52 protein-coding genes, 1 tRNA gene and 1 pseudogene (2 of these 54 running past the window's edge) are annotated in these 55,538 nt (G+C 72.6%); 29 read left to right on the top strand and 25 right to left on the bottom strand.

Annotation, left to right across the window (positions count from 1 at the left end):
• Window positions 1-422, bottom strand: the beginning of a protein-coding gene (locus tag BMY19_RS09460; protein WP_100251531.1) for a HAMP domain-containing sensor histidine kinase. 997 nt of this gene lie to the left of the window's left edge; 422 of the gene's 1,419 nt are visible here — the first part of the coding sequence; it begins with the start codon at window positions 420-422; its stop codon lies off the left edge, out of view.
• Window positions 415-1,092, bottom strand: a complete 678-nt coding sequence (locus BMY19_RS09455; RefSeq protein WP_020091096.1) for a response regulator transcription factor — start codon at window positions 1,090-1,092, stop codon at window positions 415-417. The genes BMY19_RS09460 and BMY19_RS09455 overlap by 8 nt, the downstream gene beginning before the upstream one ends.
• Window positions 1,093-1,338: 246 nt before the next feature.
• Between BMY19_RS09455 and BMY19_RS09450 the strand changes: the two genes are divergently transcribed.
• From BMY19_RS09450 to BMY19_RS09440, 3 genes are all read left to right on the top strand, one after another.
• Window positions 1,339-1,536 (top strand): polyhydroxyalkanoate synthesis regulator DNA-binding domain-containing protein, encoded by a 198-nt coding sequence (locus tag BMY19_RS09450; protein WP_091675875.1) that lies wholly within the window; start codon window positions 1,339-1,341, stop codon window positions 1,534-1,536.
• Between the two features lie 175 nt (window positions 1,537-1,711).
• Window positions 1,712-2,926 carry an efflux RND transporter periplasmic adaptor subunit gene (locus BMY19_RS09445; RefSeq protein WP_244534871.1) on the top strand — a complete coding sequence of 405 codons (1,215 nt, stop codon included), beginning with the start codon at window positions 1,712-1,714 and terminating at the stop codon, window positions 2,924-2,926.
• 9 nt (window positions 2,927-2,935) lie between these two features.
• Entirely contained in the window at window positions 2,936-6,085 is a 3,150-nt protein-coding gene (locus BMY19_RS09440; protein ID WP_100251529.1) for an efflux RND transporter permease subunit, read from the top strand.
• Between the two features lie 318 nt (window positions 6,086-6,403).
• Here BMY19_RS09440 and BMY19_RS09435 read toward each other — a convergent pair.
• From BMY19_RS09435 to BMY19_RS09415, 5 genes and pseudogenes are all read right to left on the bottom strand, one after another.
• Window positions 6,404-7,594: pseudogene (locus BMY19_RS09435) on the bottom strand (IS3 family transposase).
• Between the two features lie 579 nt (window positions 7,595-8,173).
• A tRNA-Ser gene (locus BMY19_RS09430) sits at window positions 8,174-8,263 on the bottom strand.
• A gap of 81 nt (window positions 8,264-8,344) precedes the next feature.
• The gene (locus BMY19_RS09425; RefSeq protein WP_012321591.1) at window positions 8,345-9,463 is read right to left on the bottom strand and encodes an ATP-dependent DNA helicase; all 1,119 of its coding nucleotides are present in this window, start codon (window positions 9,461-9,463) and stop codon (window positions 8,345-8,347) included.
• A complete protein-coding gene (gene hemF / locus BMY19_RS09420; protein WP_091675826.1) occupies window positions 9,460-10,392 on the bottom strand; it encodes an oxygen-dependent coproporphyrinogen oxidase in 933 nt (310 codons plus the stop codon). Before hemF ends, BMY19_RS09425 begins: the two co-directional genes overlap by 4 nt.
• A 148-nt stretch (window positions 10,393-10,540) precedes the next feature.
• On the bottom strand, window positions 10,541-10,954 hold the full coding sequence (locus BMY19_RS09415) for a PaaI family thioesterase (RefSeq protein WP_056526422.1): 414 nt from the start codon (window positions 10,952-10,954) through the stop codon (window positions 10,541-10,543).
• A gap of 484 nt (window positions 10,955-11,438) precedes the next feature.
• Between BMY19_RS09415 and BMY19_RS09410 the strand changes: the two genes are divergently transcribed.
• Window positions 11,439-11,948 carry a Ros/MucR family transcriptional regulator gene (locus tag BMY19_RS09410; RefSeq protein ID WP_091928091.1) on the top strand — a complete coding sequence of 170 codons (510 nt, stop codon included), beginning with the start codon at window positions 11,439-11,441 and terminating at the stop codon, window positions 11,946-11,948.
• Window positions 11,949-12,017: 69 nt separating this feature from the next.
• On the opposite strand, the gene BMY19_RS09405 is transcribed toward BMY19_RS09410, so the two are convergent.
• On the bottom strand, window positions 12,018-12,236 hold the full coding sequence (locus tag BMY19_RS09405; protein ID WP_100251619.1) for a hypothetical protein: 219 nt from the start codon (window positions 12,234-12,236) through the stop codon (window positions 12,018-12,020).
• A 235-nt stretch (window positions 12,237-12,471) separates the two neighbouring features.
• Between BMY19_RS09405 and BMY19_RS09400 the strand changes: the two genes are divergently transcribed.
• From BMY19_RS09400 to BMY19_RS09390, 3 genes are all read left to right on the top strand, one after another.
• Window positions 12,472-12,933: a GNAT family N-acetyltransferase gene (locus BMY19_RS09400; protein WP_100251528.1), complete on the top strand. Its 462-nt coding sequence runs from the start codon at window positions 12,472-12,474 to the stop codon at window positions 12,931-12,933.
• Window positions 12,934-13,002: 69 nt separating this feature from the next.
• Entirely contained in the window at window positions 13,003-13,359 is a 357-nt protein-coding gene (locus tag BMY19_RS09395; protein ID WP_020091135.1) for a hypothetical protein, read from the top strand.
• Window positions 13,360-13,519: 160 nt separating this feature from the next.
• Complete coding sequence (locus BMY19_RS09390) at window positions 13,520-14,650, top strand: DUF2336 domain-containing protein (protein ID WP_020091136.1); 1,131 nt, start codon at window positions 13,520-13,522, stop codon at window positions 14,648-14,650.
• Between the two features lie 11 nt (window positions 14,651-14,661).
• Here BMY19_RS09390 and BMY19_RS09385 read toward each other — a convergent pair whose 3' ends face one another.
• Window positions 14,662-15,000 (bottom strand): hypothetical protein, encoded by a 339-nt coding sequence (locus BMY19_RS09385; protein ID WP_100251527.1) that lies wholly within the window; start codon window positions 14,998-15,000, stop codon window positions 14,662-14,664.
• A gap of 252 nt (window positions 15,001-15,252) precedes the next feature.
• On the opposite strand from BMY19_RS09385, the gene BMY19_RS09380 reads away from it, so the two are divergent.
• Window positions 15,253-17,145: a sensor histidine kinase gene (locus BMY19_RS09380; protein WP_100251526.1), complete on the top strand. Its 1,893-nt coding sequence runs from the start codon at window positions 15,253-15,255 to the stop codon at window positions 17,143-17,145.
• A 23-nt stretch (window positions 17,146-17,168) separates the two neighbouring features.
• Window positions 17,169-17,882 carry a peptidoglycan-binding domain-containing protein gene (locus tag BMY19_RS09375; protein WP_020091139.1) on the top strand — a complete coding sequence of 238 codons (714 nt, stop codon included), beginning with the start codon at window positions 17,169-17,171 and terminating at the stop codon, window positions 17,880-17,882.
• Window positions 17,883-17,948: 66 nt separating this feature from the next.
• Here the strand turns inward: BMY19_RS09375 and BMY19_RS09370 are convergent, their stop codons facing one another.
• Window positions 17,949-18,239, bottom strand: a complete 291-nt coding sequence (locus BMY19_RS09370; protein ID WP_026604620.1) for a hypothetical protein — start codon at window positions 18,237-18,239, stop codon at window positions 17,949-17,951.
• Window positions 18,240-18,565: 326 nt separating this feature from the next.
• On the opposite strand from BMY19_RS09370, the gene BMY19_RS09365 reads away from it, so the two are divergent.
• Window positions 18,566-18,904, top strand: coding sequence for a DUF1491 family protein (locus tag BMY19_RS09365; RefSeq protein ID WP_020091141.1), 339 nt, complete (start codon window positions 18,566-18,568; stop codon window positions 18,902-18,904).
• A gap of 141 nt (window positions 18,905-19,045) precedes the next feature.
• Here the strand turns inward: BMY19_RS09365 and BMY19_RS09360 are convergent, their stop codons facing one another.
• From BMY19_RS09360 to BMY19_RS09340, 5 genes are all read right to left on the bottom strand, one after another.
• Window positions 19,046-20,095, bottom strand: a complete 1,050-nt coding sequence (locus BMY19_RS09360) for a ketopantoate reductase family protein (RefSeq protein WP_026604621.1) — start codon at window positions 20,093-20,095, stop codon at window positions 19,046-19,048.
• Between the two features lie 279 nt (window positions 20,096-20,374).
• Window positions 20,375-21,358 carry an N-acetyl-D-Glu racemase DgcA gene (dgcA, locus tag BMY19_RS09355; protein ID WP_056526441.1) on the bottom strand — a complete coding sequence of 328 codons (984 nt, stop codon included), beginning with the start codon at window positions 21,356-21,358 and terminating at the stop codon, window positions 20,375-20,377.
• Window positions 21,359-21,521: 163 nt separating this feature from the next.
• A complete protein-coding gene (gene dgcN, locus BMY19_RS09350) occupies window positions 21,522-22,535 on the bottom strand; it encodes an N-acetyltransferase DgcN (RefSeq protein ID WP_100251525.1) in 1,014 nt (337 codons plus the stop codon).
• A gap of 258 nt (window positions 22,536-22,793) precedes the next feature.
• Window positions 22,794-23,345 (bottom strand): GNAT family N-acetyltransferase, encoded by a 552-nt coding sequence (locus BMY19_RS09345; RefSeq protein WP_100251524.1) that lies wholly within the window; start codon window positions 23,343-23,345, stop codon window positions 22,794-22,796.
• Between the two features lie 253 nt (window positions 23,346-23,598).
• On the bottom strand, window positions 23,599-24,765 hold the full coding sequence (locus BMY19_RS09340; protein WP_100251523.1) for a type III PLP-dependent enzyme: 1,167 nt from the start codon (window positions 24,763-24,765) through the stop codon (window positions 23,599-23,601).
• 758 nt (window positions 24,766-25,523) lie between these two features.
• Between BMY19_RS09340 and BMY19_RS09335 the strand changes: the two genes are divergently transcribed.
• The 7 genes from BMY19_RS09335 to BMY19_RS09305 all read left to right on the top strand — a co-directional run bounded on the left by BMY19_RS09335 (window position 25,524) and on the right by BMY19_RS09305 (window position 37,991).
• The gene (locus BMY19_RS09335) at window positions 25,524-26,030 is read left to right on the top strand and encodes a GNAT family N-acetyltransferase (protein ID WP_100251522.1); all 507 of its coding nucleotides are present in this window, start codon (window positions 25,524-25,526) and stop codon (window positions 26,028-26,030) included.
• Between the two features lie 427 nt (window positions 26,031-26,457).
• Window positions 26,458-28,557: a methyl-accepting chemotaxis protein gene (locus BMY19_RS09330; RefSeq protein ID WP_100251521.1), complete on the top strand. Its 2,100-nt coding sequence runs from the start codon at window positions 26,458-26,460 to the stop codon at window positions 28,555-28,557.
• Window positions 28,558-28,683: 126 nt separating this feature from the next.
• Entirely contained in the window at window positions 28,684-30,126 is a 1,443-nt protein-coding gene (locus tag BMY19_RS09325; RefSeq protein WP_091980360.1) for a polysaccharide biosynthesis C-terminal domain-containing protein, read from the top strand.
• Between the two features lie 129 nt (window positions 30,127-30,255).
• Window positions 30,256-31,443 carry an FAD-binding protein gene (locus BMY19_RS09320; protein ID WP_100251520.1) on the top strand — a complete coding sequence of 396 codons (1,188 nt, stop codon included), beginning with the start codon at window positions 30,256-30,258 and terminating at the stop codon, window positions 31,441-31,443.
• Window positions 31,444-31,501: 58 nt separating this feature from the next.
• Window positions 31,502-32,842 carry a glycolate oxidase subunit GlcF gene (glcF, locus tag BMY19_RS09315; protein ID WP_100251519.1) on the top strand — a complete coding sequence of 447 codons (1,341 nt, stop codon included), beginning with the start codon at window positions 31,502-31,504 and terminating at the stop codon, window positions 32,840-32,842.
• 590 nt (window positions 32,843-33,432) lie between these two features.
• The gene (locus tag BMY19_RS09310) at window positions 33,433-36,576 is read left to right on the top strand and encodes an Rne/Rng family ribonuclease (protein ID WP_100251518.1); all 3,144 of its coding nucleotides are present in this window, start codon (window positions 33,433-33,435) and stop codon (window positions 36,574-36,576) included.
• A gap of 170 nt (window positions 36,577-36,746) precedes the next feature.
• Complete coding sequence (locus BMY19_RS09305) at window positions 36,747-37,991, top strand: methyl-accepting chemotaxis protein (protein ID WP_100251517.1); 1,245 nt, start codon at window positions 36,747-36,749, stop codon at window positions 37,989-37,991.
• A gap of 61 nt (window positions 37,992-38,052) precedes the next feature.
• On the opposite strand, the gene BMY19_RS31765 is transcribed toward BMY19_RS09305, so the two are convergent.
• The 3 genes from BMY19_RS31765 to BMY19_RS09290 all read right to left on the bottom strand — a co-directional run bounded on the left by BMY19_RS31765 (window position 38,053) and on the right by BMY19_RS09290 (window position 39,702).
• Window positions 38,053-38,352, bottom strand: coding sequence for a DUF2934 domain-containing protein (locus tag BMY19_RS31765; RefSeq protein ID WP_020091154.1), 300 nt, complete (start codon window positions 38,350-38,352; stop codon window positions 38,053-38,055).
• A gap of 52 nt (window positions 38,353-38,404) precedes the next feature.
• Window positions 38,405-38,575, bottom strand: a complete 171-nt coding sequence (locus BMY19_RS09295; protein ID WP_020091155.1) for a DUF3606 domain-containing protein — start codon at window positions 38,573-38,575, stop codon at window positions 38,405-38,407.
• A gap of 122 nt (window positions 38,576-38,697) precedes the next feature.
• Entirely contained in the window at window positions 38,698-39,702 is a 1,005-nt protein-coding gene (locus BMY19_RS09290) for a 2-keto-3-deoxygluconate permease (RefSeq protein WP_100251516.1), read from the bottom strand.
• Window positions 39,703-40,082: 380 nt separating this feature from the next.
• On the opposite strand from BMY19_RS09290, the gene BMY19_RS09285 reads away from it, so the two are divergent.
• Window positions 40,083-41,186, top strand: a complete 1,104-nt coding sequence (locus BMY19_RS09285) for a four-carbon acid sugar kinase family protein (RefSeq protein WP_100251515.1) — start codon at window positions 40,083-40,085, stop codon at window positions 41,184-41,186.
• The gene (gene pdxA, locus BMY19_RS09280; protein WP_170862936.1) at window positions 41,183-42,211 is read left to right on the top strand and encodes a 4-hydroxythreonine-4-phosphate dehydrogenase PdxA; all 1,029 of its coding nucleotides are present in this window, start codon (window positions 41,183-41,185) and stop codon (window positions 42,209-42,211) included. The genes BMY19_RS09285 and pdxA overlap by 4 nt, the downstream gene beginning before the upstream one ends.
• A 100-nt stretch (window positions 42,212-42,311) precedes the next feature.
• Here pdxA and yidD read toward each other — a convergent pair whose 3' ends face one another.
• The gene (gene yidD, locus BMY19_RS09275; protein WP_100251514.1) at window positions 42,312-42,644 is read right to left on the bottom strand and encodes a membrane protein insertion efficiency factor YidD; all 333 of its coding nucleotides are present in this window, start codon (window positions 42,642-42,644) and stop codon (window positions 42,312-42,314) included.
• A 4-nt stretch (window positions 42,645-42,648) separates the two neighbouring features.
• Window positions 42,649-43,092 carry an iron-sulfur cluster assembly scaffold protein gene (locus tag BMY19_RS09270; protein ID WP_020091160.1) on the bottom strand — a complete coding sequence of 148 codons (444 nt, stop codon included), beginning with the start codon at window positions 43,090-43,092 and terminating at the stop codon, window positions 42,649-42,651.
• Between the two features lie 240 nt (window positions 43,093-43,332).
• On the opposite strand from BMY19_RS09270, the gene folE reads away from it, so the two are divergent.
• From folE to BMY19_RS09250, 4 genes are all read left to right on the top strand, one after another.
• Complete coding sequence (folE, locus tag BMY19_RS09265) at window positions 43,333-44,151, top strand: GTP cyclohydrolase I FolE (protein ID WP_100251513.1); 819 nt, start codon at window positions 43,333-43,335, stop codon at window positions 44,149-44,151.
• A 20-nt stretch (window positions 44,152-44,171) separates the two neighbouring features.
• On the top strand, window positions 44,172-44,594 hold the full coding sequence (hisI, locus tag BMY19_RS09260) for a phosphoribosyl-AMP cyclohydrolase (RefSeq protein ID WP_091675759.1): 423 nt from the start codon (window positions 44,172-44,174) through the stop codon (window positions 44,592-44,594).
• The gene (locus BMY19_RS09255; protein ID WP_100251512.1) at window positions 44,591-45,577 is read left to right on the top strand and encodes a patatin-like phospholipase family protein; all 987 of its coding nucleotides are present in this window, start codon (window positions 44,591-44,593) and stop codon (window positions 45,575-45,577) included. Before hisI ends, BMY19_RS09255 begins: the two co-directional genes overlap by 4 nt.
• A 91-nt stretch (window positions 45,578-45,668) precedes the next feature.
• Window positions 45,669-47,240, top strand: a complete 1,572-nt coding sequence (locus BMY19_RS09250; protein WP_100251511.1) for an alkaline phosphatase D family protein — start codon at window positions 45,669-45,671, stop codon at window positions 47,238-47,240.
• Between the two features lie 172 nt (window positions 47,241-47,412).
• Here the strand turns inward: BMY19_RS09250 and BMY19_RS09245 are convergent, their stop codons facing one another.
• Together BMY19_RS09245 and BMY19_RS09240 are read right to left on the bottom strand one after the other, a co-directional pair.
• A complete protein-coding gene (locus BMY19_RS09245; protein ID WP_020091165.1) occupies window positions 47,413-47,844 on the bottom strand; it encodes a CBS domain-containing protein in 432 nt (143 codons plus the stop codon).
• Between the two features lie 151 nt (window positions 47,845-47,995).
• Window positions 47,996-48,817 carry a rhomboid family intramembrane serine protease gene (locus BMY19_RS09240; RefSeq protein WP_056526486.1) on the bottom strand — a complete coding sequence of 274 codons (822 nt, stop codon included), beginning with the start codon at window positions 48,815-48,817 and terminating at the stop codon, window positions 47,996-47,998.
• Between the two features lie 348 nt (window positions 48,818-49,165).
• Here BMY19_RS09240 and BMY19_RS09235 point away from each other — a divergent pair, with 348 nt between their 5' ends.
• A complete protein-coding gene (locus BMY19_RS09235) occupies window positions 49,166-49,765 on the top strand; it encodes a PAS domain-containing protein (RefSeq protein WP_020091168.1) in 600 nt (199 codons plus the stop codon).
• Between the two features lie 229 nt (window positions 49,766-49,994).
• On the top strand, window positions 49,995-50,636 hold the full coding sequence (locus BMY19_RS09230) for a PilZ domain-containing protein (protein WP_020091169.1): 642 nt from the start codon (window positions 49,995-49,997) through the stop codon (window positions 50,634-50,636).
• Between the two features lie 27 nt (window positions 50,637-50,663).
• Here BMY19_RS09230 and BMY19_RS09225 read toward each other — a convergent pair whose 3' ends face one another.
• Entirely contained in the window at window positions 50,664-51,245 is a 582-nt protein-coding gene (locus tag BMY19_RS09225; RefSeq protein WP_020091170.1) for an SCO family protein, read from the bottom strand.
• Window positions 51,246-51,353: 108 nt separating this feature from the next.
• The gene (locus BMY19_RS09220) at window positions 51,354-51,872 is read right to left on the bottom strand and encodes a PRC-barrel domain-containing protein (protein ID WP_100251510.1); all 519 of its coding nucleotides are present in this window, start codon (window positions 51,870-51,872) and stop codon (window positions 51,354-51,356) included.
• Window positions 51,873-52,052: 180 nt separating this feature from the next.
• On the opposite strand from BMY19_RS09220, the gene BMY19_RS09215 reads away from it, so the two are divergent.
• From BMY19_RS09215 to BMY19_RS09200, 4 genes are all read left to right on the top strand, one after another.
• Window positions 52,053-52,523: a tRNA (cytidine(34)-2'-O)-methyltransferase gene (locus BMY19_RS09215; protein WP_020091172.1), complete on the top strand. Its 471-nt coding sequence runs from the start codon at window positions 52,053-52,055 to the stop codon at window positions 52,521-52,523.
• Between the two features lie 193 nt (window positions 52,524-52,716).
• Window positions 52,717-54,144 carry a protein adenylyltransferase SelO gene (locus tag BMY19_RS09210; protein WP_100251509.1) on the top strand — a complete coding sequence of 476 codons (1,428 nt, stop codon included), beginning with the start codon at window positions 52,717-52,719 and terminating at the stop codon, window positions 54,142-54,144.
• A 364-nt stretch (window positions 54,145-54,508) separates the two neighbouring features.
• Complete coding sequence (locus BMY19_RS09205; RefSeq protein WP_020091174.1) at window positions 54,509-54,736, top strand: hypothetical protein; 228 nt, start codon at window positions 54,509-54,511, stop codon at window positions 54,734-54,736.
• A gap of 18 nt (window positions 54,737-54,754) precedes the next feature.
• Window positions 54,755-55,111, top strand: coding sequence for a hypothetical protein (locus tag BMY19_RS09200; protein WP_056526493.1), 357 nt, complete (start codon window positions 54,755-54,757; stop codon window positions 55,109-55,111).
• On the opposite strand, the gene BMY19_RS09195 is transcribed toward BMY19_RS09200, so the two are convergent.
• Window positions 55,047-55,538: the 3' end of a GNAT family N-acetyltransferase gene (locus BMY19_RS09195; RefSeq protein ID WP_100251508.1), read on the bottom strand. The gene runs 762 nt beyond the window's last position; 492 of the gene's 1,254 nt are visible here — the last part of the coding sequence; the start codon falls outside the window, past its right edge — the gene reads right to left on this strand; the stop codon is at window positions 55,047-55,049. The two genes, BMY19_RS09200 and BMY19_RS09195, sit on opposite strands and share 65 nt — an antisense overlap.

The raw sequence follows: 55,538 nt of genomic DNA, 5'->3' as shown, positions 1-55,538 counted from the left end.
TGGGCGATCACCACCGTGCCGCCGCCGGGCAGCGCCAGGGCCGCGGCCCAGATCTCGTCGGCGAGGCTGCGGCCCCCGACCTCCACCGTGGCGTTCACCCGGTAGGCATCCCCGTCCCGCGGCAGCCCCTTCGGCATCGCATCGAGGTTACCCGCGCGCCGGACGCCGTCCGGAGCGAAGTAGCCGCCATAGTGCCGGGCATGCGGGTCCATGGCGGTCCAGGTGTCGACCCGCAACGCCGTGGCGGCGGGGTCGGCCGCGGCCGCGCGGACTTCCAGCCGCAGGGTCTCGGCGAGTTCCTCCCGCAGGTAGGAGGCCGTCTGCCAGTAGATGAAGGCGAACATCGTCAGGGCGAGAAGCACCGACCACAGGGCGATCCCCACCGCCCACCGCAGGGTGGTCGAGCGCAGGAGGTCAGTCATCGGGCGTGAGGGTGAAACCGACGCCGCGGACGTTCTGGATCAGGGGCGCCTCCCCGGCCGCCTCAAGCTTGCGGCGCAGGCGGCCGAGATGGACGTCGATGAGGTTCGATTTCGGGGTAAAGCGGTAGTTCCAGACCTCCTCGAACAGCATCGCCCGTGTGACGATCCGACCGGGCGCGCGCATCAGATAGGCGAGGAGCTTGAGTTCCCGAGGCAGGAGGTCGAGGTCGCGCGCGCCGCGCCGGCCCGTCCCGGCGATGAGATCGATCTCCAGGCTTCCGACCCGCAGCAGCGTCTCGCGGGTGTCGACCGGGCGGCGGAGCAGCGCCTCGATCCGTGCGGCGAGTTCGCCGAGCGCGAAGGGCTTGGCGAGGTAGTCGTCGCCACCGGCCCGGAGGCCGCGGATGCGCTCGTCGACGTCGCCGAGCGCGCTCAGGACGAGGGCCGGTGTCCGGTCCCCGTCCCGGCGCAGGTCCTGCAGCACGCCGAGCCCGTCCTGGCCGGGCAGCATCCGGTCGAGGATGATCGCATCCCAGCCGCCCTGCCGCGCCGAGCGAGCGCCGTCCGGCCCGGTCGCGGCCCAGGCGACCTCGTGGCCGCGCCCGCGCAGGTCGTCGCGCACGTCCCCGGCCGTGTCTCCGTCGTCCTCGATCAGCAGCAGCCTCGCCACGTGAACCCGGTCCTCCCGCGTTGCCAGTGTGTCGCATGTCGGCCCTGCGGTCTGCGCGAGGAAGCGACTGTGAACCAGAATTTAGTGGCGCCCCATCGGCTTCGTCCAATTTATTAGAATGACTCTAGCGCGCACCTCGGGCCCTGTTCGGCTGGGCGCGATCCTCAGCGGGCTCCTCCGATGTTGTTCCTACTACGCCGCTTCCCCGCATCCGCCGCGATCCCCCACCGCTGAGGGAGTCCACACATGCCCCGGAAGCGGCGGCCCCGCCGCCTCATCAACCGTTACGCCCAGAGCCGGCTCTACGACGTCGAGACCCGCACCTATGTCTCCGTCGAACGCCTGCGGGAATGGCGCGGCGAGGGCTTCGAGGTTGTGATCCGCGAGGTCGAGACCGGGCGCTTCGTCAGCGACGAGGTGCTCCCCACCGGCTTCGACGCATGAACCTCATCCGCGGAGCGTCCGGCCCGACCGGTCGGCAAGCTGCCTGTCCATGTCGCTGAACGCCGAAGCGTCCGCGCGCCCCGCGGAGGTCTCCGAGGCATCCGAGACCGATGGCTTCGGGCGCGGGGATGCCTCCGCGCCGACTCCGATTGTGAGCCGGAGCCGCGCGCCGCGAGTGCTGCTCATCCTGGCGGTGCTGGCCGCCGTGGCCTTCGCGGGCTGGACCTATCGCGGCCCGCTCCTCGCCGGCCTTGGCCTCGCCCCGCCCGCGGTCCCCGAGGCGAAGGCGGACCGTTCCGACGACACCCCGGCGAACCCCGATCTCGTCACCCTCGACGGGGCGGGGCAGACGCGGATCGGCTTGGCCTTCGGCACGGCGGAGACCCGCCGGATCGTGCTCCCGGTGCGGGCGCCGGGCACCGTCGCCTTCGACGAGCGGCGGGTGACGCATCTCAAGCCGCGCACGCAGGGACGTGTACTGAGCCTCGCCGTCCAGCCCGGAGACCGGGTGACGGCGGGGCAGACGCTCGCGACCCTCGATGCCGCCGGCCTCCTCGACGCCCGCAACGGGCTTCAGGCGGCTGAAGCCGCCCTCGGCGAGGCGCGGGCCTCCGAGGCGGTGGCGACGCTCCAGGTGAAGCGTGGGCTGGAGCAGCTGAAATTCGGGGGCGTGGCGCAAGCCGAGGTCGAGCGGCGGCAGGTCGATCTCGCCAAGGCACAGGCGGCGGTGAAATCTGCGCAGGCGAACGCGGAGATGTACCGGGCGCAGTACCAGCGCCTCGCACCGGCCGAGGGCGCCGCGCCGGGCACCAGCGCCGTGGTCACGCCGATTGCCGGCGTGGTGACGAGCGTCGGCATCACCCTGGGCGAGGTCGTCGATACCGGGCGCGACGCCTTCACGGTGGCCGATCCCACCCGTGTCGTCGTGCTGGCGAACCTCTACGGGGCCGACATCTCCCGCGTGAAGGCCGGGGATGCGGTCTCGGTGGAGAGCTCGGTGCCCGGCCATCCGCCCTTCGAGGGCCATGTCCGCTCGGTCAACGCCGCCCTCGATCCGGCGACGAACACGGCGCCGGCGCGGATCGAACTCGACAACCCGCAGGATCTCCTGCGCGCCAACCTTTTCGTCTCGGTGACGGTCGGGGCTGATCTCGGTCGCGACGGCGTGACCATCCCGGCGGCGGCCGTGCAGCAGACGGACACCGGCCCCATCGCCTTCGTGCGCACGGCCCCGGACAGGTTCGAGCGGCGGGCCCTGACGCTGGGCATCCAGCGCACCGACTGGGTGGAGGTGCGCCGAGGCGTGGCGGCGGGTGAGAGTGTTGCGACCGCGGGCAGCTTCGGCCTGAAGGCCATCCTGCTGCGCAGCCTTCTCGGCTCGACGGATTGAGCGCCGGCGATGAAGAGCTGGTTCGCCATCCTGGTCCGCCGCCGCTTCCTCGTGCTGATGATCGCGCTGGCCGCGGCGGCGGGCGGAGCCGCTAACCTCGAAGGTCTCTCGATCGACGCGGTGCCGGACATCTCGCCGAAGCAGGTGATGATCCTCACCCTCTCGCCGGGGCTCGGTCCCCTGGAGGTCGAGCGGCTCGTCACCTTTCCGGTCGAGAACGCGATGGCCGGCGCGCCAGGGCTCTCCAACGTCCGCTCGACGTCCCGGGCCGGCGTCTCGGCGGTCTACGTCACCTTCGACGAATCCGTGTCGGTCACAGCGGCGCGGGCGGAGGTATTCCAGCGCCTGCCCCAGGCCAAGAGCCTGATGCCCGCCGGAGTCGGCGATCCGCAGATGGGTCCGATGGCGACCGGGCTCGGCGAGATCTACCAGTTCGAGCTGCGCGGGCCCGCCTACACGCCGATGCAGCTCAAGCGCATCCTGCAATGGACCATCGCGCCGAAGCTGAAGCTCACCCCCGGAATCGCCGACGTGAACATCTACGGCGGCCAGATGCCGACCGAGGAGGTCCGCGTCTCGGCGGACGCGCTGCGCCGCTACGGCGTGACGCTGGCCCAGGTCTACACGGCGCTCGCCGAGAACAACGCCGCCCGGGGCGGCGCCTACATCGAGCACAACGACCAGCAGGAGACGATCCGCGGCCTCGGCCTCGCCAAGGGCCCGGAGGACATCGCGAACATCGTCGTCGCGACGGGCCCCGGCGGCGTGCCGGTGACGCTCGGCACGCTGGGCACGGTGCAGGAGGCCTCCAAGGTCCGGCTCGGCGCCGTCACCCACGACGCGGAAGGCGAGACCGTCGTCGGCATCGCGATGATGCGCTACGGCGAGAATGCCAGCGCCGTGGTCGCGGAGGTGAAGAAGACGATCGCCGCCCTGCGCCAGCAACTGCCGCCGGGGGTCGAGATCGTCCCGTTCTACGACCGCAGCGCGCTGGTGGACCGCACCATCCGCACGGTGGAGCACAACCTCCTCGAGGGGGCGGTGCTGGTGATCGTGGTGTTGCTCCTGCTGCTCGGCAACCTGCGCGCAGGGCTGATCGTCGCCGCCGCGATCCCGCTCTCGATGCTGATGGCGTTTGCCGGGATGCGGCTGCTCGGCCTGTCGGGCAACCTGATGAGCCTCGGGGCGATCGATTTCGGGCTGATCGTCGACGGCGCGGTGGTGATGATCGAGAACGTGCTCCGCGCCCGGGGCGAGCACCCGGACCGCCCGGCCCACGACGTGATCCGCGACGCCGCCGCCGAGGTGGCCCGCCCGGTGATCTTCGCGGTGGCGATCATCATCATCGTGTACGTCCCGATCCTCGCGCTGGAAGGCGTGGCCGGCAAGATGTTCGCCCCGATGGCGCTCACGGTGATCCTGGCGCTCGCCTCGTCGCTCGTCGTCACCCTGATCCTGATGCCGGCGCTCGCGGCGCTCTTTCTCGCCGGGCGCGGTGTCAATGAGCGCGAGACGCGCCTCGTCCACGCGGTGCGGGGTGTCTACACGCCGGTGCTGCGCTGGGCCGAGCGGCACGCGTTCGCCACCGTGCTCACGACGGTCGCCCTGTTCGCCGGCTCCTGCGCGATGGCCACGCGGCTCTGGGGCGAGTTCCTGCCGAAGCTGTCGGAGGGCTCGATCGTCATCACCTCCGAGAAGCTGCCCGGCATCGCGCTGAACGCCTCGCTCGCCACCGTGACCCGCATCGAGCGGGTGCTGAAATCCTTCCCCGAGGTGAAGCGGATCGTCTCCCTCACCGGCAGCGCCGAGATCCCGACCGACCCGATGGGCGTCGAATCGACCGACAGCTTCATCACCCTGACCGACCCCTCGACCTGGAGGACCGCCGACAGCCAGGAAGGGCTCGTCGCGGCCTTCGACAAGCGCCTCCGGGAGGAGGTGCCGGGCGTCGCCTACAGCTTCTCGCAGCCGATCCAGATGCGGATGGACGACCTCTTGGAGGGCGTGCGCGGCGACGTCGCGATCAACGTCTACGGCGACGACCTGAGGGTCCTGAAGGACACGGCCGATTCCATCGTGCGGGTGGTCTCAGGCATTCAGGGCGCGGCGGACGTGAAGGCCGAGGCGCAGGCCGGGATGCCGGCGCTCTCGATCCGGGTCGACCGGGTCATGGCCGCCCGCTACGGGATCAACGTCTCGGACGTGCTCGACGTGGTCGAGAGCATCGGCGGGCGCACCGCCGGCATGGTCTACGGCGACGACAATTCCATCACCGACATCGTGGTCCGGCTCGACCCGGCCGACCGCAGCGACATCGAGCGCATCCGCGCCCTGCCGGTGGGGCGGCCGCGCAAGGAGACCGGTCCCGCCATGACGGTGCCGCTCGCGATGGTGGCCTCGGTGGAGGTCACCTCCGGCCCGGCCCAGATCAGCCGCGAGCGGCTGCAGCGGCGGATCTCGATCCAGGCCAACGTCCGCGGCCGCGACGTGCAGAGCTTCGTGGACGCCGCGCAGAAGGCCGTGTCCGATCAGGTGAAGCTGCCGCCCCGCTACGCGCTGCAATGGAGCGGCCAGTACCAGAACCTGCAGGAGGCTACCGCCCGCCTCTCGGTGGTGGTGCCGGCGGCGCTGGCGGGGATCCTCGTCCTCCTCGTCGTGATGTTCGGCGACATCCGCCGCGCCGGGCTGATCTTCCTCAACGTGCCGATGGCCGCGACGGGGGGCATCCTTGCCCTCTCTGTGCGCGACATGCCGTTCTCGATCTCGGCGGCGATCGGCTTCATCGCGACCTTCGGCATCGCGATCCTGAACGGCGTGGTGCTGACGAGCACCATCCGCGACCTCGAAGCTTCCGGCCTCGACCCGCGGGAGGCGGCCACCCGGGCGGCCGAGAGGCGCCTGCGCCCGGTGATGATGACGGCCCTTGTCGCAGCGCTCGGCTTCCTGCCGATGGCGCTCTCGACCAGCGCGGGTGCGGAAGTGCAGCGCCCGCTCGCCACGGTGGTGATCGGCGGCCTGATCACCGCGACGCTGCTGACGCTCGTCGTTCTTCCCGCCGTCTATCCGGTGATCGCGACGATGCGCCTGCCCTTCGGCAGGGTGAGCAAGCGACGGCATACGAAGCCCCGCCAGCGGATGCAGCAGGGGACCGGTCGATGAGCGCACTCACGGCGACGGCTGCGTTCGCCGGGGGGCGAGAGTACCGACGTTGCTCGCGACATAAACTGCTCGAGTTCACGAGTTCGCCGCGTTGAACTGCTTCGAACAGGGAATCTCAGGTACAGTCGCCGCCGACTTCGATGCCTACCGACCGTGCGCGGCCGGTCGCAGATGACCGCTTTGGGCGAAAGCTTGGCCGCGATCCGGGCGGCCGGCATGGGTCGCCAGCGGAACGTCCGCATATGCCCCCATCTTCATAGCCTCGGTTCGGGTGTCTCCTTGACCTGACCGGTATTTTGGACCGAGCCGATTGCGAGGCTACTGCATGCCGGCGGCCACGGGGAGCCGGAAGGCCAGATCTGGGAAGCTGACAGGCGCAGGTGGCCGATAGCCAATCGACGAATGCGGTCGGACGCGGTTGTAGGTAGATTGCCATCGACCAATCACGATCTGCGCCTCCTTCAGCGAGTAGAAGATCTCTTGGTGTAGGCACTCGTCGCGCAGCCTACCGTCGAAGCTCTCACAGTACCCGTTCTCCCACGGCGAGCCGGGTGCGATGTACTGAATCTGTGGCCCCGTCTTGGCGACCCACTGGCGCAGCGCCTTCGAGATCATCTCGGGGCCGTTATCGCAGCGGATGTGCTCCGGGATGCCGTGCAGGCACATCGCATCGGCCAGCGTCTCGATCACACCTACGCTGTTGATGCGTCGGGCCACCTTCAGCGCCAGGCATGTCCGACTGTGCTCGTCGATCAGCGTCAGGATGCGCAAGCTGCGCCCGTCATGTGTCTGCGCCTGCACGAAGTCGAAGCTCCACACATGGTTGCGGCGGAGCGGCCGCAGTCGCACGCATGAGCCGTCGGTCAGCCAGATACGGCTGCGCGGCCGGTGCTCCTGGGGGACCTTCAGCCCCTCGCGAGGCCAGATGCCCTCATCCTGAGGTTCTCGAAGGATGAACCCGATCGTTGCCCACCGGCCAGCCGTTTGCCTGCAGCAGCGCGGTGAAACGGCGGTATCTGTCGCGCCCGTACTCGGACGCCAGGGCCATGATGGCGCGGGTCAGCGCATCCGCGTCGGCCGGCAGTGTGGGCACGTAGCGTGGTCACGTAGCGTGGGCACGTAGGGCTGCGTGCCCCGGTGCAGGCCGACGATCCGGCAGGCGTGACGTTCGCAAGAGGCCGTACTTCTCCCGGATGCCATCGACCGCCTGCCGGCGTCGCTCGAGGGCTACAAGTTTCCCGAGGCGACGTCCGCCAGTACCGGCTTTTCCAAAGACAGGTCCGCCACGAGCCGCCGTAACCGAGCGTTCTCGCGCTCCAACTGCTTCATTTTCCTGGCCTGGTCGACTTGGAGGCCGCCGTACTCCTTGCGCCAGCGGTCGTAGCTCTGCTCAGAGATCTCCGCCTCCTCGCACGCCAGCGCCAAGCTTTTGCCTTGTGCCGTCTGCACCTCGATCTGGCGCAGCTTCAGCACGACCTGCTCCCCGCTCGTCTTCCGACCTCGCCGCATGTCCGACGCCTTCGGTCCTGGCTGATCCTCTCAATCAGCCCGGTCCGAAGCCAGCCGGTCAGGTCACGAGACACCACTCATACTCGATGTGAGAAGATACTGGCTGACGCGCTCGGCGAGCATCTCGCGCTCGCCTATCAGCGTACCATCGGCAGTCGCGAGCCAAAACTCGCCGAGGTCGGCCTCTGACCAACTTGGCTACGCCGGCCCGGCCGATCGCGCGGAGCAGTACTCGGCGTTCTTCTGGGGCAAGATCGAGCCGGTCATCGGGATGCGACTCGCCCTCTCACGCTGACTGTCGGTGGGCGGATCTGAACTCCCAATCTCTATAGTCATGTGTCCGGCAGCGAGCATGACCGCTGCCGCATGGGTCCTCGCCCCGGCTGCGCTATCAGAATGACTCTCGAAGAAATCGGCCTTGGTGATGATAGCGAGCAACGAGTTCGCCCTCGCGCGCGCGTGGGCACATCGTCCATCTACATCCGGTACAAGCCGTTTCGAAATGTGGGGCGCAACGTGGGCCCGCTACTGCAACCCCGTCAGAAGACTCAGTTAAATCAACGATTAAATTCAAGTACGTGGCGGAGAGGGGGGGATTCGAACCCCCGATGCCCTTGCAGGCATGCCGCATTTCGAGTGCGGTGCATTCAACCGCTCTGCCACCTCTCCGCAAGGTGCCTCGATGAGACGGGCGGTGCGTAGCACGCGTGGTCCCGCTTCACAAGCGAGACGTCGCGCGGCGGCGCCGGATCAGACCACCACCGTGATCGCCTGCGCCGCGCGGGTCAGGCCGGTGTAGAGCCAGCGCGCCCGGTGCTCGCGGAACGCGTAGGATTCGTCGAACAGCGTGACCCTATCCCACTGCGACCCTTGAGCCTTGTGCACCGTCAGCGCGTAGCCGTAGGTGAACTCGTCCGTCTCGCGCCGCAGGAACAGCGGGATCTCCTCGTCCGTGCCGGAGATCATCGCGCGCAGCACCTTGATGTCGGTGGGCTTCCGGCGGAGCGCCGGGTCGTCCTCCGGCACCACGTCGAGGCGGATCAGGTCCGGACGCGGCGGCGCGCGCAGGGCCTGCACGGTCCAGGTCGAGCCGTTGAGCAGGCCCTTCACCCGGTCGTTGCGCAGGCAGACCAGCTTCTCGCCGATCGCCGGCATCGGGTCCGTGTGGCCGGCGAGCTCCCGCAGCCGTGCATTGTAGAGGCGGCGGGTCTTGTTCAAGCCGACCAGCACCTGATCGCACTCGAGCACCTCGGCCGGATCCAGGGCGCGGCGCGACACGATCCGGCTCTGCCCGTAGCTGCCGAGCTCCAGCCGGCCGCCCTCGCGCACGGTCATGGCCATGCGGACGATCGGGTCGTCCTTGGCCTGCCGGTGCACCTCGGTGAGCATCACGTCGGGCTCGGCCTCGGTGAAGAAGCCGCCGCCGCGCACCGGCGGCAGCTGCGCCGGGTCGCCCAGGACGAGGACCGGCCGCTCGAAGGACAGGAGATCGTTGCCGAGGTCGGAATCGACCATCGAGCACTCGTCGATGATGATCAGGTCCGCCTTGGCGGCCGGGCCCGAGCGGTTCAGCGTGAAGGTCGGCCCGCCCTCCTCCGCCTCCTTGGTGCGGTAGATCAGCGAGTGGATCGTGGCGGCGTCGTAGCAGCCCTTCTGGCGCATCACCGAGGCCGCCTTGCCGGTGAAGGCCCCGTAGACCACCGTGCCGTCGACATCCTCGGCGATCCGGCGGGCGAGCGTCGTCTTGCCGGTGCCGGCATAGCCGAACAGCCGGAACACCTGCGATCCCCCGTCCCGCCGCCACGCGGCGATCGCCTTCAGCGCCGCGTCCTGCTGCGGCGCGTAGGCGGCCGGCAGACCCGCACTCACGGCCAGCGCACGGTCGGCGGCATCGAGGAGAGGATGGAGGCGACGTTGCCGCCCGTCTTCAGGCCGAAGATCGTGCCCCGGTCGTAGAGCAGGTTGAACTCCACGTAGCGGCCCCGCCGCACCTGCTGCTCGTGGCGGTCCGCCTCGGTCCAGGGCGTGCCGAGATTGTCGCGCACGATCTTCGGGTAGGCCTCCAGGAAGGCCCGGCCCACGTCGCGGGTGTAGGCGAGGTCGGCCTGCGGCGTCCCGCTCCAGAGGTAATCGTAGAAGATCCCGCCGATGCCGCGCGGCTCGTTCCGGTGCTTGAGGTGGAAATACTCGTCGCACCACGCCTTGTAGCGGGCGTGGTCGATGCCGTGCGCCGCGCAGGCCCGCGCCAGGCAGGCGTGGAAGTGGCGGCTGTCCGGATCGTCCTGCGTGCGGCGCCGGTCGAGCACCGGCGTCAGGTCAGCCCCGCCCCCGAACCACGCCCGCGTCGTCGCGACGAACCGGGTGTTCATGTGCACCGTCGGCACGTTCGGGTTCCACGGATGGGCGATCAGCGAGATGCCGGTGGCGAAGAAGCGCGGATCCTCGGCGGCGCCGGGCATCTGGGCGCGGAATTCCGGCGCGAACTCGCCGTGCACCGTCGAGATGTGCACGCCGGCCTTCTCGAAGACGCGGCCCCGCAGCATCGCCATGACGCCGCCGCCGCCCGGCCGCCCGGTATGGTCGGTCCGGTTCCACGGGGTCTTCTCGAACGTCCCGGGGCCCTCGGGCGCGTCGGGGTGGAACGGGCCCGCCGCCTCCGCCTCGAGGGTCTCCAGAGCGGCGACGATCCGGTCGCGCAGCGTCTCGAACCACGCCGCGGCCTCGGACTTCATGGCCGTCACGTCGGCCTCGGAGGGAGGCGCAGCCAGGGCTGCGCGCGCGTCGTCCGGCATCGTCATGACACAGGCTTTTCCACCCTGCCGGGCGCACGTCAATGCGGTCGCGGCCCCGCACGGGCGCGCAGGGCTCCCGCGCAGGGCTCCCGCGCCGGTGTCCCGACCGGCGACAACGCCCCTACGCGGCCCCTACGCGGCCCCTACGCGGCCCCTACGCGGGCGCCGGCCGCTCGCCGACGGGCTTGAGCAGCCCCGTGGCGGTCGCCACCAGCTCCCCGGCCTCGTCGCGGATCTCGGCCTCGCAGAAGATCACCGACCGCCCCGCCCGGGTGACCCGTCCCTCGGCGGTCAGGACGCCGCGGCCGGGGGCGAGGAAGCGGGTCTGCATGTCGAGGGTCACCACCGGGCGCCCCGCCCGCAGCCGCGCCGCCGTCCCCAGGGCGACGTCGAGCAGGGTGCAGAGCGCGCCGCCATGGGCGATGCCGAGGTTGTTGGCGTGCTCCGGCCGCAGGGCGAGGCGCAGCCGCGTCCGGCCCGCGCGCACGTCGAGCGCCTCGATCCCGCAGTGATCCACGAACGGGATGATGGCGCCGAAGACGGTGCCCGTCTCCGAGCGCTGATCCACTTGCTGATCCACTTGGTGATCCCCTTGCCGGTCCACTTGCTGGTCCACGCCGATCGCCCCGGATCCTGCCCCGCCCGGATCCTTATCGCCCGGCCGCCTCCGAGGCCATGACCGGTCCGCGGCAGATCACGTGACAGTCCGGCCGAAACGTTCGTCCCGCCCCGAAGGCTCACGGGACATCGCGGCGGGCCGCCGCGTGAAGTTCTGCGCCTCTCATCAGACCGGAGACGGATCTTCGCAGAGGAAGCCCGCGGCGAGATCGCGGCGGAAGGCATAACCGGCGCCCGTCCGCGTCGCCCGGTCTCGTCCAACTTCGGCTCCGGGGTGTCGGTTTGCTCGACGGTCGATTTCAGCTCGACCCACGGTTTGAATAATATGCGTGTTCATGGCGGGGGCATTGTGTAGGGAAATGCTCGACGACGACTTGATTTTGCTGCACAGACGTTAGAACCGTCTCACGACGGTCGGATAGAGGGAATCATCGATGGACGACAACGCCACTGAGCAGCAGCAGACCTTTATCGAGCAGGCGTCCGACATCGTCTCGGCGTATGTCTCGAACAATTCCGTGCCGATCAGCGAATTGCCCGGTCTGCTCGCCGGCGTTCACGCCGCGCTGACGAAGCTGTCCGCCCCCGCGGCGACGGTCACCGAGGCGGCCGACAAGCCGACGCCGGCCCAGATCCGCAAGTCGGTGACGCCGGACGCCCTGATCTCGTTCATCGACGGCAAGCCGTACAAGACGCTCAAGCGGCACCTGTCGCGCAACGGCCTGACGATCGAGCAGTATCGCGAGCGCTTCGGGCTGCCGCGCGACTATCCGTCGACGGCCGCGAGCTACTCGGCCCAGCGCTCGGAACTCGCCCGCAGCCTCGGCCTCGGCCAGCAGCGCCGCAAGTCCGCCGCCCCGGCGCCCGAGCCCGAGCCCGTCGCGGAAGTGGCCGAGAAGCCGAAGCGCGCCAGCCGCACCCGCAAGGCCAAGGAGACGGCCTGAGCCCGGCCTGAGCCCGGCAACGCCCGGGCTCGTGGTTACCGGCCGGCGCGCGACCCGCGCGCCGGTCCGTTACGCGAAATCGGCGAGGTCGTCGGCCACGTCGCCCGCGGCGATCTCCGTCTCGGCCTTGTGCCGCTCGACCGCCTCGGCCTCCAACCCGATCTCCGGCCCGACCTCTGCCTCGGTCATGCCGGGCCGCGGGCCCGGCCCCTCGGGCGCCGGCGCTGTCTCCGGCCGCGCCTGGCCGGCCTCCCCTTCGGAGGCTCGATCCGTCACCCGCCCCGCCATGCTGCGCGCTCCCCGATCCGCCGACGGGAGAGCAAAGCGCGGACGGCCCGGCGCGTTCCGCGCGCGCCGCATCACGACGGCGCCGCGCGCGACGGAGCCGATCACGCGGTGATCGCGATCTGCGGGATGGCGCCGCGTTTGAGCCTCAGGAGCGCGACGCGCCGTGTCGAGAGGCGTCGCCACGCGTTGAACCGCCGGACATGCATGCGCCGGACATGCCGATCGGGAGCGGGATTTGGGCAATCGCTACGGGCTGGAGATCCGCGCCGCCGCGGGGCCGGACGCCGCGGGTCTCGCGGCGCTGCTCAGCGAGGCGGGGGTCGCGGTCGGCGCCGCGGACCTCGCGGCCCGGCTCGAGGCCCTGCAGCGGAACGGCGGCATCGCCCTCGTCGCCGTAGAATGGGGGCCGCCGAGCGGCCTCATCGCCGTCGCCCCCGTGCGGACGCTGGACGCGCCGCGGCCCTTCGGCCTGATCACCGGCCTCGCGGTCGCCGCCGAGTCGCGCCGCCGGGGCATCGGTCGGGTCCTGCTGAAGGCGGCCGGCCGGGCGGCGCGGCAGGCGGGCTGCGACCGGCTGCTCCTGGCCGCGGGGCCGGACCAGGCCGCCCTGCGCGCCTTCTGCGCCGCCGCCGGCTTCGCCGACGAAGGGACCGTGCTCGCGCGTCCGCTGCTGAAGCGGGGCACCGGAGACGGCTGAGATCCGCGACATCCTGGCCGAAGCCGGCGGGGCTCACCGGGCGTTACCCCCGGAGAGTGGAGCCCCCCGATGACGCTGCGATCCGAGACCCCGCCGCCGCCCGCGAACCTGCCCTGCGATCCGCCGCCGGATTCCGAGGCACCGACCGCCGCGCAGCTCAAGGGCGACATCGACAGCGGCCGCACCGCCGACAAGACCCCGCACATGGATATCGGCGCGGCCCCGCTCGGGACCTGCGAGGAGGCCGGCGGGACGCCGCCGACGCCCCGGGAGGTCCGGATCGCCCGGCAGAACGAGCGGGCGCCCTCGGAGCGGGCGGCCAAGGGTTACCCACACCAGCGGCAGCCCTGGGTCCTGCCGCTCTACGCCGGCATCATCGTCGCGGCCGCCGTGGGGCTCGGCCTCGTGCTCTGGCTGACGCGCTGACTGCCGCACTGACGGATGCGCTGACGGTCCGGCCGGGGTGGGACCGCGCCGGTTCCATCCTGGCGCAGGACGGCACGGTCGCCGCGAAGGCGGTTTAAAGGTCGATTCACGTCGATGCGGTTAGCGTGACCTTACTGCAGTCTTGCGTAACCGATCCTCCATGCCCCCTTCCGTCGATGCTCCGCCGGACCTGTCCGGGCTCCTCGAACTGTCACGCATCGAGAATCTCGATCTCAAGCCGGTGATCCTCCGGGTTCAGACGGACCTGTTCGTCCGGGCCGCGGCCCGGGACCGGACCGAGATCGAGATCTTCGAGTCCCTGGCCTGCGGCCTGATCCCGACGGTGGACGAGGAGACGGCCCGGGTCGTGGCCCGCAAGCTGGCCCCCTGCCCCGAGACGCCGCCCGCGGTGCTGGAGGCGCTCGCCCTGCGCGGCGGCGGCGCCCGCGACGCGGTGGTGGAGCTGGCCCCGACCCTGAGCCACCGCCTGATCGAGGCGGCCCTGGCCGAGGGGTCGGACATCGCCGCCCGCATCGCCGCCCGGGCCGGGCTGAGCCGGGAGGCGGTGGACGAACTCTCCCGCGAGGGCCGCCCCGAGATCGACCGCGCGCTGGCGGCCAATCTCGGCCACACCCTGCGGGGCGCGGCCCTGTCGCGGCTCGTGGACCGCGGCCGCACCGCCCCCGACCTCGCCCGGCTGCTGCTGGTCCGGCCCGACGTTTCGGCCGCCGACCTCGTGCCCCTGTACCTGCACGCCGACCCGATGCGCCGCACGGTGATCGGCCGGGCCGTCGAGGCGACCGCCGCCCTGCGCCCCTGCCCGCCGCCGCCCCGCGGCCTCGGCGAGACCCTGACCGGCCTGTCCGCCGCCCGCGACGTTCCCGCCTTCATGGCGGCGCTGGCCGACGGGCTCGGCCTGCCCCGCGATTTCCTGACCGTGGTCGCCGACGCGGGCACCCGCTACGACCTCCTGACCCTCGGCCTGCGGGCCGCCGGCCTGCACGAGGAGGAGGCGGTCTACATCTTCCTGACCCTCAACCAGGGGGTGGCGCGCTCGGCCGAGCGCGTCGCCGATCTCGTCCGGCTGTTCCGCACTGTGAGCCGTCCGGCCTCGCGGGACCTGATCGCCGCGATCCTCGACCGGCCGCTCGCCGAGCGCGGTCGGAGCGAGGCCCACCAGCCGGCACACGGCCCGGAGGCCAAGCTGCGCCAGGGCGCCGAGCGCGTCGCCGCGCAGCGGCCGCCCCTGCCGGCGCGGGCCCGGACGGCGAGCGGCGGGGAGCCGGGCTGACCGGCCGGCCGTCAGCGCGGGCCGGTCCGGGGATCGCTCTGCGGATCACTCTCCGGATCGGCGCCCCGCCAAGCGGGCTGCCGGTCCGTCTCCTGCAGGGTGTCGTTCGAGGGCGCCTCCGCGGCGCGGCGGCTCAGCTCCGCCATCAGGCCGCGGGCCAGCACGGCGCGGACCGCCCGCTCCCGGGTCTCGGGCGGAACCGCCTCCAGGGCGGCCGGCACGACCGCCTGGGCGCTCGGGACCGCCGCGGCGAGCCTGCGGGCCTCCGCGGCCGGGTCCGCTCCGGTGCGAAGCATGGCGAAGTAGGAGAGCACGCTGATCACCAGCGCGGCGCGCAGCAGGACGGTCATGGAACGGTTTCTCCGCTCGAGATCGCGCGAAGCATTCGACGGATTTCGTGAACCGGGCCTCTACCGACCCGAGCTTTCCCGCACGATGGTGAATGAAGCTTGTTCGCGATCGGCTGGTTACCTCGCGGAAAGCATCCCGACCATTCGGACAAGTCCCGCAACACTCGTTTAAGCCGGCTCTGCGACCGTCCGGTAGTCGTTCGAAGTCGAACCGGAGGCGCGACGGATGCGGGAACGCAGCCAGCGCGACGCGTGCCAACCTTGACCATCAAGACCGTCCTGACGTCGCTGATCGATGACCGGCTCGCGGGCCTCGTCCACGAATCCGTGGCCGACAACCCGGCCGCCCGCGCACGCCACCAGCGCTTCCTGGTGTCGCGGCTGGCGACCGGCGCCGTGATGATGGCCGGGCTGCCGCCCTACCTGCTGTGGCGCGGGGTGCCGTCGGGCTTCGAGGTCCTGGCGATCGCGAGCCTGCTGCTGCCGGTCTTCGCCGCCGTCCTCCTCACCCGTACCGGATCCCTCTGGGTCGCCCACGCGGTCTCATCGGCGGGCCTGACCGGCCTCGTCGTCGCCCTGGCGGGCGTCACCGGCGGCGTCACCTCGCCCGCCGCGGTCTGGCTCGTGGCGATCCCCCTGGAGGCGCTGGTCTCCGGCTCGCTCCGCGCGACGATCGCGGCCGCCGCGATGGCGGTCCTCGGCGTCCTGACCGTGGTGGCCCTCGGCGCCTGGGCCGGCTCCCTGCCGGTCATGGACATCTCGGCCGCGATCGCCCTGCCGGCCTTCGCGATCACGGCGATCGGCCACGTCGCCGCCCAGGCCCTGGAGCACATGCGCAACGAGGGCGTCTGGCGCGAGCGGCTGCGCGACAACGAGGCCCGCGACCGGCTGCTGCTCTCCGCGATCGACGACCTCGTGACCTGGCACGACCGCAACGGCCGCGTGCTGGAGGCCTCGGTCTCGGCCGTCCGGCTCCTAGGCAGCGCCCCGGCCCGCCTGCGCGGCCACGGCCTGCTGGAGCGCGTCCACGTCGCCGACCGCCCGGCCTTCCTCAAGGCGGTGAGCGACGTCGCCGCGACCGGTCGGCCCGCGACCCTGCCCCTGCGCCTGCACGTCGAGCCCGAGACCGGCCGCGCCGACGGCGCGAGCCTGATCTACGCCGAGATGCGCGCCCACCGGATCGAGCACGGCGCGCACGACGCCGCCACGGCGGTCGTGGCGGTCACCCGCGACATGACCGAGCACCACCGGCACGCCGTCGAGCTGGAGCGCGCCCGCGCCGAGGCCGAGCGGGCCGACGCGATCAAGGGCCGGTTCCTGGCCAACGTCACCCACGAGCTGCGCACGCCGCTCAACGCGATCATCGGCTTCTCCGAGGTCCTCGCCGGCGAAGGCGCCGTCAGCCTCGGACCGGTCCAGGCGCGGGAATATGCCGGCATCATCGGCGCCTCCGGCCACCACCTGCTCGGCGTCGTCAACACGCTGCTCGACATGAGCCGGATCCAGAGCGGCAACTTCGACTGCGCCCCCGAGGCGTTCGACATCGCGGACCTGCTCCGGGCCTGCTGCGACATGATGCGCCTGAAGGCCGACGCCGCCGGCGTCGTCGTCACCGCCGCCCCGTCGGGACCGGTGGAGATCACGGCCGATCCCGCCGCCTGCCGGCAGGTGCTGATCAACCTCATCTCGAACGCCGTGAAGTTCACCCCGGCGGGCGGCCGCATCGACCTGTCCCTGCGGCGCGGCGCCGACACCCTGGACATCGTCGTGGCCGATACGGGCGTCGGCATCGGCGCGGACGACCTGCCCAAGCTCGGCACCCCGTTCTTCCAGGCCGGGAGCGGCGGCTACAAGCGCCAGCACGAGGGCACCGGCCTCGGCCTGTCGGTGGTCCAGGGCCTCGTCGGCCTCCACGGCGGCTCCCTGCTGATCGAGAGCGCCCCCCAGGCCGGGACGGTGGTGACCGTCACCTTGCCCCTCGTCTGCCAGGCCCCCGCGGCCGCCCACGGCCCGGCCCCGATCCGCACGGCCGTGCGCGGCGCCCCGGCGCCCCGCCGCGTGGTGCGCCTGCCGCTCGGCCTGTTCGACGCGGAGCCGGGCCTCGCCGCGGCCCCGGCCGACCCGGTCCTGCGCCGCACCGGCTGACCCGAAGATCCCCGGAAGGAGACATGATGTCAGGCTACCGCGAGATCACCGTACCGGGCGAACCCGGCCGCGCGCGCCGCGCCGCGCCGCGCCACCCCGCGGTCCAGGGCGACTGGCGCGCCGTCCTCGTCGGCGCGCTGAAGGCGACGGGCGCCACCTGCCGGACCAGCCCGGGCGCCGTTCTCGGCAGCCTCGTCGCCCTCGGCGCGGCGGGCTTCGTCTGCGTCAACGCCCTCGGCTACCAGACCGGGCGCCACCCGGCGCCGATCCTGCCGAAGCTCGCCCAGAAGGCGCCCGCCCCCCGCGAGGCGGCGCCGGCCGCCAGGGAGGCCCTCCGGGAACCCGCGCGGGATCCGGTGCGGGTCATCGAGGCCGACCGCGCCGCCGCGCCGGTCCCCGCCAAGCCGGCGGCCCGGGACGCGATCGGCGAGCTGATCCGGTCCGAGGAGACCACCGCCTCGGTCACCCCGAAGGCGTCGCCGGTTCGGCCGGCCGCCAAGCCGGCCGCGAAGGAGACGGACGCCAAGGCGGCAAAGTCCGAGAAGGACGGCGATCCGGTGCTGCGCGCCCAGAAGGCGCTGTCGAAGCTCGGCTACGCGGTGAAGCCCGACGGCGCGATGGGCCCCGGCACGCGCGCGGCGATCGAGAAGTTCGAGCGCGGCGCCAAGCTGCCGGTGACTGGAGAGGCGACGGGCCGGACCCTGCGCGAGCTGATGGCGCGGGCGGGCCACGGCTAGCGGGACGGAAGCGGCGCCCGCTCCGCGGAAGCGGTGCGGGTGCCGGTCGTCGTGAGAGCGCGTCCCTCAGTACTGCGTGCCGGTGAACCGGCAGATCGTCTTGCAGCGCGGGCCGCCATTGGCCTGCCAGGACTTCGCGTGGCCGATCGATCCGGTCATGTCCTGCGTGGGATTACCGCCGGGCCGGTGCACGACGATGTTGCAGGCATCACTCGGCGTCCGCTGGTAGCGCGGGCAGGACGCGGAGTCGCGGTGGCCCAGTAAATCCATGAGCGTCTCCGGACGGGCGTGGGCCGACGGCACAGCAAAGCACAGGCAGGCGACGATCAGCGTCGCGAGCGAGGTCATTCTCCGCATCGGATTGCTCCTCAAATCATCGTGGCATGCGAATTCGGGCGCCCTTTGCTCAGTTAGGCAGCAGAAAATACTATAGATGTGCGCTGCCGCACATCGTTCAATTCTTTTTTAATCCCGAGAAATACTGGATTTTTTGACGGATTATTCGCCGCGCTGAGCCGTTTGCTCTGGACGTGCGGCGTCGCGCATCCGCGCTTGCCCGTGCCGGCGCTTTCGCGCATGGCGGGGCTTGCGCCGCTCACAACCGGCCGGGTTTCAGGGGCCGACCGCCGCGCCGGATCGCCCGCCCGCGGCGCGGGCCGCGCGATTCACAGGGCTACAGACGCATGCGCCTGCGCTCCGATTTCTGGGTCTCGGCCCATCTGCGGCGTCTGGACGTCGCGGGCATCCCGGCGGTGCTGCGCCGGCGCGGATCCGCGGAGGCGGGCGCGATCTTCGTGAAGGTCGATCGGCTCGACGGCAGCGCCGACCTCTACGGACCGGCGCCGCAAGCGCTGTTCGAGGCCGAGGAGAGCGGCGACCGCCGCTTCGCCGCGATCGTCACCGGCGGCAGCCCGCTCGACGTGGAGGAGCGCCTGACCAAGGAGATCCGGTTCGATTCCGATCTCTGGATCGTCGAGATCGACGACCGCCAGGGGCGGCATTTTCTGGATCTGGCGGAGTGATACCGTTTCCGGTTGGAGACCTCGCCACCGTCTTTGCGAGCGCAGCGACGCAATCCAGCGGCGCCACGCCGACCGATGGCGCGCCGCCCCGGGTCACTTCGCTCCGCTCGTGATGACGGAGCGAAGCGAGGGCAGCGCCCGTCAGCCCTCGATGATGCGCTCGTCGAGCTTGCGGTCGACGGTCTCGACGGTGCGGTCGATCTCGGCGTTCGGCTCGCCGAGCTGGTGCGAGATGAGCTTCACCAGCAGGTCGACCCGCTCGATGTAGGGCGCGCCGTTCGCCACGGCCCGCGCGGCCGAGGACGGCTTCAGCAGGCTCTCGGCGGCCTTGGCGTACTTCTCGAACGGCACCTGATCGGCCGGGTCGGCGCCGAGCTTCCGGGCGATACCGTCGACGTGGTCGTAGATCGCCCGCGAGCGCGCCAGGTCGCCGTGGACGGCGTCGTGGATGGATTGCGGCTCGCCCGGGGTGATGCAGCGGTAATTGCCGGTGAGCAGCATCGACCACTTGGCCAGCGGCACGAACAGCGAGTCGAACACCTTGAGCTTCACCGGCACGTCGTGCCCGTCGAGGCGCACGGCGTCGATGTCGGCCTCCAGCTCCCGGAGCAGCCGGTTATGGGCCTCGTCCGCGAAGGTCGCGGCCTTGAAGTTCGTCGGCAGGCCGACGTGGAGGACGTTCGCCTCCTCCTCCGGCGGCCGGAAGGCCTGCGGATCGGGGGAGCAGAGCGACACCAGACCCGGCTCGAACCGGTCCCACACGCCGGCATTGGTGTAGGCGTCCTCGAGGTCCATGGCGGCGAGCGCCGGGATCCGCTTGAGGTAGGGCAGCGGCGGCATGTTCATGATCGACAGGCACGGCAGCTTCGCCGCCGCGATCTTGATCATGAGGACGCGGATCGTGTGGTTGTTGTACTGCGGCTCCTGCATGGCGAGGCCGACGAGGTCGTAGCGCGACACGTCGACGTCCTCCGGCGGCATCGCGTCGACCTTGCCGGGCAGATCGCGCGAGTGAATCGCGCGGTGCTCCTTCTCGTCGCGCAGCTTGATGCGGACCTCGGTCCCCTCGCGGTTGATCAGGTCCGCGGTCTTCCGCCGGCACACCAGGGTCACGTTGTGACCGGCCATCAGGAGCTTGGTGCCCAGGAGCGAGCCGTAGGAGGCCCCCAGGATCAGGATGTTCTTGGCCACGTCGGTCCTCCCCAGCATTGAGACTTGCTGTGTGTTGTCTGGCTGCTGGGAACAGCGCGTCCACGCCACGGCCCCAAGCGCACGTGCGATGGATGGCAGCCGGGCGAGCGGAAGGCAAGTCTTCTGGTATACCTAATCCCAAACCCTTTGTGAGGCCCTGCCGGTGACAGGCGGGGCGATCCCTATCCTCCGCACCCGGGATCTCCACAGGGTGGCGCCTCCGGGACATCGCGCGGGACCCTCTCGGGACCGCGGACGACGACCGGCCCGCCGCGGGCCCTAGCCCCAGAGGTCCGGCGTCGGCGGGTGCATCAGGCTGCCCTCGTAGCGCAGCGGCGGGTCACGGTCTCGGGCCAGCAGCAGCGGCCCGTCGAGGTCGACGAACTCCGCGTCGTTGGCGAGCAGGGCCGCCGGCGCCATGCCCAGCGAGGTGCCGAGCATGCACCCGACCATGATCGAGAGCCCCCGGGCCCGCGCCTCGCGGGCGAGGAGCACCGCCTCGGTCAGGCCGCCGGTCTTGTCGAGCTTGATGTTGATCGCGTCGTAGCGCCCGGCCAGCGCGTCGAGGCCGGCGCGGTCGTGGAGGCTCTCGTCGGCGCAGACCGGCACCGGGTGGGGGATCTCGGCGAGCAGGGCGTCGGCGTCGGCCGGCAGCGGCTGCTCGATCAGCGCGACGCCCGCCCGCAGGCAGGCCGCGAGGTTGGCCTCGACGTTCTCGGGCCGCCACGCCTCGTTGGCGTCGACGATCAGCCGGGATTCCGGCGCGCCGGCCCGCACCGCGGCGATGCGCTCCGGATCGCCGTCCCCGCCGAGCTTGACCTTGAGCAGCGGCCGGTGGGCGGCCTTGCGGGCGGCCTCCGCCATGCTCTCCGGCGTGCCGAGGCTCAGCGTGTAGGCGGTGATGGCCGGCCGGGGCTCGGCGAGACCCGCGATCTCCCAGGCGGGACGGCCCTGCCGCTTCGCCTCGAGGTCGAACAGCGCGCAGTCGAGGGCGTTGCGCGCGGCGCCCGCCTTCATGCGGGTCATGAGCGCGTCCCGCCCGATCCCGGCCGCGATCGCCTCCGCCTGGCCTTCGATCAGGGCACTGACGCTCTCGACGCTCTCCCCGTAGCGCGGATAGGGCACGCACTCGCCGCGCCCGACCGCGTCGCCGTCCGCGATCGTCGCCACTACGACGGCGATCTCGGTGCGGCTGCCGCGGGAGATCGTGAAGGCGCCGGCGATCGGGAAGCGCTCGACGGCGAGGGTCAGGCGGCGGGCCATGTCGTAGGGTCTCCGGTTCAGGCCTGCGGTCGATGCAGCCCGCTCCGTCATCACGGGCGGAGCGAAGTGACCCAGGGCAGCGAGCGGCCGGTTGGCATGGCGCTGCTGGATCGCTTCGCTCGGCTCACGGGGACGGCGTGAGAGCCGGCACAGGGAAGCGGTATCAGATCGCCGGGAAGTCGGCGACGATCCGGTCGACCAGCCCGTCGACGCCGAAGCGCACCGGGTCGGTGGCGGGCAGGCCGTGCTCGGAGCCGAGCGCGTCGAGGAGCGCCCGGGCCTCGCCCTCGGCGAGCGCCTGGGTGTTCACCGCGATGCCGACCGGCTTGATCCCCGGATTGGTCAGGCTGCCGAGCTGAACGGTGAGGTCGATCACCTGCCGGATGGTCGGAAGCGGGTGCTTCACGCCGCGCATGTTGGTGCGGGTCGGCTCGTGGCAGACCACGAAGGCGTCGGCCTGCGCGCCGTGCAGCAGGCCGAGGCTCACGCCCGCGAAGGAGGGGTGGTAGAGCGAGCCCTGGCCCTCGATCAGGTCCCAGTGGTTCGGCTCGGCCTCGGGCGCGATCGTCTCGACGGCGCCGGAGATGAAGTCGGCCACGACGGCGTCGATGGCGACGCCCCGGCCGGAGATGAACACGCCGGTCTGGCCCGTGGCGCGGAAATCGGCGTCGAGGCCGCGCTCGCGCATGCCGCGCTCCAGGGCCAGCACGGTGTACTTCTTGCCGACCGAGCAGTCGGTGCCGACGGTGAGCAGGCGCCGCCCGGCCCGCTTGGTGCCCTTGCCGGTGGGGAAGCGCTCGTCGGTGTGGCGGACGTCGTGGAGCTGGCGGCCGCGGCGGGCGGCGGCCTCCGCGATGGCCGGGACCGCGCCGAGCTTCACGTGCAGGCCGCTCGCCACGTCGAGCCCGGCCTCGATCGCCGCGACGATCTCCTTGACCCAGTGGTCCGGCAGGACGCCGCCGGCGTTGACGACGCCGATCACCAGGGTCCGGCAGCCCTTCGCCAGGCCCTCGGGCAGGGTCATGTCGGGGATGCCGAGATCGGCGGCGCAGCCCGGCAGGCGCATCTGGCCGACGCACCATTCGGGGCGCCAGTCCTTGATCCCGTAGGCGGTCTTGGCCGCCAGCGTGTCGGGCACGTCGCCCAGGAACATCAGGTAGGGCGTGGCGATCTGCATCGGTCGAGCAACCTTCTCCGGGAGGCCGGCGGACCGTCTATGCGGGATCGCGGGCGGCGTGCGCAATGCATGGGGCTGGCCAAGGCGGTCGATGCGGCCGCCCCACGGAGCATACCGGCTCTGCACGCCGTCATCGCGAGCGCAGCGAAGCGACCCAGGGCAGCGCGACGTCCTTGAGCGGGGCGCGACCCAGGCTTGCTTCGCTCCGCTCGCGAAGACGGTTCGTCGCCTCAGATCGGCGGAGCGCCGAAGCCCCGTTCAGGCGGCGCGTCGTCGCGCCACCCCCGCCTCGTTGGCCACCGCGCCCACCGGCGCCGGCACGCCGGTCGCCCGGACCATCCCCTCGGCGCCCGCCAGCGCGCCCGCGCGCAGCTCGAGACCGAGGAAGCGCGCGCGCTCGAACGGCCCCGGCAGGGTCAGGCCCTCCGCGAGCGCCCGGTCGAAGCCGAAGCGCGCGTAGTAGGGCGCGTCGCCGACCAGCAGCACGGCGCCGTGACCGAGGGATTCGGCCCGGCCGAGGGCCGCCTGCATCATCACCGAGCCGAGCCTCTGGCCCTGGATCGCCGGATCGACGGCGAGCGGGCCGAGCAGCAGCGCCGGGCGGGCGAGCCCGGCCTCGACGTGCCACAGCCGCAGGGTGCCGACGAGCCGTCCCGCCCGGGTCGCCGCGAAGGCGAGGCCGCGGGCCGGCAGGCGGCCCTCGCGCAGGCGCTCCGAGGTCTTGGCGCGTCGATTGCCGGGAAAGCACGCGTCGAGCAGGCGCTCGCGCGCCGGGACGTCGTGGAGATGCTCCGCGCGGATCTCGATCATGGCTGTGCCCTCCCCGGGCCGGCGAGCGGGAGAAGCGATTGTCTGTGACCGAGAGCCGGACGCCCTCGGTCGACGCGGTGGTGGACGTCAGCGTCCAGCCGGGTCGCCCTCCCCGTCATCACGAGCGAAGCGACGTGACCCAGGGCAGCGAAACGTCGGAAGGCGTCGCGCGTCCCTGGATCGCTTCGCTCCGCTCGCGAGGACGGAGGAGCCTGCGTCCCTCAGCCGGAACCTGTCCTGATCCTAGGAAGGATCAGATGACAATCTGCTGAAGGGGCGGGAAGCCGTTGAAGGCCACCGCCGCGTAGGTCGTGGTGTAGGCGCCCGCCCCCTCGATCAGCACCTTGTCGCCGATCGAGAGCGAGACCGGCAGCGGGTAGAGCTGCCGCTCGTAGAGCACGTCCACCGAGTCGCAGGTCGGGCCGGCGATGACGCAGGGCTCGGTCGCCTCCCCGTCCCGCGCAGTGCGGATCGGGTAGCGGATCGCCTCGTCCATGGTCTCGGCGAGCCCCCCGAACTTGCCGATGTCGAGGTAGACCCATCGGACCTCGTCGGCCTCGGCGGACTTCTTCGACACGAGCACGACCTCGGCCTCGATCAGGCCGGCATTGCCGACCATGCCGCGGCCCGGCTCGATGATCGTCTCGGGGATCTGGTTGCCGAAATGCTTGGTCAGGCCCCGGAAGATCGCCTCGCCGTAGCTCTCCACGCCCGGCACCGCCTTGAGGTACTTGGTCGGGAAGCCGCCGCCGAGATTGACCATCGAGAGGCCGATGCCGCGCTCCGCGCACTCGCGGAAGATCGCCGCCGCGGAGCCGAGCGCCCCGTCCCAGGCCTCGGTGTTGCCCTGCTGAGAGCCGACGTGGAACGAGATGCCGTAGGCCTCGAGCCCCTGGCGGTGGGCGTGCTCCAGCACGTCCGCGGCCATCTCGGGCACGCAGCCGAACTTGCGGGAGAGCGGCCAGTCGGCGCCCGCGCCGTCGCACAGGATGCGGCAGAACACCCGCACCTCGCCCGCCGGCACGCCCAGCGCGTCGGCGGCGCGGGCGATCTTCTCGACCTCGGCCTGGCAATCGACCGCGAACAGGCGGATGCCGAGCTTGAGGGCGCGGCCGATGCAGCGCTCCTTCTTGATGGTGTTGCCGAAGGAGATCCGGTCGGCGGTGGCGCCGGCGGCCAGCACCATCTCCATCTCGGCGACGGAGGCGGTGTCGAAGCAGGAGCCCATCTCGGCGAGCAGGCGCAGCACCTCGGGCGCCGGGTTCGCCTTCACGGCGTAGAACACGCGGGTGTCCGGCAGGGAGCGCGCGAAGGCGGTGTAGTTGTCGCGCACGACGTCGAGGTCGAGGACCATCACGGGGCCCTCGTCCTGACCGAGGTCGCGGCGCACGCGCAGGTAGTCACGGATGCGGTCGGTCATGGTCGTCTCCCGGCACGGGTTCGCGAGCGCCCTACGCGGGGCGCGCTGTCGAAGATGACGGCCCGAACGGGCCGCCGGCGTCAGGGGGCGATGCGTCGCGCGGACCCACGCGCTTTGGAGACGCGTGCGTCGGAGCGGGCGCAGAGCACCCGGAAGCTGCCGTGGATTGGAAGGGAGGACCCCCACCGCACGCCGGGCAAAGAGAAACAAGCCTCTTCGGTGCCGGCCTGTGGAGGGCCGACGAGACCAAAAAAGCCCGTTCGTCGTTGCTTTAAGCTGCGTCCCCCGTGGAGAGCGGGGTTCGCCGGTTTCGCCTCCGGCTGCCGGTTGTTGTCGGGGTCCGGTGTTGCCACCTGGATGCCGGCCGTAGGGATCCACCCTTGCGACCATCGATCCTTTAAGACCCCTGGCGGCTGTCCGGCAGTTGACCGGATGCCCACCAACCGACACGCGGCCACAGGCACGTGCGAAATTGGGCACGGCGCATATACGGAGACGGGACCCGCGCGACAAGGGGAAACCGCCCCGGAACGCCCGCTTTTCCGCCCGCAATCCACACCCCGCGCGCTCCGTTGCAAAAACGACGCATCGACGACGCGCCCCGACCGCTTCGACGGGGCCGTGCGGGCTTCCCAAGCGGGGCGGAAGCGGGCATCTGACCGGACGGGGCAGAGTACTCAGGCGAGCGAGCGATGGCCGGGCCGACCAGATTCACCGCGACGGCGCGGGCGTGAGCGCCTCCCTGTGAGCGCCCGGTCATGAGCGCCCCCTTGCGCAGCCCGGTCGGCGACGGGCTCCCCGAGCCGACGATTCGCACCGCCACGCTCGCCGATCTCGACGCCCTCGTCGCCCTGGAGCACGCCGCCTTCGCCACCGACCGGGCCGAGCGCCGGGCGATCCGCCACGCGATCCGCTCGCCCTCCATGGACGTGCTGGCGGCCCTGATCGACCCGCCGGACCGGGATCCCGTTCCGGTGCTCGTCGGCGCCGCGGTGCTGGAGCGGCGGCGCGGCAGCCGGATCGCCCGGCTGGCCTCGATCGCGGTGGCGCCGAATCGCGGCGGCCTCGGCCTCGGCGGCCGGCTCCTCGACGCCGCGGAAGCCCGCGCCCGTGCCGAGGGCTGCGACCGGCTCCGGCTGGAGGTGCGCGCCGACAACGGCGCCGGCATCCGCCTCTACGAGCGCCGGGGCTATACCCGCTTCGCCGTGCGGCCGGACTATTACGAGGACGGGATGGAGGCGTGGCGCTACGAGCGCCCGCTGTAGGCGCCGCGCGGACTGCCGCGCGGACCACCGCCCAGCCGCCGGCTGGCCCGCACACCGTCCCGGCGATAGCGAGATCCGGCCAGGCGCGTCCTCGCGCCACACTCCGTCATCGCGGGGGCACCGGCAGGCCGACCGGGCTGAACCTCCGGCTCTTCGGGAGTGCGCCCGCAGGATACCTAGTCCCTCGCGCCGCGCCACGGACCGGCACGAGCCCGCCGCGCGGCCGGCGACCGCGCCGATATCGTCACGCGAGAATGCGGCCCAATTCCCGATAATCCTCGCCAATTCCGGTCTTTGTCGCATACTACTTCATAATTCGGTCCATCGTCGACTTATAAATTCGTATTTCTGTCGGATAATTTCGGTCGATTGCCTGACAAAACCTTACGTTCTAAGACAGAGCATCGCGGGACATGAGATCTCACCGATGACTCGCTGGCTGGGACGCTTCTCGATCCGGACTTTGCTGTGCCTGGTGATCGTCATCATGGCCTGCATGGCGCTGGGCAACGCGGTGCGGACACTCGTCGACGCGCGGGCGCGGGCGGCGGGCGCCGCGAGAGCCCTGACCCTGACGCAGGCGAGCCAGGGCCTCCTCCGGACGATCCTGCCGCTGCGGCTCGAGCGCGGATCGACGCTCGCCCTCGGGGGTGAGGCGCCGGCGGACGCGAAGACCCTGTCGACCATCGCGGGGAGCCGGCAGGCGCTGACCGAGCATTACGGCCGGGCCCGGCGCAGCCTGGGCGATCTGGCAGAGCCAGCGGTCAGCGCGACGCTCGAGCGCCTGAGCACCGCGCAGGCGGCGATGGCGGACCTGCGTCCCCGCATCGACGCGGCCCTCGGGCTGCCGCTGGCCCGGCGTGACCCGGCGCTGCGGGACGCCGCGATGGCCGCCTTCCAGGACCTGCTCGAGGCGCTGACGGCCACGCTGAAGGCGGTCGACGCGGCCATTCCCCGGTCCGATCCGGTGCTGCAGCGCTATCTCGCCCTCAAGCAGGCGGCCTGGGAGACGCGCGTCGCCAGCGGCAACGTCGCGGTCCGGGTACAGGCCTCGCTGGTCGCCGGCGCGGCGTGGTCCCTGCCCGAGACGGTCGCGGCGGCGGCGGAGCGGACCGAGCTTCTGTCCGCGTGGCGCCGCACCACCGAGGCCGCGGCCGACATCTCGGAGACGGTGCGGGCCGCGTACGAGCGGGCGAAGGCCGCCAATTTCGAGGGCGACACCGAGGCCATCGCGCGGGCGGTCTTCGACGCGCTCAGCACGCACGCGCCCCCGCGCCACACCTTCGCGGAGCTGCGCGACCGCAACACCGCGAACCAGCGCTCCCTCGTGGCCCTCTGCGACGCGGCCCTCGACGCGATGGTGGCGCGCGCCGAGGCCCTCGCCGAGGAGGCGCAGGGCGACGTCGCGCGCAGCGGGGCGGCGCTGCTGGCGGTGATCTTGCTGGTGGCCCTCGGCCTGTGGACCCTGTTCGGCGGCGTGCTGCGCCCGCTCCGGGTGCTGACCGCCACGATGGGGGCGCTGGCCGACGGGGACGCCTCCGTCACGGTCCCGGCGCGCACCTACCGCAACGAGATCGGCGCCATGGCGCGGGCCGTCCAGGTGTTCAAGGACAACCTCATCCGCGGCCGCCAGCTCGAATCCGAGGCCGCCGAGGCGCGTCAGGCGGCGGAGGCACGGCGCCGGTCCGACCTGCGGGCGATGGCCGAGCGCTTCGAGCGGACGGTCGGCGGCGTCATCGCCCAGGTCTCGGACGCGGCCACCGCGCTGCAGGGCACGGCCCAGACCATGACGGCCACCGCGACCGAGACTGCCAGCCAGTCCAGCACCGTGGCGACTGCCGCCGAGGAGGCCGCCACCAACGTCGGCACCGTGGCGGCTGCGGCCGAGGAGCTCGGCGCCTCCGTGGAGGAGATCGGCCGGCAGGTCGAGGGATCGACCCGGCTCGCCCAGGGGGCCGTCGCGGAAGCGGGGCAGACCGGCGCGATGGTCCGGGACCTGAGCGACGCGGTCGCGCGGATCGGCGACGTGATCGGGCTGATCGCGGCGATCGCCGGGCAGACCAACTTGCTGGCGCTGAACGCCACGATCGAGGCCGCCCGGGCCGGCGAGGCGGGTCATGGCTTCGCGGTCGTCGCCGGCGAGGTGAAGGCCCTGGCCGCGCAGACCGCCCGGGCGACCGAGGAGATCGCGGGCCAGATCGCCGGCATCCAGGGCGTGACCGGCGGGGCCGTCGCGGCGATCGGCGCGATCACGGGGCGGATCCAGGAGATCAGCGGCGTGGCGAGCGCGATCGCGGCGGCGGTGGAGGAGCAGGGATCGGCCACCCGGGAGATCGTCCGCAACATCGGGGAGGCGGCCGTCGGCACCGGCGCGGTGACCCGCACGATCCTCGGCGTCGCCGGGGCCGCCGAGGAGACCGGCCGGGCGGCCAACGCGGTGCTCGCGGCGGCGTCCGCGCTGTCGCGCCAGTCCGAGACGCTCGCGGCCGAGGTCGCGCGCTTCCTCGACACCGTCCGGGCCGCGTGACCGGACGGTTCCGGGAGCCGCGCGGGTCTCCGCCCCGATCTCGCCCGTTTAGGGGAGTCTTACGGCTCGCGCGCTACAGCGTACGCAACGGGCGGGGGCAATCCCGCCGCGCATGAGTCGCCGTCCATGGCCGTGATCGTCGCCTTCGTCATCAATGCGGGGCTCAACTTCGTCCTCGGCCTGCTGATCGCCAAGCTGCTGGGGCCGGCGGATTTCGGCCGGTTCGCCCTCGCGACCACCGGCGCCATCGTGCTGAACACGGTGCTGTTCGAGTGGCTGCGCCTGTCGGCGACGCGGTTCTACTCGGGGCGCGTGCGCGTCGACGAGCCGTGGATCCGCCACGGGCTCGACCGGGCCTACCTGCGCATCGGCGCGCTGCTCCTGGCCGCCGCGGCCCTGTGCGGGGCCTTCGGCTTCGCCGGCGGCGCCGACGGGCGCGAGGCGGTCCTGTGCGGCACCGGCCTCGCGGCCCTGGGCATCGGCGTGTTCGACTACCACGCGGCCCTCGCCCGGGCGCGGTTCGACGGCAAGCTCTATCTCGGCCTCGTGGCGGTGAAGAACGTCCTGTCCTTCGCCATGATGGCCGCGGCGGCGTGGTGGCTGCCCCAGCCGGCCTGGGTGCTGGCGGCGGCGGGGCTCAGCCAGCTCCTCGCGGTGGCGGTGCTGCGCCACCCCCTGCGCGACCCGCGCACGCCCCTCGAGCGGCCGCGCCTGTCGACGACCTGGCGGGTCTTCGCGCGCTACGGCCTGCCGCTGATCGCCGCCAACACCGCCTACCAGTGCCTCGCCTTCGTCAATCGCGGCGCCATCGCGGGCCATGCCGGCTTCGCCGAGGCCGGCTACTTCGCCCTGGCGGCCGACGTCACCTCGCGCTCGCTGATGACGCTGGGCACCGCCCTCGACCTGCTGCTGTTCCAGTTCGCCGTGCAGGCCGAGGAGCAGAGCGGCCGCGCCGCCGCCGAGGCGCAGGTCGCCGCCAATGCCGGCACCGTGTTCGCCCTGCTGGCACCCTGCGCGGTCGGCTTCTGGGCGGTGCTGCCGGCCCTCCAGGGCCTGGTGGTGCCGGACGCCTATCGCGGACCGTTCGAGACCTACAGCACCGTGCTGATGCCGGGCCTGTTCTGCCTCGCGATGATGTTCTACGCCCTCAACCCGGTCTTCCAGATCCGCCGCAAGACCCTGCCGGTGGTCGCCGCCGCCCTGGTCGGCCTCGCGGTGAACGGCGCCGGCCTGCTGGTCCTCCCGGACCGGATGGGCGGGCTCGGCGTCGCGGTGGCGCAGACCGCGGGCCTCGCCGCCGCCGGAACGTGGCTCGGCTGGCGCGCCCTCACCGGCCCGGGGCGCATCGCGCTGCCCTGGGGCGAGATCGGCGTCGCCGCGCTCGCCTGCGCGGCGATGGGGCTCGCCCTCGCCCCCTTCCGGCAGCTGCCGCCCGCCACCGCCCTGGCCGTGCTGGTCCCGTCCGGGATGGTTCTCTACGGCGCCCTGGTCTGGATCTTCGACATCGCCGGCCTGCGCCGTCAGGTCCTGGCGCGCCTGCGCCCGGCGCGGACCGTGGCGGCGGAGTAGGCTCACGCGAGGGCAGCGCAGTGGAAATCCCGCCGCTGAAACCCCGCGACTCCGCCTGCGCTTGAATCCGCCGCCGGATCCGGCGACACCCGTCCTGGAATGGATACAAACAGGACCGGGACGGGAACGATGGGCGTCTACGAGCCCGGCACCGAGGCGGAGGCCGGGGAGATCGTGCGGGCGGCCGCCGGCCGCGGCGAGGGCCTGCGCCTCACCGGCGGCGGCACCGCCGCGGGGCTCGGCCGGCCCGCACAGGACAGCGCGACGCTCTCCGCGCAGGCGCTCACCGGCGTCACGCTCTACGAGCCCGCCGAGATGGTGGTGGCGGCCCGGGCCGGGACGCCGCTCGCCGAGGTCGAGGCGCTGCTCGCCTCCCGCGGCCAGATGCTGCCCTTCGAGCCGATGGACCTGCGCGGCCTGTACGGCACCGCCGGCGAGCCGACCCTCGGGGCCGTGGCGGCGATCAACAATGCCGGCCCCCGGCGGATCAATGCCGGCGCCGCCCGGGACAGCCTGATCGGCGTGCGCTTCGTCAACGGGCGCGGCGAGGCGATCAAGTCGGGCGGCCGGGTGATGAAGAACGTCACCGGCCTCGATCTCGTGAAGCTGATGGCCGGCGCCCACGGCACGCTGGGCCTCCTCACCGAGGTCACCTTCAAGGTGCTGCCCGCCTGCGAGCGGGTGGCGACCCTGGTCTTCTCCGGCCTGGACGACACGCGGGCGGTGACCGCCCTGTCGGAGGCGCTGGGCTCGCCCTTCGAGCTCACGGGCGCCGCGCACCTCCCGGCCGGGATCGGCGCCCCGGAGGCGCGGACCCTGATGCGCCTCGAGGGTTTCTCCGACTCCATCGACTACCGCACGGGCGAGCTGCGGCGCCTGCTGAAGCGCTACGGCCAGCCCGAGATCATCGACGGCGAGGCCGGCGCCGCCCTGTGGCGGACGGTGCGCGACGCGGCGCCGCTCGCCGAGCCGCGGGAGGCCGCCCTGTGGCGGATCTCCACCGCGCCGACCCGCGGGCCGGCCCTGGCGGCGGCGGTCGCGGCCGAGCGCGACGCGCGCTGGTTCTTCGACTGGGGCGGCGGCCTGATCTGGCTCGCCACCGGCGCGGCGGGCGATGCCGGCGCCGCGACGGTGCGCCGGGCGGTGCGGGCGCAGGGCGGCCACGCCACGCTGGTGCGGGCCCCCGACGCCGTGCGCGCCGCCGTGCCGGTGTTCGAGCCGCTGGCCGAGCCGCTGATGCGGCTCACCGCCGGCATCAAGGCGGCGCACGACCCCGCCGGTGTGCTCAACCCCGGCCGGATGTACGCCGGACTCTGAAGCTTCAGATCCCGCCCCTCCCCGAGCGTGGGGAGCCGTGGCGCCGAGGACGCGACCCGTGCAGACCAACTTCGCCCCCGCCCAGCTCGCCGATCCCGCCATGGCGGCGTCGGAGAAGATCCTGCGGACCTGCGTGCATTGCGGCTTCTGCACGGCGACCTGCCCGACCTACCTGCTGCTCGGCGACGAGCTCGATTCCCCGCGCGGGCGGATCTACCTGATCAAGGACATGCTGGAGGGCGGCAAGCCGGCCTCGCAGGAGGTGGTCAAGCACGTCGACCGCTGCCTCTCGTGCCTGTCCTGCATGACCACCTGCCCGTCGGGGGTGCACTACATGCACCTCGTCGACCACGCCCGGGCCCATATCGAGGAGACCTACGCGCGCCCCGCCGGCGACCGGTTCCTGCGGGCGCTGCTCGCCCAGGTCCTGCCCTATCCGGGCCGCTTCCGCCTCGCGCTCACCGCCGCCAAGCTCGGCGCGCCGTTCCGGGGGCTGGTGGCCCGGCTGCCGCGGGTCGGCAACCGCCTCGCGGCCATGCTCGACCTCGCGCCGGCCGGGGCGCCGCCCCGCGAGCCGACGAACCGGCCCGGCCGGTTCCCGCCGGCGGGCGGCAAGGCGGCCGGGACGCCCGCCCGGCGCGTCGCCCTCCTGCGGGGCTGCGCCCAGAGCGTCCTGCGGCCGGACTTCAACGCCGCCGCGATCCGGCTGCTCAACCGGCACGGGATCGAGGTGGTGCACGCGAACGAGGGCTGCTGCGGGGCGCTGACCCACCACATGGGCAAGGAGGAATCGGCCCACGCCCATGCCAGGCAGGCGATCGACGCCTGGGACGCCGAGATCGCCGAGGGGCTCGACGCGATCCTGGTCACGGCCTCGGGCTGCGGCACGACCATCAAGGATTACGGCTTCATGTTCCGCGACGACCCGGCCTACGCCGAGAAGGCGCGGCGGGTCTCGAGCCTGGCCAAGGACGTGACCGAGTACCTCGCGCTGCTCGACCTGGCCCCCGTCGCCGAGACCGACCTCGTCGTGGCCTACCACTCCGCCTGCTCGATGCAGCACGGCCAGGGCATCCGGCTGGAGCCCAAGACGCTGCTGAGGCGCGCGGGCTTCACCGTGAAGGACGTGCCCGAGGGCCACATCTGCTGCGGCTCGGCGGGGACCTACAACATCCTGCAGCCGGAGCTGGCCGCGAAGCTGCGCGCCCGGAAGGTCGCCAACATCGAGCGCGTGCGCCCGGACGTCATCGCCACCGGCAACATCGGCTGCGCGACGCAGATCGGGAAGGGCACCGGCATCCCGATCGTCCACACGGTCGAGCTGCTCGACTGGGCGACCGGCGGCCCGAAGCCCGCGGCGCTCGCCGGGGTGACGCCGCGGCTCGAAGCGGCGGAGTAGACACACGCCTGTCGCGTGGCGCCGCGCGCACCGTGACAGGCCCGTGACATCTATTCACGTTGACCCTTGCCAAATCCGCGCAGCGGTCTGTAATGATGTCGACCCCTCTCCGGTCCCGCCGGTCGCCGCAACGGCCCGCGGACGTGACCGAATTCCTCGCGAAAGCGGTCGCGGTGTCGCGGCGGGCCCTGTCGGTCCGCTTGGCGGCGGCATGTGCCGCCCGCGATCGGGCAGGTGTCGCACGACGCGGCGGAGATCCTCCGCCGCACCCAGGAATTCACGGCCGGTCCCCCGCCGGCCGAGATTGTTTCGCGAGGTCGGGACCACGATGGACGGACGCACGGCCCAGCATAAGGCTGCGCGTGCCCCGGAGGCGCAAACGGTGCGTCACGCCGGTCCGTCCGTCCGCCCGGCCTGTTTCAACCCCAGGCGCCCAGGGCGCCGAACGGCGGTTGACGGCAATTTCCCCTCGAACCCATCCGCCTCGGCGACGAGGCCGGCATCCCGCCCGACAGCATTGACGTCGGGCGAGGCGCCGCCGGGACCACGGGCACGGAGAACGACGTCGGCCGCCATGCCGAGAGTCCGACATGGCCAACAAAATGCTGATCGACGCGATGCACCCGGAGGAGACCCGGGTCGTCACGGTCCACGGGTCTAGGGTCGAGGAGTTCGACTTCGAAGCCGCCAACCGGCGCCAGCTGCGCGGCAACATCTACCTCGCCAAGGTCACCCGGGTGGAGCCGTCGCTCCAGGCGGCGTTCGTCGAGTACGGCGGGAACCGCCACGGATTCCTGGCCTTCAACGAGATCCATCCCGACTACTACCAGATCCCGCTGGCCGACCGGCAGGCACTCCTCGAAGAGGAGGCCCGCGACGCCGAGGAGCACCGCGAGCGCGAGGAGCGCCGTCGCCGGTCGTCGTCGCGCCGGTCCCGCGGCCGCCGTGCCGAGGCCCGCGCCCGCGGCGCCGACGAGACCGTGAGCGCCGAGGACACGCACGCGGTGCCCGAGAGCGAGGACCAGGCCGAGATCCGGAACGAGTCGGGGATCGACCCGGCCGTCCAGCCCGACACGCTGTCCGAGAACCCCGAGGCCGTGCAGGAGGCCCTCGCCTCCGAGACCGCCGCCGGCGACCTCCCGGAGGGTGAGCCGGCGCAGGCCGCCGAGCCCGCGACCGAGACCGCGCCGGTCGAGGCGCAGGCGGCCCCCGCCGCGTCGGAGTCGGTCGCCGCCGACTCCGCCCCGTCCGAGGACGCCCCCTCCGAGCCGGAGGCCCGCATCGCCGTGGCGGAGGCACTGACCGTGTCCGACGCGCCGGACGAGACCGCCGCGCACGCGATCGTGACGGAGGAGAGCGAGGCTGGGGCGAGCGAGGCCGAGGAGACCGCGCCGACCGCCGCCGACCCGTCGGACGAAGCGTCGGACGAGGCCTCCGAGGAGGACGACGAGGAATCCGACGACGACGAGGATGAGGACGAGGCGGAGGACGACGAGGACGAGTCCGACGAGGATGACGACTCGGACGAGGAGTCCGATGAGGAGTCCGACGATCCCGACGCCGAGCCCAAGATCGCCCAGGTCGGCGGCAACGGCGACGCGCTGGCCGAGATCCCCGAGCGTCCGCGCCACTACCGCCGCCAGTACAAGATCCAAGAGGTGATCAAGCGCCGCCAGATCATCCTGGTGCAGGTGGTCAAGGAGGAGCGCGGCACGAAGGGCGCGGCGCTCACGACCTATCTGTCGCTCGCCGGCCGCTACTCGGTGCTGATGCCCAACACCGGCCGGGGCGGCGGCATCTCCCGCAAGATCACCTCGGCGGCCGACCGCAAGCGCCTGAAGGAGGTCGTGCAGGACCTGGAGGTGCCCGAGGGGATGGGCGTCATCCTGCGCACCGCCGGCGCCTCGCGGTCCAAGCCCGAGATCGCCCGCGACTTCGAGTACCTGATGCGCCTGTGGGAGTCGGTCCGCGAGCTGACCCTGACGTCGATGGCGCCGGCCCTCGTCTACGAGGAGGGCTCGCTGATCAAGCGCGCCATCCGCGACCTCTACAACAAGGATCTGGACGAGGTTCTGGTCGCCGGCGAGGACGCCTACCGCGAGGCCAAGGACTTCATGCGGATGCTGATGCCCGGCCAGTCCAAGGTCGTGAAGCCCTACCGCGACTCGACGCCGATCTTTGCCCGCTTCGGCGTCGAGCAGCAGCTCGACGCGATGTTCTCCACGCACGTCTCGCTGAAGTCCGGCGGCTACCTCGTGATCAACCCGACCGAGGCCCTGGTCTCGATCGACGTGAACTCCGGCCGCGCCACCCGCGAGCACGACATCGAGGACACCGCCCTCAAGACGAACCTGGAGGCCGCCGAGGAGGTCGCCCGCCAGCTCCGGCTGCGCGACCTCGCAGGCCTGATCGTCATCGACTTCATCGACATGGAGGAGAAGCGGAACAACCGCGCCGTCGAGAAGAAGCTCAACGAGTGCCTGAAGAACGACCGCGCCCGCATCCAGGTCGGCCGGATCTCGCCCTTCGGCCTCCTGGAGATGAGCCGCCAGCGGATCCGCACCGGCGTGCTCGAATCCTCCTCGATCCCCTGCGCCCATTGCGGCGGCTCGGGCTTCGTGCGCGCCACCGCGTCGGTGGCGCTGCACATCCTGCGCTCGATCGAGGAGGTGCTGCTCAAGTCGGCCTCCCACAACCTCGTCCTGCGCACCCGCACCGAGATCGCGCTCTACATCCTCAACCAGAAGCGCGGACACCTGCGCGAGCTCGAGGTGCGCTTCGGCGTGACGATCACGATCGCGGCCGACGAGCGGCTGGCGGCGACCACACCGTTCCAGCTCGACCGCGGTGAGCCGGCCCAGCGGGCGGAGGGCCCGGTCACGGGCGTGCGCGCCCAAGCGATCTCGCCCGCGATGGAGTTCGACGACGAGGACGAGGAGGCCGACGAGGCCGAGACCGAGATTGAGACCGAGACCGACGCCGAGGGCGAGGCCGACGAGGGCCGCGCCGAGGCCCGCGAGGACGGGTCGCGCGAGGAGGGCGAGGGCCGCCGCCGCCGCCGTCGCCGCCGCCGGCGCGGCGGTCGCCAGGAGGGCCGCGGCGAGGACGGGCGCGCCGAGGACGATCGCGGCGACGACGATCAGGACGACCAGCAGGACGACGGCCGCGACGACGCCCGTTCGGACGCGGAACGGAGCGATGGGGACTGGGACGGCGCGCAGCCGGCCGGGACCGAGGCTCCCGCTGCGGCCGTCGCCGCGGAGGCCGACGAGGCCGTCGCGGGTTCGGACGAGGCGGCGCGGTCCGAGGACGAGGGCGGCCGTCGCCGCCGCCGCGGGCGCCGGGGCGGCCGCGGTCGCAGCGAGGGCCGCACCCGCGAGGCGTCCGAGACGGACGACGCGCCGGAAGCCGCGGGCGATGTCGTCGCCCTGTCGGCGGAGGAGCCAGTGAGCGCCCAGGCTGTGGCCGAGGCGATCGAGGCGGCGCCGGCCGCGGCCGCCGAGAACCGGACCGAGACCGCGGTGGACCTGCCGGTGGCCCCGGTCGAGTCCGCGGCGCCGGCGGCCGATCGGGCGACCGTCGGCGCGCAGGCCGAGGCCGGCTCGCCCGAGGCCGCTCCCGCCGAGCCGGCGCCCGAGCCCGTGGCGATCGTGCTGACGCCGCCGTCCGATCCGGACCGGCCGAAGCGCGCCGGCTGGTGGTCGCGCACCAAGGCGGCCCTGACCGGCGAATGAAGCATTGCGCCCCCTGATAGAGCGCTATCAGGGGGCGCAACTTCTCGAAGTAGACGTGTTGCGCTGCACCGATGCCCCGCAACGCTTGTCGAGAGACTGGTCTATCCTTCACCATTGGTTGAAGGTTCTGTGTGACCATGCGCCCCGATTAGAGTGTCGGAGAGGCCCGCATGTTCAGTTTGCGCCGGCAGCGTCAGATCCCTGACGCGCTAGCAACCCCGGTGACGGCGACCGCCCCGGTCGAGACGGCGGCGGTCTTGCCAGTCGAGACGGCCCCGACGCCCGTCGCGGAGCCGGCCGTCGATCGGGAATGGCTGACTCTCCTGGCGCGCCTGTCCGCCTCCGCGTCCGACGCCGGCACCTCGATCGGCTGGATGACCCACGACGCCTCCGGCACCGCCGAGCAGGCCCGGCTCATCGCGGCCGCCAGCGAGGAGCTCGCCGCGACCACGGGTGAGATCGCCGCCCGCTCCTCGTCGGCGGCCGAGATGGCCGAGACGGCCCGGGCCGGCATCGCCACCTGCGTGGGCGACCTGCACCGCGCCACCGACGGCATGCGCGGGATCGAGGAAGGCACCGAGGAGATCGGCAGCCGGCTCGACAGCTTCTCCACCGCGGCGCTGCGGATCGAGGAGATGGCCGGCACGATCGCGGCGATCTCGGCCCAGACCAACCTGCTGGCGCTCAACGCCACGATCGAGGCGGCGCGGGCCGGCGAGGCCGGCCGCGGCTTCGCGGTGGTCGCCGCCGAAGTGAAGACGCTCTCGGCGCAGACCGCGAAGGCGACGGACGAGATCCGGGCGCGGGTCAGCGGCCTGCGCGAGGAGATGGCGGCGATGCAGGCCGCCGTGACGCGCAGCCGCAACGCCGTCGAGGCCGGCGCGTCCGCGATGGTGCGGGCCAATGCCCGCGTCGAGGCCGAGAGCGGCGCCGTCGCGAACGTCGCGGCGCAGATGCGTGAGGCCTCCGAGATCCTCGGCCAGCAGATGCAGGCCACCGGCGACATCGCCCAGAACGTCGGCCGCATCGCGGAAGGGACCGACAAGGCCCGCCGCGAGATCGGCGACGCCCTCGCGCAACTCGGACGGATCGAGGATCTCGGCCGCACCCTGCTCGACCGGCAGACCGGCACCGCCGCGGATCAGCGGGTGATCCGCCTGTCGGCGGACTGCGCCGCGTGGCGGCGCGCCATCGCGGCGACCCTGGTCGGCATGCGCTCGACCGACACGCCGCCGGAGGGCATCCCCGCGGACGCGACGCGGTCGGCCGCCATCGAGAAGCCCCTGGCGCAGGCCCGCGAGCAGGCGGCCGCCCTGGTCCGCCACGTGCGCAGCCAGACCTGGGACTCGGCGACCACGGCGTTCGTCGCCTTCGAGGCGGCGGTGAAGGAAGCCCGGGCGGCGATCGAGGCCTGAAGGTAATCCGACCCCGGGTCCGCCGTGACCCGGGACCGTCTCGGATGAAGGTCGGAGACCGTCAGGCCGGCGGCGGATCGGAGCGCGGCGCTGCCGGCGCCGCGTCGGCCTTCCGGCGATCGCGCTCCTTGCGCAATTCCCGCTCGGCCAGCAGCCAGAACTCGATCTCGAATCCCTCGGGCCTGTGGTTGCGCTCCCAGAGCTCGTAGGCCCGCTCGCGGATCTGCTCGAACGTGATCGTGTCGGACGACCGCGCCGAAGGCTGCGGCGCCGCCGCGTCGGTCCCGGACGCGGGTCCCGGCGCGGGCTCGGACCCAGACTCGGACCCGAGTGCGGATCCGTGCGCCGGTGTCCCCGCCATCGGATGATCCGGAGGCGGACGGAAATCGGGGGGCACTTCCATGGCGCCGGTCTCAGGCGGCCGGCTTGTCGAGATAGGCGGCGACGCTGGTGATCCGGCTGCCGACCATGGTCACCGCCTTGCGAAGCCTCTCCTCGCTGACGCCGAAACGCTGCGCCCACTCCTCGCGGGTGGCGCGGTCGTAGATGTCGATATGCGTCTTGCCTCTGGATTCGGTCGACATGCGGTGCCCGCTCCGGTTCGCCGTGAGACGCGGCCGTGCCGCGCTTCCTGGAGGGACAACCGGACTCGGAGACTTCGGTTGCCGCCGGTCGCGCGGGACGCGCAGCTAGACCGCGCGAGACGTCAGGGTGCGGTCGGAGCGGGGCTGGGGACCGGCGCCGGATTGGCCTCGGCCGCGTCCGGGCGGACCCGCCCGGCCACGAAGGCGGTCAGCAGCGGCACGAGCAGCGCCGTGACCACCACGCTCGCCGCCACCAGCACGGTGGCGGGGCCGGCGGCCTCCTTGTAGGCCGGATTGGCGGCGGCGATGATCGCCGGCACGGCGGCGGCGTTGCCGGCCGTCGAGGCGGCGGCGACGCCCGCCACGCCGTTGCCGCCGGTGAGGCGGTCGGCGACGAACAGGGCGGCCCCGGTGATCGCCACCACCGCCACGCCGAGGCCGATGCCGAGGAGGCCCGCCTGCCAGATCTTGGCGAGGTCGAGCCCGAAGCCGAGGGCGAAGGCGAAGAACGGGATCATCACCGGTGCCGCCCCCGACAGGAAGGCGCGCATGTCGCGGTCGAGGTTGCCGAGGATCATCCCGATCAGCAGCGGCAGGATGCTGCCCACCAGGGTCGGCCACGGGAAGGCCGACAGGCCCGCCAGCCCGAGCGTCACCATGGTGAGGAACGGCCCGGATTCGAGGCTCATGATCGCGTAGGCGCCCGCGTCCTTCGGGCGGCCGAACTGGCCCATCAGGGCGAGGTAGAGCCCGCCGTTGGTGTCGTTCATGGCGGCGACGATCGCCAGCGTCGACAGCCCCGCGAAGGCGCCCCCGACCACCGGCGCCTCGCCGAGGATCTGGCCGAACACCACGCCCATGATCGCCGCGATGCCGACCTTGGCGGCCAGCAGGACGCCGCCCTTGCGGGCGATCGCCGGGGCGGCGCGGAAGTCGATGCCCGCGCCCATGCAGACGAAGAACACCGCCAGGATCGGCAGGGCGCCGTTGAACAGCGCGCCGGTGAACGAGCCGAAGAAGGTCGCGGTGTCCGGGAAGAGCGTGTGGAGGATCGCGCCGAGGAACAGCGGCACCACCATCAGGCCGCCGGGCACGCGCTCCAGGGAGCGCTTGATGGGAATCTGCATGGGTCGCCCTTCCGGTGCCGGCCCGTTCCGGATCCTGGCACCCGCCTTCCCCCCGGCGGCCTGCTACAACCTTTCGACGAGGCCGCGCAACGCGCGGCCGGACCGGTGCATATTGTGACAACTGCGCGGGCCCATCCCTGCCTGGGCGCGGCCCGGCACGATCTGCGGCATCCCGGATGACGTCAGCGACGTCCCCGTCCCTGTCCGGCTCCCTCGACCCGGCGGCCTCCCCCGGGCGGCGGTCGATCCGCGACGCGGGGCTGCCCGCTTGACCGCCGCGCCGGCCGGTCGGTATGCCGCGCGACAACCTGACAACGAGCACGCGAGCCGCGCTCGGCCGGGGGCGCGGCCGGCGCGGCTCCCGCCATGATCCGCCCGACATGACCCGCCTGCGCCTCATCGCCGACGATCTGACCGGCACCCTCGACACGGCCGCGGGCTTCACCGGCCTGTGCGGGACGATCCCGGTGGCGTGGCCGGAGCTCATGGCGGGGGATGGACCCGGCTGCCTGGCGATCGATTCCGGCACCCGGGAAGTCTCGGCCGCGGAGGCCGACCGGATCGTCGGCGCCCTCGCGCCCCGGCTGGACGGCGCCGACATCGCCTTCAAGAAGGTCGACAGCCTGCTGCGCGGCCCCTGGGCGGCCGAACTCGCGGCCGTGCTGCGCACCGGGACCTGGGGGCGCTGCGTGGTGGCGCCGGCCTTCCCGTATCAGGGACGCCGCACGAAGGGCGGGCGGCAGCTCGCCCGGCGCGGCGCGGGCTTCGAGCCGGTCTCCGGCGACATCGCCGAGGCCCTGCGCGCCGTCGGGCTGCCGGCGCGCCGGGCCGACGTGTCCGACGGACCGGTGGCGGGCGTCGCCGTCTACGACGCGGCGAGCGACGCCGACCTCGCCCGGGTCGCGGATCTCGGCGGCGCCGGGCCGGTGCTCTGGTGCGGCAGCAGCGGCCTCGCGGCGGCCCTGGCGCGCGGCGTGGCGGCGCCGGGCGACGACCGGCTCGCCGGCCCCGTCCTCGGGCTGTTCGGCTCGGACCGGCCCGAGACCGCGGCGCAGCTCGCGGCCTGCGGCCGCCACCACCTCGTCCTGTCGGCGCGCCACCCGGACCATGCCGGCGCGGTGGCCGAGCGCCTCGACCGGGACGGCGTCGTCCTGGCGAGCCTCGCGCTGCCCGAGGGCACCGCCCGGGAGGACGCCGCGGCGCGGATCGCCGGGACCTTCGCGCGGGTGATCGACCGCGTCCCGCGGCCCGGCACGCTGCTGGTGGCCGGCGGCGAGACCCTGAAGGCGCTGTGCCTCGCGCTCTCCGTCGCGCGCCTCGACGTCACCGGGCAGATCACCCCGGGCCTGCCCCGCTCGACCCTGCGAGGCGGACGCTGGGACGGGCTCGCGGTCGTGTCCAAATCCGGCGCCTTCGGAACAGAGGACGTCTGGCGCGATCTACTTCACGGCAACGGCTTTCCGCGCAGCAGGAGCGACGCGTGACCTCACATCTCGCCATCACCATGGGCGATCCGGCCGGCATCGGCCCGGAGATCATCGTCAAGGCCGCCGCCCGGCTGAAGCACCGGATCGACGCGGGCGACCTCAAGCTCGTCGTCATCGGCAGCGCCCCCTCCCTGCGCCGCGCGGAGCGGGCGCTCGGCCTCCTGCCCGATCCCGTTCCCGAAGTCGCCGAGGACGGCGATTGGCCGGCGCTGTGCTGCCTCCAGGCCGACGCGGAGGGCGCGCCGATCGAGCCCGGCCGGCTCTCGGCCGACGGCGGCCGCTTCGCCTACAAGGCGATCGAGGCCGGCGTTCGCCTCGCCCTGGCCGGCCGGATCGGCGGCATCGTCACCGCGCCCCTCAACAAGGAGGCGCTCAACAAGGCCGGCTACCACTATGCCGGCCACACCGAGATGCTGGCGGAGCTGACCGGCGTGCGCGGCTCGGTGATGATGCTGGCCCACGGCAACATGCGGGTCTCCCACGTCACGACCCACGTCGCCCTGGAGGACGTGCCCAAGCGCCTGACCCCGGAGCGCCTGCGCCTCGTCATCGACCTCACCGACAGGGCGCTGAAGGGGCTGGGTCTCGCCCGACCGAAGATCGCGGTCGCCGCGCTCAACCCCCATGCCGGCGAGGGCGGCCTGTTCGGGCGCCAGGACATCGACGTCAGCGCACCGGTGATCGAGACGGCCAACGCCGACGGGCTCGACGTGCACGGCCCGGTGCCGGGCGACACGGTGTTCGTGAAGCTGCGGGCGGGCCAGTACGACGCGGTGGTGGCGATGTACCACGACCAGGGACACATCCCGGTCAAGCTCCTGGGCTTCGAGATCGACCCGGCCACGGGCAAGTGGATGGACCTGTCGGGGGTAAACATCACCCTGGGGCTGCCGATCATCCGCACCTCGGTCGATCACGGCACCGCCTTCGACATCGCCGGCACCGGCGTCGCCAACGAGCGCAGCCTCATCGAGGCGATCGAGTTCGCCGAGAAGCTGGCGGCGAACCGTCAGGCCGTTTGAGCGCGGGGCAGGCGCACGGGATCTCCGAAAAGCGATCTCCGATCCGCCAGCCCGACCGCCCGGCACCCGTGTTTCACGTGAAACAAAGCAGGAACGAAATCTACCGCGCCTCGGCCTCCTGCCCCACGGCCTCGCAGGCGAACGGCGACGGCGGCGCCTCGACGCCGCGCCAGCGGCCGTAGGCCCAGGGGCGGTACCACGCCGCCCGCGCGGGCACGCGCTCCGGGACGATGTCGATGCCGTGGGTGCCGAACGGCCCGCAGCGGCAGATCCGGGCGAAGCCCATCCAGCCGCCGGGCCAGAGGCCGTGCCGGGCGATGGCCGTATCGGTGTACTCGGAGCAGCTCGGCCAGTGGCGACATTGGCGCCCGATCAGGCCCGACAGCGTCAGCTGGTAGCCGCGGATCGCCCAGTGGGCGGCGCGCCGGACCATCCCGTCAGGCGGCCTGCCGCTTGGCGGCGATCTGATCGAGGGCGTCCACCACCGCGTCGAAGGTCAGGAGCGTCGAGGCGTGGCGCGCCTTGAAGTCCCGCACCGGCTCGAGCACCGCGAGGTCCGACCACGCGCCGCCGGGCGCCGGGCCGTTCTCCTTGAGCATCGACCGCATGGCCGCGCGGACGCCGCGCAGCTCGTCCGCGCTGGCGCCGACCACGTGCCGGCCCATCAGCGACGAGGAGGCCTGCCCCAGAGCGCAGGCCCGGACCTCCTGGGCGAAATCCGCGACCCGGCCGTCCTCGCCCAGGACGAGGTCGACCGTCACGGTCGAGCCGCACAGGCGCGAATGGGCCGTGGCACTCGCGTCCGGGTTCTCGAGCCGGCCGAGCCGGGGGATGTCGGCGGCGAGTTCCAGGATACGGCGGTTGTAGATGTCGTCGAGCATCGGGTCCTCGGCCGGAGGCACACTTCCCATCGGGACTCTGCCGCGTGCATCGCGCATTGCGCGTTACCCCGCGAACGATGATATAGGCGCCATACGGCCGCTTCGCGAGGAGGCGGGCCGTCGACCAGGGTCGCGCCAACGGCCACGGTGGTTCCCACGGCCTTTCGTCCATCCCGGGGCGCCGGCTTGAAACCTTTTCGAGCCCGGGATCTTCCCTCGAACGCCCGACGCGATCCGACGATGTACGCCAAGCCCGACAGCACCCCGATGAAATCCCGCATCGCGCGGGCCGGAGATGCCATGGATGCCGCGCTCAAATCCTTGTCCTACCAGGGTGACGGGCAGGGTTTCGACCGGAACGGGGGCGACGGGCAAGGGCTGAACGGCATGCGCAATGACAATCGGCCGGTGGATGAGGGCCGTCCCGTCGAGGTGGCGCCCGAGCCGGCCTCCGCGACCCGCGTCCCGAACGGGATCGAGACCGGCCGCCCGAGCCGCGCCGAGGCCGAGGCCGCCGTGCGCACCCTCCTGCGCTGGGCCGGCGACGACCCGACCCGCGAGGGCCTGCTCGACACCCCGGCCCGGGTCACCAAGGCCTACGAGCAGCTGTTCGGCGGCTACGCGGTCGACGCCGAGAAGCTGCTGGAGCGCGTGTTCGAGGAGGTCGAGGGCTACTCGGACATCGTGCTGGTGCGCGACATCCCGTTCCACTCCCACTGCGAGCACCACATGGTGCCGTTCATGGGCCTTGCCCACATCGCCTATTACCCGACCCGGGGCGTGGTCGGCCTGTCGAAGCTCGCCCGCGTGGTCGACACCTTCGCCCGCCGCCTGCAGACGCAGGAGACCATGACCGCCCAGATCGCCGACGTGATCGAGAGCATCCTCAAGCCCCGCGGCGTCGCCGTGATGGTCGAGGCCGAGCATCTCTGCATGGCGATGCGCGGCGTCCAGAAGGCCGGCGTCTCGACCATCACCAGCCAGTTCCGCGGCGTCTTCAAGGACAACGCCAACGAGCAGGTCCGCTTCCTGACCCTGGTGCGCGGCGGCGCCAAGTAGCCCCGGGCGACGCCTCGACCATGACCGCGCGCGACACCGCCTTCGCTCCCCCCGGCACCCGGGCCGAGATCGAGGAGGGCACGGCCCTCACGCCCCGGTTCGACCGCGACGGCCTCGTCGCCTGCATCGCGGTGGACGCGCGGGACGGGCAGGTGCTGATGCTCGCCCACATGAACGCCGAGTCGCTGGCCCGCACCCTCGAGACCGGCGAGGCGTGGTACTGGTCGCGCTCGCGCCAGGAGCTCTGGCACAAGGGCGCGACCAGCGGCCAGATCCAGCGCGTCGTCGAGATGCGGGTCGACTGCGACCAGGACGCCCTGCTGATCCGCGTCGAGGTCGGCGGCGACGGCGGCTGCTGCCACACCGGCCGGCGCGACTGCTTCTACCGCAGCGTCGTCCGGGAGGCGGACGGCCGGGTCGTCCTGAAAGCCGCCGGGCGATGAACCGCCCTCTTGCCACGCGGTGGCAAGACGAGTCCGCCGACCCGCATTTCCCGCCCGGAACCGTCGAGCCGGTCCGCGCGCCGCCGAGCCCCGGCCCGCAGGTCGGGCTCGCCCTCGGGGGCGGCTCGGCACGGGGCTGGGCGCATATCGGGGTGATCCGCGCCCTGGAGGAAGGCGGCATCACGCCGACCGTGGTGGCCGGCTGCTCCATCGGCGCCGTGGTCGGCGCCTGCTACGCGGCCGGGCGCCTCGACCGGCTCGAGGCCTTCGCCCGGGCGCTGACCCGGCGTCGGGTGGTAGGGCTCATCGACCCCCGCCTGCCGGGCTCAGGCCTGATCGCCGGCAACCGCCTGCGCCAGCGCCTCGCCGCGGATCTCGGCGAGCGCCGCATCGAGACGCTGCCGATCCGCTTCGGCTGCGTCGCCACCGAGTACGGGACCGGCCACGAGGTCAGCCTGACCGAGGGTCCGGCGGTGGACGCGGTGCGCGCCTCCTACGCGATCCCCGGCCTGTTCCCGCCGGTGGCGCATGACGGCCGCGTGCTGATGGACGGGACCCTGGTCAACCCGGTGCCGGTGGGCCTCGCCCGGGCGCTCGGGGCCGACCTCGTCATCTGCGTCAACCTCAACGGCGACACCGGCGGACCGGTTTTGCGCGAGGCACCGCACCCGGCCCCGCCGCGCCGGGGCTTCCTGCAGGTCGTGCGCGGGCGCCTGCCGGGCTTCGACCGACCCGAGCCCGAGATCGCCGTGCCGGGCATCGCCCGGGTGGTGCTCGACGCGTTCAACACCACCCAGGACCGGATCTCGCGGGCCCGGCTGGAGCGCGACCCGCCGGACGTGGCCATCGGCCCGGATCTCGGGGCCTTCGGGCTGTTCGACTTCCACCGGGCCGCGGAGGGCATTGCCCTCGGGCACCGCGCCGCCCGCGCCGCCCTGCCCCGGATCCGGGCCGTGCTGGAGGGCGCGGCCGCGCGGGCCTGAGGGGTTCCGGGCGCGCTCCCTCCGGAGGAGGCCGTCATCCGGCTGTCGTGGCCGCCTGCGATGGGCGCCCGTGCATGCTGGAGGACCTCCAATGTATACGAGTCGCCGTCAGATCCTGCTGTCCGGAGGCGCCGGCCTCGTCGGGCTGGCCACGGGCCTCGGACGGCCCGGCCTGAGCCGCGCCGCCGACCGGCCGCTCCTGACCCACGGCCTCCAGTCGGGCGACGTCGGCACCGACTCGGCGGTGGTCTGGGCCCGGTCCGACCGGCCGGCCCGGGCGATCGTCGAGTGGGCGACCACCGAGAGCTTCGCCGACATCCGCGGCGGCGTCTTCGCCGACGCCCTGCCGGAGACCGACGGCACCGTGAAGGTGGCACTGACCGGGCTGCCGGCCGGCCAGGACGTGTTCTACCGGGTCCGCCTGGAGGACGTCGCCGCGCCGACCATCGTCGGGCCGGCCCAGGTCGGGCGGTTCCGGACCGCGCCGGCGGACCGGCGCTCGGTGTCGTTCTGCTGGTCGGGCGACACGGCGGGCCAGGGCTGGGGCATCGACGAGGCCCGCGGCGGCATGACGATCTACTCCGCCATCCTGAAGAACCGGCCGGACTTCTTCATCCATTCCGGCGACACGATCTACGCCGACGGGCCGATCCAGTCCGAGGTGAAGCTCCCCGACGGCAGCCTGTGGCGCAACCGGGTGACCGAGGAGGTGGCCAAGCCGGCCGAGACGCTCGCGGAGTTCCGGGGCCGGCACAAGTACAACCTCACCGACCGGAACGTCCTGGCGATGAACGCCGCCGTGCCGATCCTGGCCCAGTGGGACGACCACGAGGTCACCAACAACTGGTGGCCGGGGGAGCCGCTGACCCGGGCCGAGCACCTGAAGAAGAAGTACGCCGACCCGAACGTGCTGGCGCTGCAGCTGCGGGCGGCGAAGGCCTTCCACGAGTACATGCCGATGCGCTTCGAGCCGTCGGAGCCCGGCCGGGTCTACCGCAAGATCGGCTACGGCCCGCTGGTCGACGTGTTCATGCTCGACATGCGCTCCTACCGGGGCCCGAACGGCGAGAACCGGCAGACGGCGTACGGGCCCGAATCCTACTTCCTCGGGCCGCAGCAGATCGCGTGGCTGAAGCGGGCGCTGCTCGAGTCCCGCGCCACCTGGAAGGTGATCGCCGCCGACATGCCGCTCGGCCTCGTGGTGACCTACGACACCGACCGCAATTTCGGCTCGGAGGCGGTGGCGCAGGGCGACGGGCCGCCGCTGGGGCGCGAGCTGGAGGTCGCCGACCTGCTGCGCTTCATCAAGAGCGCGGGGATCCGCAACACGGTCTGGCTCACGGCCGACGTGCACTACACGGCCGCCCACTACTACGACCCCGACAAGGCGCAGTTCCAGGATTTCGAGCCGTTCTGGGAGTTCGTCTCCGGGCCGCTCCACGCCGGCACCTTCGGGCCGAACGCGCTGGACAACACGTTCGGGCCGCAGCTGCGCTACGTGAAGGCGCCCGACAAGGGCCAGGTGAACCTGTCGCCGGCCGCCGGCTACCAGTTCTTCGGCCACGTGGCGGTGGACGGCGCCACCGAGCAGATGACGGTGACCCTCAAGGACGCGGCCGACACCGACCTCTGGCACGTCACGCTCGATCCCGTGAAGGCGTGAGGCGGACCGCGGGCGGTACGGGCTCGCGATGTCGGCCTGCTCGCCCGTCGACGAAGGGGCGCGGGTCCCCCTCTCCCGCACGGGAGAGGGAGCGCGTCGCGCCGCGGCGGCCTGCCCTGAACCGGCGAGGCCCGGGGGCGGAGGGCGAGAGAAACGCGCGGTGCCGGCGCCCCTACGCCATCGTGATGTAGTCGCGCAGGGCCTGGTGCTCGGCCTCGACGGTGGCGATCTTGCGCGCCACCACGTCGCCGATCGAGACCAGGCCGATCAGCCGCCCGTCCTCGCAGACCGGCACGTGGCGGAAGCGCCCGTCGGTCATGAGGGTCATGACCTCCTCGATCGTGGTGGTCCGGCCGCAGGTGGTGACCGCGGTGGTCATGTGGGCCGAGACCGGCGCGTCGAAGGCCGAGCCCCCGTGCCGGGCGAGCGCCCGCATGATGTCCCGCTCGGAGATGATGCCCGCCACCGTCCCGTCGGCCTGGGCGACCACGAGGGCGCCGATCCGCTTGTCGGCGAGGATCTGGATCACCTCATCGAGGGTCTTGTCGGGGCCCACGGTGACGACGGAGCTGCCCTTCTCGGCGAGGATGCGTGCGACGGTCATGGCTCTCTCCCTGTGTGACGCGGCCGGTGCGCCGTCAGCCCGCGGCGCCCTGATGGCGTTCTCGGCCGGGTTGGCCCGGCTCGTTCACATTGTGGCGAGTGTGTGATCGATCCGGCCGGATGGCAAGGTGCCGGGCGTCGATGGCAGGGACTCAGTGCCGGCGCGGCTCCCGGGGATCCACCAGGGGGAACAGGAAGAAGCCCGCGATGAAGCCACCGAGATGGGCGTCCCAGGCGATGGCGGCGTTCTCGCCGACGAGCGGCACGCTGACGAGGCCGAAGAGCAGGTTGGTCAGCAGCCAGATCACCAGGAACGACACCGCGGTCCGGTTGCGCAGCAGTTCCGGGATCGTCTCGGCGGGACGGGGCGGCGGCACCTGCCAAGCCGGCGCGCCGTAGCCCGAGACCGGCGGCTGGAACACGAACCGGGCGGCGGCGGCCATCAGGGCCGAGATCCCCGCCGAGGCGCCGACCAGCGGCCCCGCGCTGAGCGGATCGATCAGGATGTGGAGAAGTCCGCCGGCCGCCGTGCCGGCCAGCGCGAGCACGCACCAGCGCAGGGCGCCGCAGCGGCGCGCCACCGGGGCGCCGAAGGCCGCGAGCCAGACGCTGTTGAAGATCACGTGCATCCACGAGCCGTGCAGCAGCCCGTAGGTGACGAGCGTCCAGGGCTGGAGGGCGTGCTCGCCCACGATGTAGCGGGCGAAGGCCTCGCGGGCCGCCTCCAGGCCGGGATCGCCCGGATCGGCGGCGGCGCGGATCACCTCGGAGGCCCGGCCGGGATCGAACCAGAGGGTCCAGCGCGCCGGGACCAGCGCGAGGTCGAGGACGAGGCGGATGTCCCAGGTGTCCGGCAGCAGGAACTCGCGCACCGCCTGGATCGCCAGGAGCAGCCCGATCGACGCGGTGACGATGCCCGGCATGTTGAACACGGGCACGCGGCTCTGCCGCGGGAAATCGGGGGAGGCGTCCATCGCCGCACCATGTCGGGGTGCGGCGCGATCGGGCAAGCCCCGGCGACGTATTGAAGCTCGCAAATACCGGTCGGATCGCGGTCCGTATCGCGCACCGCCCCGTCTCCACCCCGGATCCGTCCCGGACGGCCGCGGCGCGCCCGGCGGGGTGCGACGATTGTGTCGCCGGCCACGACGCGCTACCCCCCGCCCCGCGCGGCGCCGGCGGGACCGGCGGCGCGCGGGTGCGGGAGCCGGCACGGCCCGTGCGCCCGGACGCGGTGAACGCCCGGATCGGCCGGTCACACCCCCGCGGATGTGCCAGAATGATCCGGGGATGAACCACAGGCGTTGAGAATCGGGACACCGATGAAGCATCCCACCAGCCGCATGCTCCACGCCTACTGGGAGCGCCTGCGCGGAGAACGGGCCGCGCCGGAACGCGCCGAGATCGAGCCGGGCGAGATCCGGCACCTCCTCGCCGACAGCCTGATCCTGGAACTCGACATGCCGAGCCGCTCCGCGAGCATCCGGCTCGCGGGGACCCGGGTCTGCGCCCTGTACGGCCGCGAGCTGAAGGGCGAGCCCTTCGCCAAGCTGTGGGGCTCCCGGGCGACGGATCCCTGGCGGATCGTCGAGATCGTGGCCAGCGACACGCTGGGCGTCGTCGCGGGCCTGCGCGGCACCAACGCGGCCGGCGAGGCGGCGGATCTCGAACTCCTGCTCCTGCCCCTGCGCCACCGCGGCCGGACGCAGGTCCGCGCCCTCGGCACCCTGAGCCTCGACGGCGCGCCGCACTGGCTCGGCCTGCGCCCGCTGGTGGAGGCGGAGACCACCTCCCTGCGCATCCTGCCCAGCCGCCGGACCGAGCCGGTCCCGCCCGCCCGCACCGCCGTGCGCACGAGCGCGGGCTACCCCGGGCCGGTGCGCCACGGCCACCTCCTCGTCCACGCCGGCGGGCGCGCCTGAGAACCGTATTCGTCCAAGGTTACGCCCGGTCCGGGACGGCCAGTTCGATCGAATCGGCGCGTGCACCCGAGGAAAGCTTCGGCGCACAAGTCGATCGCGCACGACGCGGCAGGGCTCGACAATGGATGTTTCTACAAGGCCGATCGATCCCGGAGCAGGAAAAAAGGGTTTCGTAACTGTCCGTGCCTAGTCTGCACCGGCCATTCTCCGGCGCAGGACCAATCTCGGAATGATCGCGGTCGAGGCCACCGCTGGAACTGATCTGCGCGGCCTCGCCGCCGAGCCGGCGCGCGGTGCCGCCGACCAGCGCCGCCACCAGCGCGTGCGGGTCGCCGTGCTCGGCCGCTACATGCTGGCCGATCGCCGGGAATATCCCTGCCAGACCGTGGACATGTCGCCGGGCGGCGTTCGGCTGACCTGCGCGGTCAAGGGCGCGGTCGGCGAGCGCGTGGTGCTCTACCTGGAGCATATCGGCCGCATCGAGGGCGTCGTCGCGCGCACCTGCCCGGACGGGTTCGCGGTCCAGCTCAACGCCACGTCGCGCAAGCGGGACAAGCTCGCCTCCCAGCTCACCTGGCTGGCGAACCGGGAGATGCTGGGGCTGCCGGAGGGACGCTCGCACGAGCGCCTCGTGCCGACCAACACGGCGGTGGTCCTGCGCGTCGAGGGCGGCCGGGAGATCCGGGCGCGCCTCATCGACATCTCGATGTCGGGCGTGGCGATCTCCTGCCCGGTGCCGCTGCCCCTCGGCGCCGCCGTCACGGTGGGCAGCACGCCGGGCCGGCTGGTGCGCTACTTCGAGGGCGGCTTCGGCGTGCAGTTCCTGCTGCCGCTCTCCCCCGACCGCTTCCACGCCGGGATGACGCTCTGACGCGCGTGCGGCCGGACCGGCCGGCGGTCAGATCTTCTTGGCGAGCTGCGCGGCGACCTCGTCGGCCGGCCGGGTCAGGTCGAGGGCGCCGAGGAAGCGGTTCTGCGCGTCCATGATGTACACCAGGGCGGTGTGCTCCATCGTGTAGTCGCCGTCCTTGGCGGGCACCTTGCGGGCATAGGCCCGGTACGCCTTCTCGGTGGCGGTGACCTGCTCGGGCGTGCCGGTGAGGCCGGTGATGCGCGGGTCGAAGCTCGACAGGTAGGTCTTGAGGCTCGCCGGATCGTCCCGCTCGGGATCCACCGTGACAAAGGCGACCCGCATCGTCTTGCCCTTCGACCCCAGGGCGGCGAGCACGTCGGAGATCTGCTGCAGGGTGGTCGGGCAGACGTCCGGGCAGTGGGTGAAGCCGAAGAACACGAGGTGCGTCGCGCCGGCGAAGTCGCGCTCGGTGACGGTGCGCCCGTCCTGGTTCACCAGCGTGAACGGGCCGCCGACGCTCGGCACGCCCACCGGTGCCTTGTCGGGCAGGAACGCGAACACCGCCGCCCCGGTCAGGCCGATGAGGCCGAGGCAGAAGGCGAGGAGCGGGACGAGGGCGCGGCGCATGGGACGGGTTCCGACCTCCGGGGAGGCCGGCACAGCACACAACGGCGCGCGGAGGCAAGCCGGCGCGGTGCCGCCGGCCGACCGATCGGCGCCGCGCCGGCGCGACCGCTACGGCTTCGAGGCCGGCTCCCCCGCGGGGCTCGCCGGGGCGGCGCCCTTCGGCGGCTCCTTGCCGAGATAGACGTATTCCGGCGCCGCCCGGAGCTGGTCCTTGGTCGTGTCGATCCGCGCCTGGAGGGTCCTGCCGTCGGTGCGGTCGAGCTTGAGCACGGACGGGTCGACCGCGACGTATTTCGAGCCGATCCCCAGGAAGCCGCCGACCCCGATGATCCAGGCCTTCAAGGCCCCCTTCTGGTCGAGGACGAAGTCGGCGATCTGCCCGATCGTCTCGTTGGCGCCGTTGACGACGCTGGAGCCGATCAGCTTGCTGGCGACCATGTCGTCGGGGGCCTGGGCCACGAAGGTCGGGCGCAGGCTGTCGGCCATGGTGGCGGGCTGGCCGGGGACCGGGGTCGCGGCGGCGCCGCCGTCCGGCTTGGCGCCGTCCGATCTGGCGCCGTCGGTCTGCGCCGAGGCGGTGGCGAGGCCGGCCAGCAGGAGGGCCGAGGCGAGGAGCGGGGTGCGCATCGGAGCAGGTCTTTCAGACGGGGGCCGCACAGGGGGGTCGCGCCGCCTCAAGGTTCTGGCGGGGCTTAAGTTCCGCGCGGTCTCGGCTCCGGCGGGGGCCGGCCCGGCGGTTTGCCGGCTGCGCGTCGGCGCCGGGGGCCTTTGACGGCGGGGCCTTCCGCCCCGCACAAGGCCGGCGCCATGCTCCGCCTCGCCCTCTACCAGCCCGATATCCCGCAGAACACCGGCACGATGCTGCGCATGGCCGCCTGCCTCGGGCTGGCGGTGGAGATCGTGGAGCCCGCGGGCTTCGACGTCTCGGACCGCCACTTGCGCCGCTCGGGCCTGGACTACCTCGACCACGTGGCGATCACCCGGCACCGCTCCTTCGCGGCCTTCGCGGCGTGGCGGGCCGAGGCCGGGATCCGGCTCGTCCTCGCCACCACGGCGGGCGCCGTGCCCTACACGGACTTCGCCTTCCGCCCGGACGATTGCCTGATGGTCGGGCGCGAATCCGCCGGCGTGCCCGAGGCGGTGCACGCGGCCGCCGACGCCCGGATCGTGGTGCCGATCCGGGCGGGCCTGCGCTCGCTCAACGTCGCGGTCGCGGCCGCGATGATCGCCGGCGAGGCCCTGCGGCAGGTGTCCGGGACGGCCCGACCAGATCTCTAGGATCGTGACGCCTCTCGGGTCGGCCGCCGTCTTCGCGAGCGGAGCGAAGCGATCCAGGCGGCGCCACGCTCGGCCGATGTCCCGCTGCACTGGGTTGCTTCGCCGCGCTCGCGAGGACGGGATCGGCAACGGATCGCGTCCGGCTCGCTTGGTACAACGGGACTCATCCTCACCCCGCGAGACGCGCCGCCGCATGGACGACACCGCCTTCACGCCCTCCCGGCGCCACGCCGATCTGGGCCCCGCCTTCTTCGATCCGGTGACGCCGGCCCGGTTCCCGCGGACGATCCTGCGCTACCGCAACCAGACTTGGGCGAAGCGGGTCGGACTGGGCGGCCTGTCCGAGGCGGCGTGGATCGCCCATTTCGGCCGGTTCGAGCCCCTGCCGGGCAGCTTCGAGACGCCGCTGGCCCTGCGCTACCACGGCCATCAGTTCCGCGCCTACAATCCGGATCTGGGCGACGGGCGCGGCTTCCTCTTCGCGCAGTTGCACGACCGCCTGGACGGGCGCCTCCTCGACCTCGGCACCAAGGGGAGCGGCACGACGCCCTGGTCGCGCGGCGCCGACGGGCGGCTCACCCTCAAGGGCGGCGTGCGCGAGGTGCTGGCCACCGCCCTCCTGGAGGCGCAGGGCGTCTACACCTCGAAGAGCTTCAGCCTGATCGAGACCGGCGAGGACCTCGTGCGCGGCGACGAGCCCTCGCCAGCACGCGCCTCGGTGCTGGTGCGCCTGTCCCACGGCCACATCCGCATCGGCAGCTTCCAGCGCTTCCTGGCGCTCGGCGAGCCGGACAACATCGCCCGGCTCCTCGACCACACGATCGCGACCCACCGGCCGGAGCTCTGGCGCGACGGCGTTGAGGATCGCGCCGTCGCCTTCCTGGAGGACGTGGTCGCCCGGGTCGCTCGGATGGGCGCGCAGTGGACGGCGGCCGGCTTCGTCCACGGGGTCCTCAACAGCGACAACATCAACGTCACCGGTGAGAGCTTCGATTACGGGCCCTGGCGCTTCCTGCCGCATTACGATCCGGACTTCACGGCCGCCTACTTCGACGAGACCGGGCTCTACAGCTTCGGTCGCCAGCCGGAGGCCCTGTTCTGGAACCTCGCCCGGCTCGCCGACTGCCTGCTGGTGCTGGCCCCCCAGGCGCGCTTGGAAGCGGCGCTCTCCGGATTCGGGCCGGCCCTGCAGGAGGCGTTCGCCGAGGCCCTGTTCCGCCGGCTCGGCCTCGCCGCGGCGCCGCGGCCGGAGACCGACCGGCTGGTCTCGGCGGTCTGGCGGTTCCTCGCGGAGACGCGGGCGCCCTTCGAGCGGTTCTTCTTCGACTGGTACGGCGGCCTCGCGAGCGCGACCCGCGCGCAGGCCGGGCCGTCCGCCGGCCACTACGCGCACGAGGCCTTCGCGCCGGTGCGGGCCGCGCTGGAGCCGCTCGCGCCCGCCCCGGGCGCGCGGCTCGACCATCCCTACTTCGCGGAGGCGCCCTGCACGCTCCTGATCGACGAGGTGGAGGCGTTGTGGGCGCCGATCGCCGCGGCGGATGACTGGTCCCTGTTCGAGGCCAAGCTCGCGGGGGTGGCCCGGATGGCCGAGGCCTGCGGGACGGCGCCCGCCTCGGCCTGAGCGGCCTCCTCCTCGGCGAGCCGCCGGCGCTCCTCGGCGTAGCCCCCCGCGATGGCGAGATCGACCAGGCGCCGGGTCAGCCGGAAGGCCAGCCAGAACAGGGCGAGGCAGAGAAGCGTCGCGGCGGCGGCCTTGAGCGGGTCCACGGGGTTCCTCCGGTGATGTCTCCTCGGGCGGAGCGGCCCTCTTAGTGCCGAGGCGGGCCGCGGGGCAATTGGACTTCGTGCCGAGATCGAGCCCGCGGCGCGTCGTCCCGGGCTCGCCGCGCGGCGCCGGACCCGAGACCCGGCCGGAACATGCTATGGCGGCCGGCAGCCGGATCCCGATATCCGGCGCTGAAGATCCCTCGATCAGGCGGATACCCGTGCGCGAGACCTTCCACATCGAAGTCCTCGGACCGGAGCCGGACGAGATCCAGACGCGGATCTCCGTGCGGGTCGGCAGCCTGGAGAGCGCGCAGGAGCGGGCCCTGCGGCTGTTCGCCCGCGCCCGGGTGCCGCAGCGCTCGGGCGAGCCGGCCGAGGCGGTCCGGGTGATCGACGGCGCCGGCCGCGAGGTGTTCTATCGGACGCGCTTCGACGCGGGGGATTGAGGCGCGAGGACACCGCCGATGCGCACAGCCCTGATCCTGCCGGTCCTCGTCCTCGCGGCCGGCGCGCTGTTCCTGCGCAGCTACACCCTGCCGCCGGCCCCGGACCGCCGGGGCGGGACCACGCTCCTGCTGACCTGGCCGAACCGCCCGGCCTTCGGCAGCCCCCGGGCCGACTGCCTCGCCGGGCCGCCCGACGAGCCGGTCCTGCCCTGCCTCATCGCCTCCGTCGCCCGGGCGCGGGACGACGGGTACACGCTGCTGCAGCTGCCGTTCTGCGCGACCTGCTACGACCTGTCCGGGCGGATCGCCGTCACGGGCCGCGACGCGGCGGCGACGCGGGCGCGGCTGGAGCAGATCGCCCGCTTCGGATGGTGAGACGCGCCCGGGCAACGCGCTCCCGGGCCCGCTCCAGGGTCCGGGCCACCGGGAACAGCGGATCGCGGCCCGCCTCCACCAGCAGATGGGCGATCGGCCGGCGCGCGGTCCAGAAGGTGGTGCCGAGGGCGAAGTCCGGCGGCGCGCAGGAATCGATCCGGTCGATCGGCCAGTCGCCCCCGGCCACCGCCTCGGTCAGCCGGTGGACGAGCTGGACCCCCGGCGCGGTCTCCGGCCGCGTCTCGTCGTTGGCGATCTTCAGCACCCAGGCCTCGCGGCCGGTGACCGGCAGGATCAGGGAGGCCAGGAGCCGGTCGCCCCGACGCAGGCGCGCGATCCGCACGCCGTCCGCGGCCCCGCGATCGGCCCCGAGATCGGCACTGAGATCGGCACTGAGATCGGCCAGGGCGGCGCGCAGGAAGGCGAT

Source organism: Methylobacterium sp. UNC300MFChir4.1 (genome assembly GCF_900110155.1).
GTDB lineage: Bacteria > Pseudomonadota > Alphaproteobacteria > Rhizobiales > Beijerinckiaceae > Methylobacterium.
This window is presented reverse-complemented; position numbering and strand designations above follow the sequence as displayed.

What these genes read in the sequence shown, in the direction of transcription:
- BMY19_RS09335 (WP_100251522.1), top strand. Translation starts at nt 25,524, where the DNA reads ATGAGCGCCCCCTTGCGCAGCCCGGTCGGCGACGGGCTCCCCGAGCCG.
- BMY19_RS09385 (WP_100251527.1), bottom strand. Translation starts at nt 15,000, where the DNA reads ATGACCGTCCTGCTGCGCGCCGCGCTGGTGATCAGCGTGCTCTCCTAC.
- BMY19_RS31765 (WP_020091154.1), bottom strand. Translation starts at nt 38,352, where the DNA reads ATGGCGGGGACACCGGCGCACGGATCCGCACTCGGGTCCGAGTCTGGG.
- BMY19_RS09235 (WP_020091168.1), top strand. Translation starts at nt 49,166, where the DNA reads ATGAAGCATCCCACCAGCCGCATGCTCCACGCCTACTGGGAGCGCCTG.
- hisI (WP_091675759.1), top strand. Translation starts at nt 44,172, where the DNA reads ATGACCGCGCGCGACACCGCCTTCGCTCCCCCCGGCACCCGGGCCGAG.
- BMY19_RS09340 (WP_100251523.1), bottom strand. Translation starts at nt 24,765, where the DNA reads ATGACCGACCGCATCCGTGACTACCTGCGCGTGCGCCGCGACCTCGGT.
- dgcA (WP_056526441.1), bottom strand. Translation starts at nt 21,358, where the DNA reads ATGGCCCGCCGCCTGACCCTCGCCGTCGAGCGCTTCCCGATCGCCGGC.
- BMY19_RS09310 (WP_100251518.1), top strand. Translation starts at nt 33,433, where the DNA reads ATGGCCAACAAAATGCTGATCGACGCGATGCACCCGGAGGAGACCCGG.
- hemF (WP_091675826.1), bottom strand. Translation starts at nt 10,392, where the DNA reads ATGACGATGCCGGACGACGCGCGCGCAGCCCTGGCTGCGCCTCCCTCC.
- BMY19_RS09440 (WP_100251529.1), top strand. Translation starts at nt 2,936, where the DNA reads ATGAAGAGCTGGTTCGCCATCCTGGTCCGCCGCCGCTTCCTCGTGCTG.
- BMY19_RS09295 (WP_020091155.1), bottom strand. Translation starts at nt 38,575, where the DNA reads ATGTCGACCGAATCCAGAGGCAAGACGCATATCGACATCTACGACCGC.
- BMY19_RS09220 (WP_100251510.1), bottom strand. Translation starts at nt 51,872, where the DNA reads ATGCGCACCCCGCTCCTCGCCTCGGCCCTCCTGCTGGCCGGCCTCGCC.
- BMY19_RS09250 (WP_100251511.1), top strand. Translation starts at nt 45,669, where the DNA reads ATGTATACGAGTCGCCGTCAGATCCTGCTGTCCGGAGGCGCCGGCCTC.
- BMY19_RS09375 (WP_020091139.1), top strand. Translation starts at nt 17,169, where the DNA reads ATGATGTCAGGCTACCGCGAGATCACCGTACCGGGCGAACCCGGCCGC.
- BMY19_RS09325 (WP_091980360.1), top strand. Translation starts at nt 28,684, where the DNA reads ATGGCCGTGATCGTCGCCTTCGTCATCAATGCGGGGCTCAACTTCGTC.
- BMY19_RS09405 (WP_100251619.1), bottom strand. Translation starts at nt 12,236, where the DNA reads ATGGCGGGGCGGGTGACGGATCGAGCCTCCGAAGGGGAGGCCGGCCAG.
- BMY19_RS09410 (WP_091928091.1), top strand. Translation starts at nt 11,439, where the DNA reads ATGGACGACAACGCCACTGAGCAGCAGCAGACCTTTATCGAGCAGGCG.
- BMY19_RS09240 (WP_056526486.1), bottom strand. Translation starts at nt 48,817, where the DNA reads ATGGACGCCTCCCCCGATTTCCCGCGGCAGAGCCGCGTGCCCGTGTTC.
- BMY19_RS09450 (WP_091675875.1), top strand. Translation starts at nt 1,339, where the DNA reads ATGCCCCGGAAGCGGCGGCCCCGCCGCCTCATCAACCGTTACGCCCAG.
- BMY19_RS09245 (WP_020091165.1), bottom strand. Translation starts at nt 47,844, where the DNA reads ATGACCGTCGCACGCATCCTCGCCGAGAAGGGCAGCTCCGTCGTCACC.
- BMY19_RS09390 (WP_020091136.1), top strand. Translation starts at nt 13,520, where the DNA reads ATGCCCCCTTCCGTCGATGCTCCGCCGGACCTGTCCGGGCTCCTCGAA.
- BMY19_RS09395 (WP_020091135.1), top strand. Translation starts at nt 13,003, where the DNA reads ATGACGCTGCGATCCGAGACCCCGCCGCCGCCCGCGAACCTGCCCTGC.
- yidD (WP_100251514.1), bottom strand. Translation starts at nt 42,644, where the DNA reads ATGGTCCGGCGCGCCGCCCACTGGGCGATCCGCGGCTACCAGCTGACG.
- BMY19_RS09230 (WP_020091169.1), top strand. Translation starts at nt 49,995, where the DNA reads ATGATCGCGGTCGAGGCCACCGCTGGAACTGATCTGCGCGGCCTCGCC.
- BMY19_RS09365 (WP_020091141.1), top strand. Translation starts at nt 18,566, where the DNA reads ATGCGCCTGCGCTCCGATTTCTGGGTCTCGGCCCATCTGCGGCGTCTG.
- BMY19_RS09200 (WP_056526493.1), top strand. Translation starts at nt 54,755, where the DNA reads ATGCGCACAGCCCTGATCCTGCCGGTCCTCGTCCTCGCGGCCGGCGCG.
- BMY19_RS09225 (WP_020091170.1), bottom strand. Translation starts at nt 51,245, where the DNA reads ATGCGCCGCGCCCTCGTCCCGCTCCTCGCCTTCTGCCTCGGCCTCATC.
- BMY19_RS09210 (WP_100251509.1), top strand. Translation starts at nt 52,717, where the DNA reads ATGGACGACACCGCCTTCACGCCCTCCCGGCGCCACGCCGATCTGGGC.
- BMY19_RS09320 (WP_100251520.1), top strand. Translation starts at nt 30,256, where the DNA reads ATGGGCGTCTACGAGCCCGGCACCGAGGCGGAGGCCGGGGAGATCGTG.
- BMY19_RS09305 (WP_100251517.1), top strand. Translation starts at nt 36,747, where the DNA reads ATGTTCAGTTTGCGCCGGCAGCGTCAGATCCCTGACGCGCTAGCAACC.
- BMY19_RS09290 (WP_100251516.1), bottom strand. Translation starts at nt 39,702, where the DNA reads ATGCAGATTCCCATCAAGCGCTCCCTGGAGCGCGTGCCCGGCGGCCTG.
- BMY19_RS09285 (WP_100251515.1), top strand. Translation starts at nt 40,083, where the DNA reads ATGACCCGCCTGCGCCTCATCGCCGACGATCTGACCGGCACCCTCGAC.
- BMY19_RS09255 (WP_100251512.1), top strand. Translation starts at nt 44,591, where the DNA reads ATGAACCGCCCTCTTGCCACGCGGTGGCAAGACGAGTCCGCCGACCCG.
- BMY19_RS09345 (WP_100251524.1), bottom strand. Translation starts at nt 23,345, where the DNA reads ATGATCGAGATCCGCGCGGAGCATCTCCACGACGTCCCGGCGCGCGAG.
- folE (WP_100251513.1), top strand. Translation starts at nt 43,333, where the DNA reads ATGTACGCCAAGCCCGACAGCACCCCGATGAAATCCCGCATCGCGCGG.
- BMY19_RS09215 (WP_020091172.1), top strand. Translation starts at nt 52,053, where the DNA reads ATGCTCCGCCTCGCCCTCTACCAGCCCGATATCCCGCAGAACACCGGC.
- BMY19_RS09330 (WP_100251521.1), top strand. Translation starts at nt 26,458, where the DNA reads ATGACTCGCTGGCTGGGACGCTTCTCGATCCGGACTTTGCTGTGCCTG.
- dgcN (WP_100251525.1), bottom strand. Translation starts at nt 22,535, where the DNA reads ATGCAGATCGCCACGCCCTACCTGATGTTCCTGGGCGACGTGCCCGAC.
- BMY19_RS09270 (WP_020091160.1), bottom strand. Translation starts at nt 43,092, where the DNA reads ATGCTCGACGACATCTACAACCGCCGTATCCTGGAACTCGCCGCCGAC.
- BMY19_RS09370 (WP_026604620.1), bottom strand. Translation starts at nt 18,239, where the DNA reads ATGCGGAGAATGACCTCGCTCGCGACGCTGATCGTCGCCTGCCTGTGC.